The following is a 57,671-nucleotide window of genomic DNA, read 5'->3' as shown; positions in this document are numbered from 1 at the left end:
GACATTACACCACTTGTTATCAAAGTGTCTCCTGCTTTTAATCCAGCTAAAATTAAAATTGAAGAATCGGTTCTTGTTGTGGCATCGACCATTACTTCTTTTGCTTTTCCGTGATCGGCAATAAACACTTTTTTTCCATCCTGAATAGGAATGATAGCCTGAGAAGGTACAACTATGGCATCTTTAATAATGTTTAATGGCAATTTGATATCAGCAAAAGTTCCTGGAAAAAGTTTTCCGTCTGTATTGTCTGCAATTGCACGTATCTGTAATGTACGTGTTGCAACTGCAACTTCTGGTTCTATGGCATAAATTTTTGCAGAATATGTTTTATCTGAACCAGAAACGGTAAAATCTATTATAGAACCTGATTTAACTTGTGAAGCATATTTTTCAGGAATAGAAAATGTAATTTTTAGCTTTCCAGTATTAACCAATTTAGCTACTAAAACCGTTGGTGTAATGTAAGTTCCTGGGGAAATAGAACGTAAACCAATTTTTCCTGAGAAAGGAGCTCTAACGGATGTTTTAGAAATTTGAGCTCTAATTAACTGACTTTGCGCTTGAGCCGAAGCATGATCTGCTCTTGCAACGTCTGCTTCTTCCTGACTTATAGCTTCTTTTTGAAGCAACAATTTCGCTCTTCTTTCGTTTTCTGCAGCCAGACCTTCTTTTGTTACAGCCTGTCTTAATTGTGCTTTAAGTTCGATATCATTTACTTTAAAAAGAACCTGACCTTTGTTTACAAAAGTTCCTTCGTTAAAAAATATACCTTCTACAATTCCAGAAACCTCACTATGAATTTCTATTTGTTCGTTTGCTTCGATAGAACCTGTAAGTGATAAATTATTGTCAAAAGTGGCGGTTTTTATTACAGTTCCGTTAACAGTTGTTGGAGAATCTTTATCGTTAAACTTTTTAGAGTCGTCTTTTTTACTCTTGTTTGAGATAATTCTGTAACTGATAAAACCACCGATCGCAATAATTAAAAGGGTGTAAATGAGGTGTTTTAGTTTCATAAAATTGAGGTGAATATAGATTTTAGGTTTGTGTTTTTAGTAAGCTTACAAATTTAACTTTTTGTTGTGAAATCGAAAGCTGTTGGCTTTTATTTAACATTTGTATGTACAAGGGTTTGCATTTAGACTCCAAAGACAATAAAAGGTTTAATTAATGTTTAATTTTTTTTAAAGAAAAATAATTCGATTCAAGTTTACTTGTTTCTGTTTTTAATTAAAGTAACAAATCATTAAAGTCAGAGTTTTTCTAGGTTGAAATAAAATTTATGCATTTTGTCTGATTTTTTTTGCACTTTATCGATTTTATTTGTAACATTGGTGTATTAAACAAAATAATCGATTTAAACAGAAATAAAGGGGGCTTGATTCCTTTTTTATGTTAAATTGTAAGAATAGAAGTTGTTTTTTATGATTTTTAACTAATTCGACTGTTTGTTTTGTTAACAAATGTTTATTCTTTTTGAAAATGTTTTTAAATAATTTATGAAGAAAGCTTTACTTTTAAGTTTATGGTTTACATTGTTAATTCTTGCAATTGGTTATTTGTTTTGGCAGAACGAGTTTAAATATAGTCTTCCAACACCAGTTCCTAAAAATTATCATGCCGTCGCAATGGGCTCAAAAGTAGAGTTAGGAGCTTGTTGTGTATTTGACAATAAACCTGTTTTTATTCATTTCTTCAATCCGGACTGTCCTTGTTCCCGTTTCAATGTACCACATGTCAGCGATTTAATTAAGAAATACGGAAATCAGATCAATTTTAAGATCGTAGTCTTAAACAAGCAAAGGAATTTTACGATTGATGAGATTCAGGAGAAATTTAATGCTAAAATTCCAGTCTATTTTGATGAAGGAATTGCCAAAAAATGTGGTGTTTTCTCGACGCCTCAAGCGGTTTTGTTAGATCCTTACCACAATTTATACTACAGAGGCAACTACAATAAAACCAGATATTGTACAGATGCCAAAAGTAATTATGCTCAGATGGCAATCGATTCTTTGTTGAGTAAAAAATATAGCCCTTCTTTTAATGCTTTGGCTCTTAAGGCCTACGGATGTTCGTTACCAAAATGCACTAAATAAATCTATCCAAAACCCAAAAACTTAAATCTATGAAACCAAAAGCTAGTTTGAATGAACAGGATTATCTGCACAGTTTTATGTCGACAATGACACAAAAATCGGATACAATTATTAATTATGTTCTTGCCGTTTATTTTCTTCTCGGTATCGGATTATCCTTTAAATATGATACTTTCGAAATTGGAGTAGGAGTAGGAACGTTGAATCTTCTGGCTTATTATTCGGCCAAATTTTTCATGAAGAATTCTAAGTTTTATCAGTATGTCTTGTCTATTGTATTGGCTATTTTTATGGCACAGTATATTTACCAAATGCACGGAATGTTCGAAATGCACTTCACGGTATTTATTGCCAGCACGATATTAATTATTTATCAAAATTGGAGACTTCAAATTCCGCTAACTTTATTAGTAATTCTTCACCATGCCGGATTGGCTTACTTGCAAAATTTTATTTATAATGATGCAAATGGACTTCAGGTTTATTTTTCGCAAGTTAATTTTGATATGGAAACCCTTATACTGCATACTGTTCTGGCTGCAGTAGTATTTTTATTGAATGGTTATTGGGCATACTATTTTAAAGAACACAGTGAAAATCATATTTCTAAAATTTCAGATGAATATGAATTGGAAAATATGAAATTGGCCTCAGCAAAATACAGTTCAATGTCGGCTACAAAAGATTATAACGACTTTATTCACAGAACAACTCTAGATCTTAAACTTCCAGTTAATTCGGTTTTAAAATTAATCGATGTTTCTAAAGGGCATACAGACAATGATAAATTGTTGTCTTATCTTGAAATGATGAGAGAAAGTGCTAAAAAAATTGATGATTTGGTTAATGATATTCATGTAAAATCTACCAACAGCAGAAATTCGATTTAATAAAATAGAAGCCTACAAACTTATAAGATTGTATAGTAACTAAAATGCAAATTTATGGATATCAGAATAAATCGTCCAACGCCCTCTGATAGAGAAGTGGATTGGAATAAGAATAAAGTACTGCTAAGTAAAACTGACAAAAAAGGAACCATTTTATATGCCAATGAAGACTTTATAGATGTTTCTGGTTATGACGAATTTGAATTAATTGGTCAGCCACATAACATTATTCGACATCCTGATATGCCAAAAGTGATTTTCAAATTTTTATGGGATAGTATTAAATCGAGTGAAAATATTCATGTAATTATAAAAAATATGGCCAAAACGGGTCGTTATTACTGGGTTGTTACCGATTTTAAAATTATCGCAGATACAGATGGAGATATAGTAGGTTTTTTTGGAACTAGAAAATCAGTTCCAAATGAAATCATTGTCAAATTTATTGAACCATTATATAAAAAGCTTTTGCATATAGAAGAAACAACTGGTATACAGGCTTCTGAAGAGTATTTGGTTGGTTTTCTTGAAGAACGCAAGAAAACGTACATGGAATATATTGATCATTTAATCGCCACCGGAAAAGACGATAAAAACAAAATCAGTAAAGGCTTATTCAGCGGACTTTTCGAAAAGAAAAATGTTCCCAAAAAATAAATAAAATATACTTCATTGTGTCAGCTAAAAATATTCAATATTAAATTTGGCCCCCAACAAATCTAAATTACCTGAATAAAAAAACAAGGTTTTGGTCTGACGCAGTGAAGTTTTTTTTTTAAAGGTTCAAAGTTACAGAGGAACAAAGGGACAAAGATTTAGAGGGGAAACCTCTGAGCCTCTGAACCTTTGTCCCTTTGAACCTTAAGAAATATAATTCCAAATATTCTTTTTCTTGGTCAATTCTATAAAAATTGCCCTTAAAATGGCGTGTTCTGGTTTTTGAAGAGCAGAGTCTTCTTTTAGAATCTTCATAGCATAATTTCTAGCTAAAGAAAGGATATCTCGATCTCTAACAATATCTGCAATTTGAAGATTTAAAACACCACTTTGCTGTGTACCCATCAAATCTCCAGGACCACGTAGTTTTAGATCGACTTCTGCAATTTCGAAACCGTCATTGGTTTGTACCATGGTTTCCATTCTTGTTTTACTGTCAGAACTTAATTTATGTCCCGTCATTAAAATACAATAACTTTGTTCGGCACCACGCCCCACACGCCCTCGTAGTTGGTGCAATTGCGAAAGTCCAAATCTTTCAGCACTTTCAATAATCATTACACTGGCATTTGGCACATTTACTCCAACTTCTATTACAGTTGTTGCGACCATTATATTGGTTTTTCCTTCAGAGAAACGTTTCATTTCTTCGTCTTTATCTGCAGGTTTCATCTTTCCATGTAAAATGGAAATTGAATATTGTGGAAGCGGAAAATCTCGTGAAATACTTTCATAACCATCCATTAAATCTTTATAATCCATTTTCTCAGATTCCTGAATTAAAGGATAAACGATATAAATTTGTCGGCCTTTTGCAATTTCATCACGAAGAAATTTCCAGACTTTCAATCTATTCGTATCATAACGATGTACCGTTTGAATTGGTTTTCTTCCAGGCGGTAATTCATCAATTACAGAGATATCGAGATCACCATATAAACTCATTGCCAGTGTTCTCGGAATTGGAGTGGCAGTCATTACCAAAATATGTGGCGGAATATCATTTTTCTTCCACAATTTTGAACGCTGTTCGACACCAAAACGATGCTGCTCATCAATTACTGCCAAGCCTAGATTTTGAAATTTAACCTTATCTTCTAGTAAAGCATGAGTTCCAATGAGAATTTTGAGTTCTCCACTTTCTAATTCTTCATGAATAATTTTTCTTTCAGAAGTCTTGGTAGAACCTGTCAAGATTCGGATGTTGATGTTTAGTGTTTTAGCAAACTCAGACAAACCAAGAAAGTGCTGATTGGCCAAAATTTCGGTTGGAGCCATTAAGCATGCCTGAAAACCATTATCAATGGCTAAAAGCATGCTCATGAAAGCGACAATTGTTTTTCCTGAACCAACATCACCTTGCAAAAGACGATTCATTTGGGCGTTGCTTCCCATATCGGTTCTGATTTCTTTAATCACTCTTTTTTGAGCATTGGTTAAATCAAAAGGCAAATGATTTTGATAGAACTCATTAAAAAGTTCACCCACTTTTGTGAAGGGATGCCCTTTAATTTTATGTTTTCGGATAAGATTTTTGGTAATCAATTGAAGTTGAATAAAAAACAACTCCTCAAATTTTAGTCTAAATTGTGCTTTCGCTAAAATATCTGCACTTTTCGGAAAATGGATATTAAATAAAGCTGCTTTTTTCGGAATCAGTTTTAATTCTTCAATTAAAAAAGGTGGAAAAGTTTCAGTAAACAAAGCTTGTGTTTCCAAAAAAAGCTGTTCCATTATTTTGTTAATGGTTCGATTTGAAATTCCTTTGTTAGCTAAAGCTTCCGTAGAAGGATAGACGGGCTGCATTGCCGAACGAAGACTTCTTTCGTGCTCACTTAATAATTCAATTTCAGGATGCGCCATACTAAATTGGCTTCCGTAAAGAGTACATTTTCCAAAGATTACAATAGTTTCATTCAGTTTTAAACTTTCGCGAATCCATTTATGGCCTTGAAACCAATTTAAATCGATTTGTCCTGTATCATCAACAAAAGTAGCAACTAGTCGTTTTTTATTTTTAGCAAATTCGACAGTTTTAATATGAATTATTTTTCCAATAATTTGAACTTCAGAACCTGTATTCTGCAATTCATTAATCTTGTAATAACGTGTTCTGTCTATATATCGGTTTGGAAAAAAATTAACTAAATCTCCATACTTATGAATACCCAATTCCTTGCGAAGTAACTGGCCACGAGTGGGACCAACACCTTTTAAGTATTCAATTGGAGTTTCTAGAAGATTATTAGACATTAAATTATTTTAGATTTTAGATTGCTGATTTTAGATTTGGAAGAATTTGGAATTTATTTAATTGGAATTTATTAAAAAGCGAAGATAGATTTTAATTGGGAAATTTGAAAATGAATTATAGTTTTCAGGTATTTGAATGTTTTTTGAAGTTAAAATTTAAAGATTGACGCAACCATTCTAAAAAAGTTAAATCTTCGTATTAAATAGTCATCAAGTTTCGATCATCACTATATTTTATGGGGTTTTAAAAAGAAGATATTATTTTAAACAATGTTTACTAATTCAAATTGTTTAAGCTCCGTTGGATTTTCCAGCGGAGTTTTTTTTATGGCTAAATATTATCTTAATGTTAAGTCTTACAATCCATACGCAACTATTTTAAAGAAGTAAAATCTTAATAATAAATAGTAACCTTAAAACATAAACCAAATATGAAAAAAATTACATTTTTAGTATTGCTGCTTATCGCAACCGTATCTTGTTCTAACGATGATAATGATAATAATAAAGAAATTTATTTTGGCAAATGGACATTAACTTTTATGAGTAGAAATAATAGTCCTCTTGCAAATAGCATTCCTGTTATTGAGTGGCAAGAAACCTATAATTTTAGCTCTAAAGGAAAATTTGCCAAAACAAGAACAAAAGACGGTAAAACTAAAACTGTGGTCGGAACGTATTCAGTTAATAAAGTTGAAGACAGAATAGAACTAAAATTAAAGTATACCGCGCAAAATGATATAATCGGAACTTGTAGTTCTGATCTTACTGAAAATCTATTTATCCTAAACAATACTGGAACTTTATATAACGGATGGTCACTGTGTAAAGGACCGCAAATAGCGTATGAAAAAATCTAAGTAATAAAATTTGAAAAATAATAACCTTAAAAACTTTAAAAATGAAAAAAATTGGACTTTTAATTGTATTGATGATTTCTCTTGTTTCATGTTCTAACGATTCTGAAGATAGCCTGCAAACGGCAAACTCAGATTATTACGGTAAATGGGTAAATACTCATGAAGTTAAAGATGTAAATAGTGCGTTTTTATGGACAGAGAATTATGTCTTTAATAAAGATAACACATTTACAAAAACTCGTACAACCAAAGACGGGACTATTACTGCAAGCGGAACTTTTCAAGTTGTAATTCTGGACAATAATCCTAGTTTAGATTTAACTTACCGTAGTTCTACTAATTTAGTTTATAGCTGTTCTACTGGTGTTGGAGGTACCAAAGAGCTTTTGTATCTATTTGAAGGTAAATTAAGAAGCGGAGCATCTATGTGCGATGCTGGAGGTACCTACGAAAAAGCAAAATAAAAACCGTAAGTTTGTTACGATATACTAAAAGTATTCAATTTTAAAATTGGATACTTTTTGTTTTTTAAATCTCTTAAAATGAAAACACACTTAGCACTTTTACGCGGAATTAATGTTTCCGGACATAATATGATGAAAATGGAAGCTTTGAAAGCAATGTTGGAAAATCTTGGTTTTCAAAATGTACGTACTTATCTGCAATCTGGAAATGTTTTTGTAGACAGCGAAGAAGAAGCATCAAAAATTGGTTTTATGATTAAACAGGAAATTTTTAAAGTTTTTGGGCATGAAGTTCCAGTTGTCATGATTACTAAAGAAAATTTAGAAGCGTGTTTTACAAATAATCCTTTTTTGAAAGAGAAAGATATTGATAGCAAAAAGTTGTATGTGGCTTTTGTTTCTACGAATTTGAAAAAAGAAAATATAAACGATTTAAAAATCAGTCAGTTTAAACCAGATGAAGCCAGTATTGATGAAAACAGGATTTTTATTAAATACGCAGTTGGAGCTGGAAAAACCCGTTTTGATCAAAAGTATATTGAGAAAAAATTGAATGTAACAGCTACAATTCGAAACTGGAACACGGTTACGAATTTGCTTAAAATGTATGAAGAATAATGAAGAAAATAATTACTCTTTTAAGCCTTTTTCTTTTAATGAATTTCATTAATGCACAGACAAAACCTGTTGTTGCAGATGAAAATTTTACTACTTTTTTAAAGAAATTTAATTCGGATAAAAATTTTCATTTAAGTCGAATTAATTTTCCCATTACTGTCAAACTATTAAATGATGATTTTGAATTAGTAAATTACACCATTGCCAAAAGTGATTACAAACAGATTCAGTTAAACGACAAAGGAAGTACTTATCAATATAAAAATATACCGAAAAATAACACCTACATTATTAAAAGAAAAGGTATTGATAATGGTATTCTTGCAGAATATATTTTTGAGAAAAGAAAGAGGATTTGGTATTTAAAAACTTATATTGACGAATCGACCTAATTTATTTTGGTATTAAATCGCAATACCAAAATCCAAAATCAAAAGCAGTTTCGTCATTGGTATCACAAGCTGAATTGGATAAATCTGTTTTTGGTTTTTCATACTTGCGATATACAATTTCTCCAATTTCAAAATCAATAGGTTTTGAGAAAATTGGACCATCAAAAGCAAAGGTGTGAAACTCGCCGTTCTCGCCACAGACATCGACATTTTCAGGTAAATCATTTATAAAATCCTGATCAATAATTCTGCCTACAAAACTTTTGTCTAAAAATTTTTCATTTACACAAACCACAATGGTTTTAAATCCCATTGAAATAAATTCTTGAATTAAATCTTTTGTTGGAATTTTCCAGATTGGGAAAACACCTTTAAAGTCAATTTTTTCTAATTGTTTTTCACGATATTGACGTAAATCTTCCAGAAAAATATCACCAAAAATAGAATGTGTAATACCTTTATTTTTTATTTCTAGCAAAGTTTTGGTCATTACATTTTCATAAACTTCCATAGTTGGCATTTCAGGAATTTCCATAATTTTTAATGGAATTCCGATGCTTTCCGCTTGTGCCTTCAATAATTCAATACGAACACCATGCATAGAAATCCTTTGATATTGCTGATTGACACTTGTAAGCAAACATTCAATTTTAAAATCGGGATTTTGAAGAATTTTATATAGCGCAAGAGCAGAATCTTTTCCGCTGCTCCAATTAAATAAGGCTTTTTGAGGTACAGACACAATTTGGTATTTTAATACGGTAAACTTACAAATTTCATTCTGTTTGTTGATGAAAGGTTTGTAACTTTGGGATTTCGCCTTCAAATTCATTTCAATGAAATACATTTTTCTATTATTTACAGGTTTTTTATTCGCACAACAAACCCAAAACGTTGATTTCAAATCTGTTTCAGGCCGATTGACATTAAATTCAAAGGAAAAAACAATTGCCGGAGCAGTCGATTTTCAATTTGAAGTATTAAAAGATTGCGATACTATTTCGCTTGACGCAAAAAACATGGAATTTTCAAATGTTCAAGTCAATGAAAAAGAAATTATCTTTATCAATACCACCAAACAATTAAAATTGGTTTTTCCATTCAAAAAAGGACAAAATCATTTAACCTTTAATTACACTGCAAAACCAAAACAAGCTTTGTATTTTGTTGATATGGAGAATGATGAAGTACAAATTTGGACGCAAGGTCAGGGCAGATATACGAGTAATTGGTTTCCTAGTTTTGACGATGTAAATGAAAAACTGATTTTTAATCTCGGAATTTCTTATGATGCAGCATATCAGGTTGTATCAAATGGAATTTTAAAAGAAAAAACAGCAAATGGAAACGTAAACCATTGGCAATATCAAATGCAGAAACCAATGAGTTCTTATTTGTTGATGTTGGCAATCGGAAAATTTGATAAAAAAGAATTTAAATCGAAAAGTAAAATTCCGTTAGAATATTACTACGAACCTAAAGATGTAGATCGTTTTGAGTCGACATACCGCTATTCTAAACGAATTTTTGATTTTCTGGAAAGAGAAATTGGCGTAAAATATCCTTGGCAGATTAACAGACAGATTCCGGTTAGAGATTTTTTATATGCTGGAATGGAGAATACAACAGCAACTCTTTTTGCAACCCGTTATGTAGTAGATTCAATCGGATTTTGTGATAGAAATTACACTAATGTTGATGCACATGAACTGGCGCATCATTGGTTTGGAGATTTAATTACAGCCGAAAGTAGCACGCATCATTGGCTTCAGGAAGGTTTCGCTACTTATTTTGCTTTGCTTGCTGAAAGAGATATTTATGGTGATGATTATTTTTATACAAAATTGTACGATACGGCACAGCAGATCAAATTTGCTTCAAGAACAGATACAATTCCGGTTTTAAATGCAAAAGCAAGTTCATTGACTTTTTATGAAAAAGGAGCTTGGGCATTGTTTGTTCTTCATGAATCAATTGGAGATAAAGCATTTAAGAAAGCAATAAAAAGTTACTTGAATAAATACGCTTATCAAACTGTAAATACGCAGAATTTTTTTGATGAAATAAAAAAGGTATCCGATTTTGATTTGGATAAGTTCCAAAAAACCTGGTTAGAATCTACCGCTTTTGATACTCCAACTGCCAATGCCTTATTGAGCAAAAACAAAACAATTCAGAAAAGACTGGAAATTGATAAACTGAAAAAAACTCCTTTAGCAGAAAAATTCGAGGTTTTAAAAAGTACTTTAGAATCAGATTTCTATGAATCTGTAAAGCAATCTGTTGTAGATCAATTAGAAAATGAAAATTACGAAGCTAAGAAATCGCTTTTGCTTTTGGCACTGGAAACAAACAATGTAAAAGTTCGTCAAAATGTAGCGGAAACGATGACGAAAATTCCGGAAGATTTTAGATTAAATTATGAAACCTTGCTAAATGATAAGTCGTATCAGACTCAGGAAACTGCTTTGTATTGGTTATGGAGAAATTTTCCAAACCAAAGAGCAACATATTTAGATCAATCGAAAAACTGGATAGGTTTTAATGATTTTAATCTCAGAACTTTGTGGCTTTCTTTGGCTTTGTCTACTACAAATTATACTAATGACAATGAGAATTTAATAAACGAATTAATAGCATTTTCTTCGAGCAAATATGAAGCAACAACGAGACAAAATGCATTGGAAAAATTAATTGCATTTAAAATTATCAACGACCAAGTCTTGACTAATTTAGTTGGTGCTACAACGCATCATATGTGGCAGTTTTCAAAGTTTGGAAGAGATACGATTAGACTTCTTTTAAAAAATCCTGAAATGCGTGCTTCATTTAACAGAATTTTGCCTAATTTGACACCCGACGCACAGTTTCAATTGAATCGTTTGTTGAAAGAGTAGCTTGAGAGATTAGAAAGAAGAAAATAGAAAATAGAAGAAAGAGACAAGATCACAGTAACAAAGTTGAAAAAGTCTTTTCTCTTGCTTCTTTCCTCTACCAAGTCCAAAAAAAGTATCCCAAAAACAAAATCTACATACAATTTATGAGAGCATTGGTTATTTCCGGTGGTGGCAGTAAAGGCGCTTTTGCCGGCGGTGTTGCCCAGTATTTAATAGAAGAAAAAAGACACGAATACGACTTGTTTCTAGGAACTTCAACAGGAAGTTTATTGATTCCGCATTTGGCTCTCGGACATATTAAAAAAATTCATTCGGTTTATACCAATGTTACCATGTCAAGTATCTTTAATATTTGCCCGTTTGTGGTCAAGAATAAAGATGGAGTTGATATTGTTACAATTAATCACTTTAATGTAATTAGACAGTTTTTTAAAGGAAAACGAACTTTTGGTGAAAGTAAAGGTTTGAAGAAATACATTCAGAATAATTTCTCTCTTTCCGATTTTAATAAGCTTAAAAAATTAAAAACGGATGTAATTGTAACAGTTACCAATTTTACCACAAACGAATCGGAATATAAATCGGCTAAAGATTGTACTTACGAAGAATTTTGTGAGTGGTCTTGGATTTCAAGTAATTATGTTCCTTTTATGAGTTTGGTTGAAAAGAACAATTTCGAATACGGCGACGGAGGATTTTCAAGTTTAGTTCCGATTCGTGAAGCCATCAACCGTGGTGCGACAGAGATTGATGTGATTGTTTTGGAAACAGAAGTAAATACAACCAAGACTGTTATTGGTAAAAACCCGTTTTCATTAATGATTGATTTGTTCCGAATTGCTTTGGATCAGGTTGAAAAACATGATATTGCTATAGGAAAACTGATGGCAAATAGTAAAGATGTGAAACTTAACTTATATTACACGCCAATTAAATTGACAGATAATGCGCTAATTTTTAACAAAGATGTCATGAAAGATTGGTGGGAACAAGGTTACGAATATGCTCAGAATAAATCTGAGGTTATGAGTGATAATAGAAAGATGTAAAAATTAATTCGTCAAAAATGATAATTTCATTCGATCTTGATGATACATTGATTGCTAAGAATAAATTTGGCTTAGAAAAAAGAAATCTATTTCAAAAATTATTTGGATTGGAATGTGTACGTGAAGGAACGATTGATTTGTTTAAAGAATTAAGAGCACAAAAACATAAGATCTATATTTACACTACTTCTTACAGAACTACATTCAGAATATGGTTAATGTTTTATTCTTATGGTGTTTCTGTTAATTGTATTATAAACCAACAGAAACACTTAAAGAAAATAAAAAAGTTAGATTTTAATTGTTCTAAATTTCCTCCAATGTTTAAAATTGATATTCATATTGATGATTCGCAAGGGGTGAAAATGGAAGGCGAAAAATATGGATTTAAAACTATAATAATCTCTGAAACAGATAAAAATTGGACTCAGACAATTTTAAGATCTATATAAAACATTAGTACCAAAGATCTGCTACTTCATTTTTTATAAATCCTAAAGCGGCATTACTTGGAGATTGTTTCTCCAATAAATCATTTAAGATTACTTCACGCAGTTTGTCAGCATTATCCACTTTATCACTCATTGCAGCTTTACGAATCATTTGTATTGTTGCATTTTTTGCAGTTGTAATGATGGTCCAACATTCATCGGACATATAAATTTGTTGCGTCAAATTATGTTCAAATTCTTGCTCGATTTGATCGATCACAAAGTTCTCGTAATCGTGTTTGTTTTGTGAAATAGGGGAAATTCGAATTAATAATTTCGTCAAATTAATACGTTCCAAAAATAAAGTCATACGCTCGTACGCTTGTAAACGTATTGGAAGAGATTCTTTGTGAGCTTGTTTGTTCAATAAAAAAGCACGTTTTTTATCGTTGTTTTTAATATGCAATTCGAAAAAACGATACGCTACAACTCCTGTAACTAATGCTGGCAAAGTATAACTCGCAAGTTCTATAATTTTGTTGAAATCCATTTGAATAATTTTTAAGCAAAAATATACTTTTTGATGAGAAATCCACTTTAAATTTATGCTAATAAACAAAAAGGAAGCCGTACTTTTGCACCTTGTTTTTTACGCATTTGAAATATCTTTTTTTGATGGATTTATATATTATCGGTTTTCTGTGTTTAGCTGCTTTTGCAGCAGGATTTATTGACGCAATTGTTGGCGGTGGCGGATTAATACAAACACCAATGGGATTAATATTATTGCCCAATCTTCCAGTTTCGACTGTAGTTGGAACTTTAAAAATTCCGGCTTTCAGCGGAACTGCTTTTGCTGCTTTTCAGTATTTAAAAAAAGTGGTAATTCAATGGAAACTATTGATTATAATGATGTGTTTGGCGGTTCCATCTGCATTTTTAGGATCTACAATTTTAACAATGGTTAGCAATGATTTTATGAAACCGCTTCTATTAGTCGTTCTCTCATTATTGTTTATTTATACCTACGCTAAGAAAAACTTCGGACAACATGTTGCAAAAGATCATTCTGCAACCACACAAATACTTTATGCAGTTGTTATCAGTGTTATTATTGGTTTTTATGATGGCTTCATTGGTCCAGGAACGGGAAGTTTTTTCGTAGTGGCTTTTATTGCCCTTTTAGGTTTTGATTTTCTGCACGCTTCCGCGAATGCTAAAATGGTAAACCTAGCAACTAATTTTGGCTCGATTTGTTTGTTTATGATAAAAGGAAAAATCATCTGGGCAATCGCAATTCCGATGGCAATTAGCAATGGATTGGGAGGATGGCTTGGTGCGAAACTGGCAATTAATAAAGGAAATGGTTTTATTAGAATTTTCTTTTTAGTGGTTGTTGTGGGAACTTTGATTCGTTTTGCTTACGATGTTTTTTTTAAGTAAGATTCTAAGTTGCTAAGGTTCTAAGATACTAAGTTATTCTCTTATTGAAAAAATTAAAGTTTAGAAATCTTGGCTTCTCAATATCTTAGTATCTCAGTAACTTTAAAAAAGATTGTTTGAATCTAGCCCCGATAGAGGCGGTATCCTCCAAGCGTAGCGGAGAGATAAAGCCGAAAGCGGGAAACGATGCCTAAAGAAATGCCTTGTGTTTGGCTTCAAAAAAACTTAGCATCTTAGAACCGTAGCAACTTAGGAACTTTCTTTTTTAATTCTTATTTTTGCATAAAAGGAGAAAATTACATGCAGAAATATATTGACCAGCTCAACGAAGCGCAGAGAGCGCCTGTTCTAAAGAAAGACGGGCCAATGATTATTATTGCTGGTGCAGGTTCGGGAAAAACCCGTGTTTTGACAATTAGAATTGCTTATTTGATGCATCAGGGAATTGATGCGTTTAATATTTTGTCGCTGACTTTTACCAATAAAGCGGCAAGGGAAATGAAGCACAGAATTTCGGATATTGTAGGAGCGACCGAAGCCAAAAATCTTTGGATGGGAACTTTTCACTCTATTTTTGCTCGTATTCTTAGAGCAGAATCCGATCATTTAGGTTATCCTTCTAATTTTACTATTTATGATTCTCAAGACTCGGCTAGATTGATTTCTTCTATTATAAAAGAAATGCAGTTAGACCGAGATATCTACAAACCTAAACAAATTTTAGGTCGTATTTCTAGTTATAAAAACAGCTTAATTACGGTTAAAGCTTATTTTAATAATCCAGAATTGGTCGAAGCTGATGCTATGGCAAAGAGACCAAGATTGGGTGAAATTTATCAGCAGTATGTAGAACGCTGTTTTAAAGCGGGTGCGATGGATTTTGATGATTTGTTGTTGAAAACCAACGAATTGCTGACACGTTTTCCTGAAGTTTTGGCGAAATATCAAAATCGTTTCCGTTATATTTTGGTTGATGAGTATCAAGATACCAATCACTCTCAGTATTTGATTGTTAGGGCTTTATCTGATAAATTTCAGAATATTTGTGTGGTTGGAGATGATGCACAGAGTATTTATGCTTTCCGTGGAGCGAATATCAATAATATTTTGAACTTCCAGAAAGATTATGAAGGTGTAGTAATGTTTCGTTTGGAGCAAAATTATCGTTCTACCCGAAATATTGTGGAAGCGGCAAATACAGTGATGGAACATAATAAAACCAAACTAGATAAAGTGGTTTGGACGGCTAACGAATTTGGACCAAAAATTAAAGTCCACAGAAGTTTGACTGATGCCGAAGAAGGCCGTTTTGTTGCCAGTACGATTTTTGAACAAAAAATGCAGAACCAACTTCATAATGGATCTTTTGCTATTTTGTATCGTACCAATGCTCAGTCTCGTGCAATGGAGGATGCGCTAAGAAAACGTGATATTCCGTATAGAATTTATGGTGGTTTGTCTTTCTACCAACGTAAGGAAATTAAAGATGTTTTATGTTATTTGCGTTTGGTTCTAAATCCGAAAGATGAAGAAGCTTTGATTCGTGTGATCAATTACCCAGCACGTGGAATTGGTGATACTACGATTGAGAAATTGACTATTGCAGCCAATCATTACAAACGTTCGATTTGGGAAGTAATGGTTAATATTGACAAAATCGACCTAAAACTGAATGCCGGAACAAAAAACAAATTGAAGGATTTTGTTACCATGATTCAGAGTTTTCAAGTTATCGATCAGAATCAGGATGCTTTTTATATAACAGATCACGTTGCAAAGAAAACGGGTTTGGTTCAGGAATTAAAGAAAGATGCAACTCCAGAAGGAATGGCTAAAATTCAGAATATCGAAGAGCTTTTAAACGGTATTAAAGATTTTACAGAAGGACAAAGAGAAATTGATGGAGCAAGAGGTGCGCTTTCTGAATTTATGGAAGATGTCGCTTTAGCAACAGATTTGGATAAAGATACAAACGATGATGATCGTGTGGCGCTGATGACGATTCACTTGGCAAAAGGACTTGAATTTCCTCATGTTTTTGTGGTAGGTATGGAAGAAGATTTATTTCCGAGTGCCATGAGTATGAGTACAAGAAGTGAACTAGAAGAAGAACGTCGTTTGTTTTATGTGGCATTAACGCGTGCAGAGCATCAGGCCTATTTGACTTATGCACAGTCTCGCTACCGTTGGGGGAAATTGACGGATAGTGAGCCATCACGTTTTATCGAAGAAATTGAAGATCAATATTTAGAGTATTTAACTCCTGCAGAAACGAATTATCGTTATAAATCACCAATTGACGGTGATATTTTTGGAGATGTTGATAAATCAAAATTAAGATTATCAAAACCAGTAGGAGGAACGCCTCCAAAGCATATTACAGATAATAGTCCGAAACCTGACTTGAATATTAGAAAACTAAAACCAGTTGCAGGAACTAATCCTAATGCGGTAAGTGCGCCAAATCTATTTGATAGTAAACTTACTATTGGGAATATTGTGATGCACGAGCGTTTTGGAAAAGGAGAAGTGATCAACCTTGAAGGGGCTGGTCCTGATAAAAAAGCGGAAATTAAATTTGAAGTTGGTGGAATTAAAAAATTGCTTTTAAGATTTGCTAAACTTGATGTGGTTGGTTAAATAATTTTGGTTTTCATATTTAGGCAGTAAATATGAAAAATGAAAATTTAAAATTGTAATGATTTTAACCTGAGACTAACCTAACTTTAAATAAAAAAGAAAATGGCCGAATTCATAAAAATATACCCAGATAAACCTAGTGAAGCTGCAATTGCGAAAGTAGTTAAAGTGCTTCAAAATGGTGGTTTGGTAATTTATCCAACAGATACCGTTTATGGTTTAGGTTGTGATATTACCAATTCACGAGCTTTAGAAAAAATTGCAAAAATAAAAGGAGTCAAATTAGAAAAAGCTAATTTCTCGTTTATCTGTCATGATTTGAGTAATTTATCTGATTATGTGCGTCAAATTGATACATCGACATTTAAAATTTTGAAAAGAGCTTTACCAGGACCTTATACTTTTATTTTGCCTGGAAATAACAACTTACCAAAAGAGTTCAAGAAGAAAACTACTGTAGGTATTCGTGTTCCTGATAATAATATAATTCTAGAAATTGTTCGTCAACTTGGAAATCCGGTAGTTTCAACTTCTATTCGTGATGAAGATGATGTGATTGAATATACTACAGATCCAGAATTGATTTTTGAGAAATGGCAGAACCTTGTAGATTTGGTAATTGATGGTGGCTATGGAGATAATGTCGGCTCTACAATTATAGATTTATCTGAACATGAACCAATTATTGTAAGAGAAGGAAAAGGTGATGTTGATATTTTGTAAAAAAAAACTTTAATTGTATTACATCTTAAAAATTATAACTAACTTTATTATAGTTAAAATTTAGTTAGTTAACTTAAAATAATGCTGTTCTTGATTTATATTTAATTGGTTATTAAAAAATTAAGGATACAAAAAAGCAGGTCGATTGACCTGCTTTTCTGTTTTTATACAACAAGAAAGAATTATTTTGCTTGTTTTTTCATTTCTTTTTCGATCATATCATAAAATTGATCGATTTTTGGCATAACTACGATACGAGTTCTTCTGTTACGAGCTTTGTTTTCAGCAGAATCATTTGCAACTAATGGTACATAAGAACTTCTACCTGCAGCAATTAATTTAGCTGGGTTAACACCAAGATCGTTTGTTAATACACGAACGATAGAAGTAGAACGTTTAACACTTAAATCCCAGTTGTCTAAGATAATTCCGTTGCTTTTGTAAGGAACGTCATCTGTATGACCTTCTACCATGCACTCAAAATCAGGTTTGTCGTTTACAACTTTAGCAACTTTAGCCAAAACAGTTTTAGCTTTATCACTTACGTCATAGCTTCCGCTTTTGAATAATAATTTATCAGCGATAGAGATAAATACAACTCCTTTTTCAACATTGATTTCGATGTCTGGATCGTTGATTCCAACTGCTCCTTTTAAACTTGTAACTAATGCTAAAGTAACACTGTCTTTTTTAGTTAAAGCATCTTGAAGTCTAGAAATTTTTAAATCTTTTTCTTTTAAGCTTTCAAGAGATTTTTCAAGATTTTCAGCACCTTTAGTAGTTAAGATTGTTAAATCTTTAGAACTATTGATTAAGTCTTGATTATGTTGTTTGTAGCTTTCAGCAGTAGCAGCTAATCCAGCTTTTTCTTCTAAGCACGTATTTAATTTTACAGTACAAGAGTTTAATAAATCTTGGGTCTCTTTGTTTTTTGCTTCCAACTCCGCATATTTCTTTTTAGAAACACATGATGTTAGGGCCATTAATACTGATAGTGCGATAACTATTTTTCTCATAAATTTAATTTTAATTAGACTTGATTACAAATTTAGTTTTTAATATTTTGAATACTGTTAAAGATTTCTTTAAAAAAGGTCATTTTCCTTATATAGTAAAGAAAAACGATGCTTTTTACCAAATAGTATTGCTGTATTTGAAAATCTTTTCGTTTTTTAAGATATTTTAAAGATAAACAATAAAATGAAAAATGTGCCTTTAAAATGGCGAAAGTATGTCCGAATTTACCTTGTGTAAGAAAACGGATACCTGCAATTCCGTCTAAGACCATACGAAAGAAAATTACCCAAAACAATCCTCTTTTAGGTAGATTTTTAACAAGCATTAATAACGAATTTCTAAAATTCAGATACGTTTTTTTTGGATTTCCTTGTTGCAAAGTTGCTCCTCCAACGTGATATACAACTGATTGTGAATTGTACTTAATTATATGCCCTTCATTGGCAGCACGCCAGCATAAATCAATTTCTTCCTGATGGGCAAAAAAGCTTTCGTCAAACCCACCAAGTTCATGATACACTTTTTTTCTGATGAAAAAACACGCACCTGAAGCCCAGAACAATTCGCAATTATCATTGTATTGTCCATTGTCTTTTTCTAAAGTTTCAAATATTCTTCCTCTGCAAAATGGGAATCCATATTTGTCAATGAAACCACCAGCACCACCAGCATATTCGAAATATTCTTTATTTTTAAAATCAAGAATCTTTGGCTGAATTATGGCTGTTTGTTTATCATTATCGAAGGTTTCAAGAATTGGTTTTAGCCAGTTTTCAGTTACCTCGATATCTGAATTGACTAATGCGTAAATTTCTGCATCTATATGTTGTAAAGCATCATTATAACCTTTTGCGAAACCATGATTGCCAGTGTTTTTTACAATTTTTACGGTAGGGAAATTTTGGATAACAAAATCAACAGAATTATCTGTCGAATCATTATCTGCAACATAAATCGTTGCGCCTTCTGAAAACTGAATAACAGATGGTAAAAACTGCTCAAGCAATTTTACTCCGTTCCAATTTAAAATGACAACTGCTATTTTATCCAAAAGTACTTCGTTATTTATTCTTTGTTAATGGTTTTCTTTATAATCAGGCAGGTTTCTCAAAAACTCATATTTTTCGTTTTCGAAATCCATTTGACAATAAAAATGGTTTAGTCCGTTTGTCACATTCAAAAACCGTGCCTGCATTGTCATATTGTAACGTGCAATCTGATCAAAAGTTGCTTGAGAGATTTTAATTTCGGGTGCTTTGCATTCTACCAATATATGTATAGAACCATCAGAGTTAAAAACAACAATATCGTATCGTTTTCTTAACCCGTTGACTTTTAAAACTTTCTCTACGTTAATTAACGATTTGGGATATTTTTTTTCGTAAATTAAATAATGAACTACGTGCTGACGGACCCATTCTTCTGGAGTAAGAATTATAAATTTTTTTCTTATTTCATCAAAAATAGACACTTTATTTTCGCTATTTTTGAATCGAAAACTATAGATTGGAAAATTTAATCGCTGCATAAAGCAAAAATATAAAATAGTTTTTTGTTTCAAACTAACTTGAAACTTTAAACTTGAAACAAATTTTAAATGGACGAAGTTGTAAAAATCGTTAATGATATAAAAGCCGGAAATATTAAGCCAATTTATTTTTTAATGGGTGAAGAACCTTATTATATAGATAAGTTATCAGAATATATCGAGCAGAATGTTTTAGCTGAAGAAGAAAAAGGTTTTAATCAGACCGTTTTGTATGGAAGAGATGTTTCTGTGGATGAAATTGTTTCAACAGCTAAGCGTTATCCGATGATGGCTGATCGTCAGGTCGTTATTGTCAAAGAAGCACAGGATTTATCTAGGACAATTGATAAAATTGAATCGTATGTAAATAATCCGATGGAAACTACGGTACTTGTTTTTTGCTACAAATACAAAACTCTTGATAAGCGTAAAAAAGTAACGAAATTATTGGCTCAGAATGGAATTGTTTATGAGAGCAAAAAATTATATGAGAATCAGGTAGGTGACTGGATTAAACGTGTTTTAGCAGGAAAAAAATATACAATTGATCCAAAAGCAAATGCAATGTTGGTGGAGTTTTTGGGAACCGATTTAAGTAAAATTAATAATGAGTTAGAAAAACTTCAAATTATTTTGCCCCAGGGTACCATGATTACGGCAGAACATATTGAAGAGAATATCGGTTTCAGCAAAGATTATAATGTATTCGAACTTCGAAAAGCAATTGGAGAACGTAATCAGTTGAAGGCTTATAAAATAGCGGAGAATTTTGCTCATAATCCTAAAGAATATCCTTTAGTGATGACAACTGGTTTAGTATTCGGATTTTTTGTTCAGCTTTTAAAGTACCATGGTTTAAAAGATAAAAATCCAAAAAACGTCGCTTCGGCTCTGGGAGTGAATCCTTTTTTTTTAAAAGAATATGATTTGGCGGTAAAAAATTTCCCAATGCGAAAGGTAAGCCAGATTGTAGCTGCGTTAAGAGATATTGATGTTAAGAGTAAAGGTGTGGGAGCCAATGCATTGCCGCAATCTGATTTGCTTAAAGAAATGCTGTATAAAATATTTAATTAAGCCATTAAAATTCACGATATTTGCCTTTCTGAAAATTTTACTACTAAAAATAATTACACAATTATGGGAATGAATAAAAATACCATTTTAGGATGGGCTACTTTTATAATGGTACTTATGGGATTGTTGCTTATAGGTCTTGGAGCTTTTAGATACAGAGAAGTATCAGGCTGGGGATTTGCTGCGACCGGTGTAGGTTTCCTTGCTAATGCATGGGTTTTCAATGCTTTAAAAGGTAGAGTTTAATCTCAATAAATAATAAAATTCAATAGAAAAATAATTAATTTATATAAAGAACATAAAAAATGTCAGACGATAAGAAAGTAATTTTCTCAATGCAGAAATTGAGTAAAACCTATCAAGGAGCAGACAAACCGGTACTTAAGAATATTTATTTAAGTTTCTTTTATGGAGCTAAAATTGGTATTCTAGGTCTTAACGGTTCTGGTAAATCTTCTCTTTTAAAAATTATTGCGGGAGTTGATAAAAATTATCAAGGTGATGTAGTTTTTCAGCCAGGTTATACAGTAGGTTACTTAGAACAAGAACCAATCCTTGACGATTCTAAAACGGTTATCGAAGTAGTTCGTGAGGGAGCTGCTGAAACTATGGCAGTTTTAGAAGAGTACAATCAAATCAATGATTTGTTTGGTCTTGAAGAAAACTATTCAGATCCAGATAAAATGGATAAATTAATGGATCGTCAAGCAGCTTTACAAGATAAAATTGATGCGCTTGGTGCTTGGGAAATTGATACAAAATTAGAAATTGCAATGGATGCTTTACGTACTCCAGAAGGAGATACGCCAATCAAAAATCTTTCAGGAGGTGAGCGTCGTCGTGTAGCTTTATGTCGTTTGTTATTGCAACAACCAGATGTATTGCTTTTGGATGAGCCAACCAACCACCTTGATGCTGAGTCAGTTTTATGGTTAGAGCAACATTTGGCACAATATGCTGGTACTGTAATTGCTGTAACGCACGACCGTTATTTCTTGGACAATGTTGCAGGATGGATTTTGGAGTTGGATAGAGGAGAAGGTATTCCATGGAAAGGAAATTATTCTTCTTGGTTAGATCAAAAATCAAACCGTATGGCTCAAGAAGAAAAAGTGGCTTCTAAAAGAAGAAAAACTTTAGAACGTGAGTTGGAGTGGGTTCGTCAAGGTGCAAAAGGTCGTCAGACAAAACAAAAAGCGCGTTTACAGAATTACGACAAATTGTTAAATGAAGATCAAAAACAACTAGATGAAAATCTAGAGATCTATATCCCGAACGGTCCACGTTTAGGAACAAATGTTATTGAAGCTAAAAATGTAGCAAAAGCTTTTGGTGAAAAATTATTGTATGATAATTTGAACTTTACTTTGCCACAAGCTGGAATTGTTGGAATTATCGGACCAAACGGTGCTGGTAAATCAACTATTTTCAAAATGATTATGGGCGAACAAGCTACGGACAGTGGAGAATTTTCAGTTGGAGAAACTGTAAAAATTGCTTACGTAGATCAGTCGCACTCTAATATTGATCCGAATAAATCTATTTGGGAAAACTTCGCAGATGGTCAGGAATTGATTATGATGGGAGGGAAGCAAGTAAACTCAAGAGCTTATTTATCTCGTTTCAACTTTGGTGGTGGAGAGCAAAACAAAAAAGTTTCGATGCTTTCTGGTGGAGAACGTAACCGTTTGCACTTGGCAATGACTTTGAAAGAAGAAGGAAACGTACTTTTACTAGATGAGCCTACGAACGACCTTGACGTAAATACACTTCGTGCTCTTGAAGAAGGTTTGGAGAATTTTGCAGGTTGTGCTGTAATTATTTCTCACGACAGATGGTTCCTAGATAGAATTTGTACACACATCTTAGCTTTTGAAGGAGATTCTGAAGTTTATTTCTTCGAAGGAAGTTTCTCTGATTATGAAGAAAACAAGAAAAAACGTCTTGGTGGTGATTTAACTCCAAAACGTTTGAAATACAGAAAATTAATTAGATAATAAATCTGAAAATTTCAATATAAAAAATCCCAAATTCCAATCAATGTGAATTTGGGATTTTTTTATATTTTAAGTTTCTCGATCTAGTTTGAGAAAAATTGGAATTTTACAAAAACTTAGCTTTCAATTCAGGAGTCGGAATCATGCAGCTTTCTTTTTTGCCATACCAATTGTATCTGTTTTTTGCAACATAATCATAAATTCTGTCACTTATAAAAATGGGTACAATTCTAAAAATAGGTGTTAATTTCCAGATACCTCCAAAATTTTTAGCGATTTCGAGAATAGCAGAAGATTTGTAGAAATATGCTATTCCTGGATTGTACAAAATAATACTATCCATTTTAGAAAAACTTATTCCTAGATGTCTGCAAATTGAGATTCCTAAATCAGATTGCAATGCCACAAATCTAAAAATATCTTTTTTGTCATGTTTGATAATGAATTGTACAGCGGAACTACAGAGATTACAAACTCCGTCAAAAAGAATTATTTTTTTATTTTTTGGAAGATTATCCATTTTTTAATTTTAAAAGTAAAGCTTTGTCAAAGTTCTAAACTTTGACAAAGCTATAACGTATATAATTTTAAATTATTTTTATCTATTGTTTTTTGATTTGTGATAAAATTTATAAATCAAAAATAGCTTTCATAAATCTGTTTAAATCCAATTTTAAAAAACCGTAATGATATTTTGCTTTAAAAAAGAAAACGTCTTTTAAATCGCTTTATTTTAATTTTGCTCTTTTTTTAGTCAATTTCAAGACTGACTGTGACTGCGATTGAAAACTTATTTTTTAACCGCTTCAACCAATTCCAATTCATCTAAACTTACTTTCGAAGTAAAAATGCCATAATTTACAGTTGCTTTATTTTTTTCGATCAAATCAATACTACCGACTGATCTTCCGTCAAGCATTCTTACTCGGTCACCAACTTTTAAAATTGGCTTTGGTTTTTCTATAACGGGTTTAAGTTTTTTCTCTTTTTTCTCTTTTCGTATTTCTTCAACTTTTACAGAAACTTCGGCAATAATTTCTTTTTGTTTTTCAACTTTTGCTTTTACTTCTTTTGGAGTTGCTTTTTTACGTTTAGAATTTTCAATTTCAACAATTTTCAAGAATTCACCAATAAGTTCTTTTTTATTTTTGTTGTTGAAATATTTCTCGGCAATATCATCAATTTTTTGTCCGATATAAATAATCTTCTGGTTGCTGTCGTATAATTCCTGATAGCTTTCTAATTTCTGTTGAATTCTCGTATTGATGTTTTCCATCTTTTTACTTTCTTCACGTGCACGAGTTTCTTCTTCTTTTAAATTCAAAGAAGTTTTTTCCAATTTCGATCTCTCTTTTTGAAGCGTCGCAATAGTTTTATCAAAACGAACTTTTCCAACTTCGATTTTCTTTTTCGCACGGTTGATTAGTCCAAATGGAATTCCATTCTTTTGAGCAACTTCAAAAGTAAAAGAACTCCCGGCTTGACCCAAAGCTAATTTATACATTGGCTCCAATGACTTTTCGTCGAACATCATATTGGCATTTGTTGCGTACGGTAATTCGTTAGCCAGAATTTTTAAATTAGAATAATGAGTTGTGATAATTCCGAAAGCTTCTCGATGGTAAAATTCTTCTAAGAAAATTTCAGCCAAAGCTCCTCCCAATTCAGGATCAGAACCTGTACCAAATTCGTCAATTAAAAACATGGTTTTTCGATTACATTTCTTTAAAAAATAATTCATGTTTTTTAATCGATAACTATATGTACTTAAATGATTTTCAATGGATTGATTGTCTCCAATATCAGTCAGAATTCTATCAAATAAGAAAGTTTCACTTCTTTCATGAACTGGAATAAGAATTCCAGATTGCAGCATTAATTGTAATAAACCAACTGTTTTTAAGGAAATTGTTTTTCCACCTGCATTTGGACCGGAAATTACAATAATTCTATTTTCTTGTTTTAATTCAATAGTTTGCGGATGAGTGACTTCTTTTTTTTGTTTGTTATTCAAATACAAAATCGGATGATACGCTTCTCTAAAAAATAATCTTCTTTCTTCTGTAATTGCTGGTAAAATTCCGTTGATTCGATTTGCATATTTTGCTTTCCCAGCGACTACATCTACGTCGCTTAAAAAATCCTGATATTCAATTAGTAAAGGAAGATAAGGACGAATTACATTTGATAAGTTTTTTAAAATCCTCGTAATTTCTTCTTTTTCTTCGTATTCTAAATTGGCTAATTCGCGAGAATATTTTAAAGTAGCTTCAGGTTCGATATAGGCAATACTTCCGGTTTTGGAACTTCCTAAAATAGAGCCTTTTACCTTACGGCGATACATGGCTAAAACCGCTAGAACTCTACGATTTTGTACAAAACTTTCTTTAATATCATCCAAATAACCCAAACTATTATACTGAGTTAAAGCCGAACCAAAACTTTGATTTACTTTTCCGCGAACCAAATTCATATTCTGACGAATTCCAGAAAGAGCAGGAGAAGCATTGTCTTTAATTTCTCCGTATTTATCCACAATTGCATCAATTGCAGTGATAATGTCTTTTGTCAATTCTACTCTTGAAGCTCTTGCATTTAGATTCGGATAATAATCATCAAACTTTTTCAAGAAGTTCAATAATACATTTGTAGTTGCAGAAAGATTGGCAATTTTTCTGAAACTTCCTACTTCAAGAAAGCTGTCTTCAATTGCTAAGAATTTAATTTCGTGTGTGATAGCATCAAATCCGTGATTCGGAATGGCGTTATTATTTTGAAAAGAAGAAACATACTCTGATGTCTGCATCAGCGATTGCATTAATTCTTCTTTATCTCTAAATGGTTTTATTTGTAAAGCTTTTTCCTTTCCAATATCGGTGTTACAACCATCTGAAATGGTTTCGAGTACAGTTGGAAATTGTAAGTCTTGTAATGTTTTTTCTGTAATACTGATCATTTAATTTCTTTATGAAAGTAAAAGCAAAAGTACGAAAACAATAATGAATTGTGAATTCTTAGTTATTAATTATTAATGATGAGTTATGAGTTGGGAATTAGTAATTATGAGGTTTTTGTTTGGTTTTCATTTTTCTTAGATTTTCAACTTTCCACTTTCGACTTTTGACTTTCGACTTGAGTCTTTTTGATTTTAAGTAATTATTTCTGAAATTCGCATAAAAAAATTATGGACGTAAAAATGCATTCTTCTTGGAAACCAGTATTGAACGAAGAATTCGAAAAACCATATTTCAACACTTTAATTGATTTTGTAAAATCTGAATACGCGACAAAAGTTTGTTACCCTAAAGGAAATCAAATTTTTTCTGCTTTTGATCATTGTCATTTTGATCAAGTAAAAGTGGTAATTATTGGTCAAGATCCTTATCACGGGCCGAATCAAGCAAATGGTTTGTGTTTTTCTGTAAATGACGGTATTCCATTTCCGCCTTCTTTATATAATATTTTTAGAGAAATTGAAACTGATTTAGGAAAACCTCTTCCTAAAACTGGAAATTTGGAACGTTGGGCAGATCAGGGAGTCTTTCTTTTAAATGCAACTTTAACAGTTCGACAATCTGAAGCAGGAAGTCATCAGGGTAAAGGCTGGGAAAAATTTACAGATGCCGTTATTAAGAAAATTTCTGATGAAAAAGAAAATGTTGTTTTCTTGCTTTGGGGAGGCTTTGCTCAAAAGAAAGCGGCTTTGATCGATGCTTCGAAACATCATATTTTAAAATCGGGACATCCTTCGCCATTAAGTGCCAATCGTGGATTTTGGTTTGGGAATAAACATTTTACACAAACAAATGATTTTCTAAAATCTAAAGGATTGAAAGAAATTGAATGGTGATTTTTTAAGTGACAAAGTTTCAGAGTGACAAAGGGACAAAGGAAAAACTTTGTGTCTTTGTAACTTTTTGAGAAATACAATTAATAAAAAAAAATCTTTTGAATCTGAGAGAGACAAAAGATTTTTTGTTTTATTTTTTTATGATTTCTTCTAAAACAGCTTTATTTTCATAATTCACTACTTTTAGAATGATTTCTTGATTTTTTACTGTTTTCCCTTCAATAATATATAGTTTTCCACTTTTAACCGGAACATTGCTTTGGTCGAAATCGACATCCCCGTAAGTTAAAGTGTTTCTGATGTCAGCGGTATCAACCCATTTTTCATTTAAGGTTTGAATTGCTTTTGGAGAATATTGAAAAGGTTTTGTTCTCAGGTTGTTTAAGACTCTGGCATTTGGAAAATAATTACAACGAGTATCTTTTCCACTAAAGATGGCTGCTACAACAAAACATCCCATAACTAGGCCAATCAAATAATATGCAAAACGGTGTACGAACTTCATGAAATAAAATTTTTGCAAAGGTACATTAAAGTTCCCTTAAAATACAAGTAAATTAATATCGTTGTCAGGCAAATCGAACCAATCCCCAATTGCTTTATTGGTAAGGATTCCGTGATAAAGATAGATTCCGTTTTTAAGGCCTTTATTGCAGCGAATGGCACTTTCGATACCACCATCTTCGGCTATCTGATGTAGATAAGGTGTCAAGATGTTGCTTATTGATAATGAGGCTGTTTTAGAATAACGAGAAGGTATATTAGGTACACAATAGTGCAGAACATTGCTTTTTATGAATGTTGGTTTTTCATGGGTAGTTACTTCCGAAGTTTCGAAACAACCACCAGTATCGATGCTAACATCAACAATAACAGCACCTTTTTTCATATGCTCCACCATAGTTTCATTCACTACAATCGGACATCTTTCTTTTCCTCTCATTGCGCCAATGGCTACATCGCAACGTCTTAAAGCTTTTAATAAACCTTTTTGTTGTATAGTCGAAGTGAAAATTCTTTGATTTAAATTGTTTTGCAAACGACGTAGTTTCGTAATTGAATTATCAAAAACTTTTACGTTTGCGCCTAATCCGATTGCGGTTTTTGCAGCGAATTCACCAACTGTTCCTGCGCCGAGAATTACAACCTCAGTAGGAGGAACGCCTGTTATGTTTCCAAACAAAAGGCCTTTTCCAAATTCGTCCGTAATCATTAGTTCTGCTGCGATCAGTATTGAAGCAGTTCCCGCAATTTCGCTTAAGGATTTTACAGCAGGATAAGATCCGTCTTCATCTTTGATATATTCAAAGGCAAGTGCTGTAATTTTCTTTTGTGCTAAAGCTTCAAAGAATGCTTTCTTTTTGGTTTTTAACTGAATAGCTGAAATAATTACCGTTTCAGGATTAATCATTTCAATCTCAGCTAAAGTTGGCGGTTCTACTTTTAACAAAAACGGACAGCCAAAAACTCTTTTTGTATCTTTTGTTATTTCTGCACCAGCATCTGCATACTCTTTATCCGTATAGCTCGAACTTTCTCCGGCTCCAGATTCAATCATAACGCGATGTCCTGCATATGTAAGTGAGTTTACAGCATCGGGAGTTAGGCAAATACGACGTTCTTGGTAGCTTGTCTCTTTAGGAATTCCTATAAAAAGTTCTCTTTTAAAACGACCAACCTCAAGTTTTTCTTCTTGTGGGAGCAACTGTTGTTTTGTAAATGGAGTTAATGTGATTGACATGGGTGTGCAAAAAATTAAAGGTACAAATTACGTAAAAAGATTTAAAATTGGTGTAAAAATTCTGATAATACTGTACTTATAATGTTAAGATATTTTTTTCTCCATTTTGATATTAGCTCTGGCATAAATACCTGTTTCTAAAGGAATTTCGGTGAAACCAAATTTTCTATATAAATGAATAGCTGAAAGTAAAATGGTGTTGGAATATAAAAACAGCGTTTTGATATTGTTTTCTTTCGCAATAGTAAGACAATGTTCTAAAAGTTTATTGCCAATTCCGAGGCCTTGGGCATGATCTGAGACAGCCATTTTACTTAATTCGTATGTTGAATCATTAATTTTCATTAAAGAAGCAGTTCCAAGAATTTCGTCATTATATTTTGCATAGAAAATCATCCCGCCTTTATCAATGATTTCTTCCTGTGGATTTGAAAGCGTTAAGTGATCTTTGTCTTCTACTTTAAAATACTTTTCAAGCCAAGCAATATTCAAGGTTTTGATATGGCTTTTTAAATCTTGAGAAAAAGGGACTATTTGAACTTGTTTTGTGGTATTCATTTTATTGTTTTTCTTAGAGAATCTTTGTGGAAAATCTTTGTGAGTCTTTGTAAAAAAAAACGCAAAGATTCAAGAAGATTTATCAAAGTCTTGCAAAGTTTTATGCTAAATTCAATTCTCTTTTTCCATCCACCAACAATTCAATATTAATTGTAGAATGTTCCTCTGGAATTAAATTAGCAATTTTTTCAGACCATTCAATAAAACACCAATTTCCTGAATATAGATAGTCGTCAACACCCATATCAAGTGCTTCGGTTTCCTTATTTAATCTGTAAAAATCAAAATGGTAAACAGTTTGATTATTGGATGTATGGTATTCGTTAACTAAAGAAAAAGTTGGACTGCTTGTTGCGTCTTCAACTCCTAAAGTTTTGCATAATTGTTTGATCAAAGTTGTTTTTCCAACTCCCATCTCTCCATTAAAAAGAATGATTTTTTTAGGATTTGAAGCAATAATCTGCTCTGCAACTTCTTTGATTTGATCTAATGAAAAAATGATATTCATTGTAGTTTTATTTTTGCCACGAATTTCACGAATTTTCACGAATTAAAGTATACTTTTTTTGAGTTTAAAAAGAAATTAGTGAAAATTCGTGGCATTAGTGGCAAATTTTAATTATTTCGGATTGAAAACCAAGAACGGAATAATCATTTCTTCTAATGAAATTCCACCGTGCTGATACGTGTTTTTGTAATAACTTACATAATGATTGTAATTGTTTACATAAGCCAAAAAGAAATCATTTTTAGCAAAAATAAACGAACTACTCATGTTAATTGCCGGTAAACCAATCGTTTTTGGCTCTTTTACTACGTAAACATCTTTTTGCTCATATGTCAAACTACGACCGGTTTTGTATCGTAAATTCAGACTTGTATTTTTATCACCTACAACTTTCGATGGATTTTTTACATTAATTGTTCCGTGATCTGTTGTCAAGATTAATTTGAAACCTAAAATTTGGGCTTGTTGAATGATTTCTAATAAAGGTGAATTCTTAAACCAGCTTAAAGTTAAAGAACGATACGCTTTGTCATCTGAAGCTAATTCTTTTACAACCTCCATTTCTGTTTTAGCATGCGAAAGCATATCTACGAAATTGTAAACTACAGTAACTAAGTCGTTTCCTTTTAAAGCCTTGAAGTTTTCTGCCAGTTTTTTTCCGCCAGCATAATTGGTAATTTTGAAATAATCTTCTTTAATGTTTAATCCTAAACGTTTTAATTGAGCCGATAAAAATTCAGCTTCATAAAGGTTTTTTCCACCGTCTTCTACATCATTTTTCCAATATTGCGGAAATTGTTTCTCCATTTCTAATGGCATTAAACCTGAGAAAATAGAATTTCTCGCATATTGCGTAGCAGTTGGAAGAATAGAGTAGTAAGGAACTTCTTTTTCTAATTTGTAGTAATTTGAAATTACGCTTTCAAAAGATTTCCATTGATCGTAACGAAGGTTGTCAATTACCACAAAAAGGACAGGTTTGTCTTTCTTTTTAAGTTCAGGAACAACTAATTCCTTAAATAAGGTATTAGATTGGATTGGTTTATCTGCTTTAGGAGCAAACCAGTCTTCGTAATTTCTTTCGATGAATTTTCCAAATTGAGAATTGGCTTCCACCTTTTGAGATTCTAAAATCTCAATCATTGCTGTGTCGTTAATATCTTCCAGTTTTAATTCCCAGAAAAGTAATTTTTTATACAACTCAACCCAATCTTCATAAGAATTGACAATAGCCAATTCCATTGCTATTTTTCTAAATTCTTTTTGGTAATCTAAAGTGGTTTTTTCAGTAATTAATCTCGAATCATCCAAGTTTTTCTTCAAGCTCAATAGAATCTGATTCGGATTTACAGGTTTGATCAAGTAATCAGCGATTTTAGAACCAATGGCTTCTTCCATTATATATTCTTCCTCGCTTTTGGTAATCATAATCATCGGAATAGCTGATTTTTTTTCTTTCATTTCAGAAAGAGTTTCTAATCCGCTCATTCCAGGCATGTTTTCATCCAAAAAAACAATGTCAAAGTTATCTTCCTCAAATAATGCAATGGCATCAAGACCGTTATTACAGGTTGTAACTTCGTAATTCTTTTTTTCTAGAAATAATATGTGGGGCTTTAAAAGATCGATTTCGTCATCGACCCAAAGTATTTTTATCTTATCCATAAATCTGTTATAATTTTTACTGCAATTTAAAGTTATAGAACTTAAAAAGTATTAAAAATAGTATAAAATTACCAAAGTTAAACTATGATTTTAATTTGAATTTTAACATTTTTTGACCTATTTTATTGATAATCATCCTAAATTGAACTTTTATTTTTAAATAAAAAACACCAATGTCTTTATACTTATTTACTTATATTTGTTCACCTAAAAAATATCGCACTAGTGACTCAGATCAACAAACTAAAAATATTCAATGATCCCATTTATGGTTTTATAACGATTCCGAATGAGCTTGTTTACGATTTAATTCAGCATCCTTATTTTCAGCGTCTTCGTAGAATCTCGCAAATGGGATTGTCATATTTGGTGTATCCGGGAGCCAATCATACTCGTTTTCATCATGCTTTAGGATGCATGCATTTGATGAAAAAAGCAATTGATACGCTTCGTTTTAAAGATGTTGTAATTTCTGAAGAAGAAGAAAATGCGTTATTAATTGCTATTTTACTTCATGATATCGGGCATGGACCTTTTTCTCATGCAATGGAAAGAAGTATTGTGGAAGATGTTCATCATGAGGCTATTTCGTTATTATTTATGAATCAGCTGAATGAAGAATTTGATGGAAGATTAAGTTTAGCAATTCAAGTTTTTAAAGGAGAATATCATAGAAAATTCATGTTGCAATTGATATCAAGTCAGTTAGATATGGATCGAATGGACTACCTGAAACGAGATAGTTTTTATACTGGAGTTGCAGAAGGGAATGTAAATTCTGAACGATTGATTCAGATGATGAATGTTGAAAATGACGTTTTAGTTATTGAAGAAAAGGGAATTTATTCGGTAGAGAAATTTTTGCTTTCCAGAAGATTAATGTATTGGCAGGCTTATTTACACAAGACAAGTCTGGTTGCAGAATTAATTTTAATGAAAGTTTTGAAAAGAGCCAAAGAATTAATTTTAAAAGGAATTGATCTTCCATGCAGTGAACCACTTTCTTATTTCATGCACAATAAAATAACTCTCGAAGATTTTGATGCCGAAAAACTTGACTTGTTTTCACAATTAGATGATTTTGATATTATTAGTGCTCTAAAAGCTTGGCAGAGAAACGATGATTTTGTGTTAAGTACTTTAAGTAAGATGATTATAAACAGAGATTTACTTAAAATTAAAATGAGTGCCGAAAAAGTTTCCATGGAAGAATCTCAGTCTTTAAAAGAAAAGTTTGCCAGTCAGCATCATATCAGTCAATTAGAAGCGGGGTATTTTATTTTTAGAGGAAAAATTAAAAATCAGGCATATAGTAAGGAAGCTGAACCTATTCGAATTTTGAAAAAAGATAAAACAATTGAAGACGTTGTTGAAGCTTCTGACCAGCTGAATTTGAAATCGTTATCTAAATTGGTAACAAAATATTACATCTGTTTTCCAAAACAACTTATCTAAAATTAACATTTAAAACCTATTTTTTATATTTTTGTCGCGATGAAATTTACAGCAGAACAAATAGCAGGAATTTTAGAAGGAGAAGTTGTTGGGAATCCCAATGCAGAAGTTTCTAAGCTTTCTAAGATCGAAGAAGGTGAAAATGGATCGCTAACTTTTTTGGCTAATCCCAAGTATATCAATTATATATATAGTACAAAAGCGACAGTTACAATTGTTAACGACAGCTTTGTTCCAGAACAGGAAATTACCACTACACTTATAAAAGTAGAAGATGCATATGCAGCATTTTCTAAGCTTTTACATTTTTACAATCAAGTCAAATTAAACAAAACGGGTATCGAACCTCAGTCTTTTATGTCTGAAGGAACTAAACATGGAGAAAATCTTTATTTAGGAAGTTTTAGCTATATCGGCCAAAATGTTGTTTTAGGAGATAATGTGAAAATTTATCCAAACAGTTTTATTGGAGATAATGTTGTTATTGGAGATAATGTATTCATTTTTGCTGGAGCAAAAATTTATTCAGAATCTGTTATCGGAAACAATTGTACGATTCATTCCGGGGTAATTATTGGAGCTGACGGATTTGGTTTTGCACCAAATGAAAATGGAGAATATAGTAAAGTACCACAAATTGGTAATGTGATTATTGAAGATAATGTAGATGTAGGTGCTAATACAACAATTGATAGAGCAACTCTTGGTTCTACCATTATTAGAAAGGGAGTAAAATTAGACAATCAAATTATGATTGCTCATAATGTAGAGATTGGTAAAAATACCGTTATTGCTGCTCAAAGCGGAGTTGCTGGTTCTACTAAAATCGGTGAGAATTGTATGATTGGCGGGCAAGTAGGTATCGCAGGTCACTTAACAATAGGTAACAATGTTAGGCTTCAAGCACAGTCGGGTGTAGCCAGAAATATTAAAGATGATGAAGTTTTACAAGGAACGCCATCTCTTGGATATACAGATTTTAATAAGTCGTATGTTCATTTTAAGAATCTGCCTAAAATTGTGGCTGAAGTTGAAGAATTAAAAAAACAAATAATAAACCCAAAAAATGGAAATAATGGTTAAACAGAAGACCATCAAAAATGAAATTTCGCTAACAGGAGTTGGTTTGCACACTGGAAAAGAAGTTACAATGACTTTTAAACCTGCTCCCGTTAATAATGGTTTCACTTTTGTGAGAGTTGATTTGCAAGGTCAACCAGTTATTGAAGCTGATGCTAATTACGTAGTTAATACTCAAAGAGGTACAAATCTTGAGAAACTAGGAGTTAAAATTCAAACTCCTGAGCACGTTTTGGCAGCGGTAGTTGGTTGCGATCTGGATAATATTATTATTGAATTGAATGCCTCTGAACTACCTATCATGGATGGTTCATCAAAATATTTTGTAGAAGCAATTGAGAAAGCCGGAATAGAAGAACAAGAAGCTAGTCGTAATGTTTACGTGGTAAAAGAAGTAATTTCTTTTACAGACGAAGCAACAGGTAGTGAGATTCTAGTTATGCCAAGCGATGAGTATCAGGTAACTACAATGGTAGATTTTGGTACTAAAGTTTTAGGTACTCAAAATGCAACACTTAAAAGCCTTTCTGATTTTAAAACAGAAATTGCAAGTTCAAGAACTTTTAGTTTCCTGCATGAATTAGAATCATTATTAGAACACGGACTTATTAAAGGTGGTGATTTAAATAATGCAATTGTATATGTAGATAAAGAAATCTCTGAATCTACAATGGAGAATTTAAAGAAGGCATTTGGTAAAGATGAAATTTCTGTAAAACCAAATGGTGTTTTAGATAATCTTACATTACATTATCCAAACGAAGCCGCAAGACACAAATTACTTGATGTTATTGGAGATTTGTCTCTTATTGGAGTTCGTATTCAAGGAAAAATTATTGCAAACAAACCAGGTCACTTTGTAAATACTCAATTTGCAAAGAAATTGGCTAAAATTATCAAAATAGAACAGAGAAATCATGTTCCAACTTATGATTTGCATCAAGAACCTTTGATGGATATTCATAAAATTATGGCAATGCTTCCTCATAGACCACCTTTCTTGTTAATCGACAGAATTATTGAAATGTCTGATCGTCATGTGGTTGGTTTGAAAAATGTTACAATGAATGAAAATTTCTTTGTAGGACATTTTCCAGAAGCACCAGTTATGCCGGGAGTTCTAATCGTTGAAGCAATGGCACAGACAGGAGGAATCTTAGTTTTAAGCACTGTTCCAGATCCTGAAAATTACCTTACTTACTTTATGAAAATTGATAATGTAAAATTCAAACATAAAGTATTGCCTGGTGATACCTTAATTTTTAAGTGTGAATTGATTTCTCCTATCAGAAGAGGAATTTGTCATATGCAGGCAAACGCTTATGCAAATGGGAAATTAGTAACTGAAGCGGAATTAATGGCACAAATTGCAAGAAAACAATAATAAATTATCAAATTTATTGTTTAGGTTTGTTGCCTCAAATCAGAATATTTTAATTAAAAATATAAAACATAGATGAATCAACCATTAGCATATGTTCATCCAGGCGCGAAAATCGCTAAAAACGTTGTAATAGAGCCATTTACAACAATTCACAATAATGTTGTTATTGGTGATGGTACTTGGATTGGTTCAAACGTGACCATTATGGAAGGAGCTCGAATTGGTAAAAATTGTAATATTTTTCCAGGAGCTGTAATTTCTGCAGTGCCACAAGATTTAAAATTTGGAGGAGAAGATTCTCTTGCAATTATTGGTGATAATTGTACTATTAGAGAATGTGTAACTATAAATAGAGGTACAATTGCTTCTGGTCAAACCGTTATTGGAAATAATTGTTTAGTGATGGCTTATGCTCACATTGCACACGATTGTGAAATAGGGAATAATGCTATTATTGTAAACGGTGTTGCTCTTGCGGGTCACGTAGTTGTAGGGAATCATGCTGTAATTGGCGGTTTAGCAGCAATTCACCAATTTATTCATATTGGAGATCACGCTATGATTTCTGGGGGATCTTTGGTAAGAAAAGATGTTCCTCCTTTTACAAAAGCAGCAAAAGAGCCTTTGTCTTATGTTGGAATTAATTCAGTTGGGTTAAGAAGAAGAGGATTTAGTACTGAAAAAATTAGAGAGATTCAGGAAATCTACAGAATTTTATACCAAAAGAATTACAATACCACTCAAGCTTTAAGTATTATTGAAGCTGAAATGGAAGCAACTCCTGAAAGAGATGAAATTCTAGATTTTATTAGAAATTCTTCTCGAGGAATTATGAAAGGTTATTCAGGTAACTATTAAAATAAGTTTAATTGTTTATTTGTTTAATCGTTTAATCGGATAAACAGTTAAACGGTTAAACGATTAAACAAAAAAGTAATAAAATAAAAAAAAACAAATGGCATCTACATCAGATATTAGAAACGGATTGTGTATTAAATTTAATCACGATATCTATAAAATTATTGAATTTCTTCACGTAAAACCTGGAAAAGGTCCAGCTTTCGTAAGAACTAAATTGAAAAGTTTAACTTCAGGAAAAGTATTAGACAACACTTTTTCAGCAGGTCACAAAATTGATGTTATTCGTGTTGAAACACATACATTCCAGTTTTTATATCCAGAAGGTGACGAGTTTCACTTCATGAATGCTGAAACATTTGAGCAAATTTCTTTAAACAAAAACATCTTAGATGCTCCAGATTTGTTAAAAGAAGGAACAAACGTAATGGTTCAAATTAATACAGAAACAGATTTACCACTTTCAGTAGATATGCCTGCATCTGTAATTCTTGAAGTTACTTACGCAGAGCCAGGAGTAAAAGGAAATACAGCTACAAACGCAACAAAGAATGCTACAGTAGAAACAGGAGCAAATATTAACGTTCCGTTGTTCATCAACGAAGGCGATAAAATTAAGATCGATACAGCTTCAGGTTCATATATGGAGCGTGTAAAAGAATAAATTTTAATTAAGATAAATTTGACAATGAGTCAATTAGATAATTTGTGAATCGACAAAATTTTGTATATTCATATTCTAATTGACTCATTTCTAATTGAGATAATATGACGATGAGTCAAATAGATAATTTTTGGATCAACACAATTTTGTATATTAATTATCTAATTGACTCATTTTCTAATTTACAAGTTTTCTAATTATACTATATGAAATTTCCAAAGAGTCATTCTTTACAAGAAATTGCTAATTTGCTTAACTGCAAATTTATTGGTGACAAAGACTTTCAAGTTTTAGGCATGAACGAAATACATGTCGTTGAGCCTGGAGATATTGTTTTTGTTGACCATCCAAAATACTACGATAAAGCTTTGCAATCTGCTGCAACAATTGTTTTAATAAACAAAGAAGTTGAATGTCCAGATGGTAAAGCGCTTTTAATCTCTGATGACCCGTTTAGAGATTTTAATATTCTAATAAGACATTTTAAACCTTTTCAGTTTGCTAATGTTGCTATTGCACCAACAGCAGAAATAGGTGAGGGAACAATAATTCAGCCTAATAGTTTCGTGGGTAACCATGTTAAAATTGGGAAAAACTGTCTAATTCATTCTAATGTTTCTATTTACGATCATACCGTAATAGGTGATAATGTTATCATTCATGCTGGGACTATTTTAGGAGCAGATGCTTTTTATTATAAAAAACGACCAGAAGGTTTCGATCAGTTAGTTTCTGGAGGAAGAGTTGTTATTGAAGATAATGTCGGAATTGGTGCTTTGTGCACAATTGACAAAGGTGTTACTGGAGATACAACAATTGGAGCGGGAACAAAATTAGACAATCAAGTGCATGTCGGTCATGATACTGTTATTGGTAAAAAATGCTTAATTGCTTCACAAACAGGTATTGCTGGTTGTGTAATTATTGAAGATGAAGTTACAATGTGGGGGCAAGTAGGAACCACAAGTGGTATTACAATTGGTTCAAAGGCGGTTGTAATGGGACAAACAGGTGTAACTAAATCTGTTGAAGGAGGAAAATCGTACTTTGGGACTCCAATTGAAGAATCCAGAGAAAAATTGAAACAATTAGCTAATATTAAGAAGATTCCTGAAATTTTAAGTAAATTGAAGTAATATGTCTATAAAAGAGTTTGTTCAGAAATTTTATAAGTCAGATGCGTTAATTGATAGTGAAATTTTAAAAACATATCTGCATCCGGAAGTAATATTGGAATGGAACAGCAGTAAAGGTTTTATTCAGATGGATTATGATTCTATTCTTGAAATGGCAAATGATCTTAGTCGTGCTTACGTACGTTCAAAGGTCAGAATTAGTCATATTATTAGCGAAGATGATTTAGTATCAGTACGTTATTCTCATTTTGTAAAAACAATTGAGAACCCAAGAGAAGAGATGCTTTTGGCTCATTTTTCAACAATTTGGCAGATCAAAGACGACAAACTTTACAGAGGTTACCAAATGAGTCAATTTTCTTAATATTTTTTTGACAATAAAAGAGGCAAAATACATTACAAAACCTTATTTTTGCAACACAAATTTAAAAACTACATAAAATATATATCATGAGTGTTTTAGTTAATAAAGATTCCAAAATAATTGTTCAGGGATTTACAGGAAGCGAAGGAACTTTCCACGCTTCTCAAATGATTGAGTACGGTACTAATGTTGTTGGTGGTGTTACTCCAGGAAAAGGAGGGACTAGCCATTTAGATCGTCCGGTTTTTAACACAGTAAAAGATGCTGTTGATCAAGCTGGAGCTGATACTTCTATCATTTTCGTTCCGCCAGCTTTTGCTGCTGATGCAATTATGGAAGCTGCTGATGCTGGAATTAAAGTAATTATTGCTATTACAGAAGGAATTCCTGTAGCAGACATGATTAAAGCAAATAATTATGTTAAAGAAAGAAATTCAAGATTAATCGGTCCAAACTGTCCAGGTGTAATTACTCCAGGTGAAGCTAAAGTTGGTATTATGCCAGGTTTCGTTTTCAAAAAAGGAACAGTTGGTATCGTTTCTAAATCTGGAACGTTAACTTACGAAGCTGCTGACCAAGTTGTAAAACAAGGTTTAGGAATCACTACAGCTATCGGTATTGGTGGAGATCCAATTATTGGAACTACAACTAAAGAAGCTGTTGAATTATTAATGAACGATCCAGAAACTGAAGCAATCATTATGATTGGTGAAATCGGAGGTCAATTAGAAGCTGATGCTGCAAGATGGGTAAAAGCTGATGGTAACCGTAAGCCAGTTATTGGTTTTATCGCTGGAGAAACTGCTCCTGCTGGTAGAACAATGGGTCACGCAGGTGCTATTGTTGGTGGTTCTGATGATACTGCTGCTGCTAAAAAACAAATCATGAGAGACAACGGAATTCATGTTGTTGATTCACCAGCTGAAATTGGTAAAAAAGTAAAAGAAGTACTTGGATAATCTTCAAGTCTCGAAATAATAAATTCAAAAAAAGTCTCAATTATTAGTTGAGACTTTTTTACATTTTAAAAACTGAGGTATATATAGAAAAAAAACTTAGCATCTTAGAACCTCAGTATCTTAGAAGCTAGAAAAGAAAATATGAGTAAAGATTTAGAAAAATTTAAAGTAAGCAACAGTTTTACTTTTACAATTGAAGATAGTTTAGAACAAGTTTGTAACGCTCCAGAAGGAAGTGCAGGGATTTTTGTCGTGTATGCTGTTGAAGGTGAAGAAAAAGAATTAATTATGGTTGGTTCTACTGGTACTGTTCAAAATGATGGAACTTTAAAAAGCAAAAACGGTGGATTGTACGATAAAATTGTAAACGGACATCAATTTGCAAAAACAGGAAGAAAATATTCTTGGCCAGCACAAATGAAATTAGAGAATATTTCTGCTCTTGAAGTAGTTTGGTACGAAACTTTCAATGCAGATGTACAAGCAATTCCAACAGCTGTTGAAGGTCAGGTTTTGCAAAATTTCTTAGATGGTAGTGGAAAATTACCAAGATGGAATGTAGCTTTTTAATTTGCTGTAAGAAATTAAAATTGCAAGCCCTGCTGAAATTGAGCAGGGCTTTTTTGTTTTAATTATTTAGTTTATATAGAAAGATTTTTTTTAGTGTTTTACTTCGAAATAAACGCAAAAAATGTATGCCTTTTTTGATTCTCAAATTTTATTAAACGCCCAAATACCCTATATTTGTATTTCAAAAAATAAAAACGAATACCTTAATATGAAATTACTAGAAGGAAAAGTTGCAATTATTACTGGTGCAAGCCGTGGAATTGGAAAAGGAATTGCTGAAGTTTTTGCTAAACATGGAGCAAATGTTGCTTTTACATACAGCTCATCTGCAGCATCTGCAGAAGCTTTAGAAGCAGAATTGAATGCTTTAGGAGTAAAAGCGAAAGGATACCAATCTAACGCAGCAGATTTTAACGAAGCTCAGACTTTTGTTGATGCTGTTTTAGCAGATTTTGGAACTGTTGATATCTTGATCAATAATGCCGGAATCACAAAAGATAATTTGTTGATGCGTATGTCTGAAGCAGATTTTGACCAAGTAATTGATGTGAATTTGAAATCGGTTTTCAATATGACAAAAGCGATTCAGAAAACTTTCTTAAAACAAAGAGCAGGATCTATCATTAATATTAGTTCTGTTGTTGGAGTTTCAGGAAACGCAGGTCAAACTAATTATGCAGCTTCTAAAGCAGGTGCAATCGGATTTACTAAATCTGTAGCTCTTGAATTAGGATCTCGTAACATTCGTTGCAACGCAATCGCTCCAGGTTTTATCGAAACTGAAATGACTGCAAAATTAAGCGAAGATGTAGTAAAAGGATGGAGAGAAGGCATTCCGTTGAAAAGAGGAGGAACAACTGAAGATGTTGCAAACGCTTGTCTTTTCTTAGCTTCAGATATGAGTGCATACGTTACAGGTCAGGTTCTTAACGTTTGTGGAGGAATGCTAACCTAAGGTACTGAGGTTATAAGTTACAAGGGTTCAAAGGTTTTAGTATTCAGGCTATTCTGATTCTAGATAAAGCTGAACACTTTTTTAGTCAAATTATTATTTGACTTTTTAAATCTGACGACTGTAAACTGATACTGAATACTAATTAAATATGACTACAAACACGATTCTTTTATTATTGCTTTCTTTAGTAATTGCTGGTGGTTTGTCGTACTTTCAATATTTTTTTAAAGCCAAAAGTAAATCCAATGTGATGGTACTTTTGGCTTTTTTACGTTTTCTTGCCATTTTCGGATTATTGGTTTTATTGATAAATCCGATTATTTCTAAAAACTCGTTAGAAATAACAAAGACACCTTTGCCAATTGTTGTTGATAATTCAAGTTCAATAACGGCTTTGAAATCAGATAAAAAGACGGTCGAGTTATATCAAAAACTAGTTTCAAATCCCGCATTAAAAGAAAAATTTGATATTCAAACCTATCAGTTTGATAATGATTTTAAAACTTCAGACAAATTTGATTTCAAAGGAAATCAAACCAATTTAGATGAAGTAGCCAAAAATCTAAAAAGCATCAATAAAAATCTGACTTTTCCAACAGTTATTATTACTGATGGAAATCAAACTACAGGAAACGATTATGTATATCGCTTCGATCCTGTCAATAAAGTTTATCCTTTGGTTGTGGGAGATACAACCACTTTTCTTGATTTAAAAATCAATCAGTTAAACGTAAATAAATACGCTTTTCATAAAAATAAATTTCCAGTTGAAGTTTTTCTGCAATATGCGGGAGATAAAACAACAAATGCAGAATTTACCATTTCGCAAGGAAATGCCGTTGTAGCAAAAGAGAAAGTTTCATTTTCTCCTTCTAAGAAAACTGCTTCTCTAAATTTACTTCTTCCTGCAGATAAAGTAGGTTTGCAAATTTATAAAGCCAGTATTCAATCTTCTGCAAAAGAGAAGAACAGTTATAATAACATCAAAAATTTTGCAGTCGAAATTATCGATCAAAAATCGACTATTGCGATTGTTTCTACTATAAATCATCCAGATATTGCAGCCTTAAAACGTTCAATAGAAGTCAATGCACAACGTAAAGTAATATTAGTTAAACCTAATCAAATTAGTGATTTACAAGATGTTTCTGTTCTGGTTCTGTATCAGCCAACAACTGCTTTTAAAGCTGTTTTTGATAACAGTAAGCAAAAAGGAATAAATACCTTTATTATTACCGGAAACAATACCGATTTTAATTTTCTAAATCAACAGCAAAACAATTTGGTTTTTAAAATGAGTGCTCAACGCGAAGATTTCTTAAACGAATTTCATCCTGATTTCAATTTGTTTGCCATTGATAATATCGGATTTGAAAATTTCCCTCCGTTGCAGAATTTATTTGGAAACATTAGTAGTAATGGAAATGTATCTGTTTTACTTTCTTCAAAAATCAGAAATGTTTCGACGAATGCTCCATTATTAGCTTTCGCTGAAAATCAAGGAAAAAGAACGGCTTTTCTTTTAGGAGAAAATAGCTGGAAATGGCGTTTGCAAAGTCATATAGATAATCAGTCTTTTGAGAAGTATGATGTTTTCATTGATAAAATCATTCAATATCTAGCTTCAACAAATTCAAAAAAATCTTTGGTAGTAACACACGAAAGTTTTTATAATTCCGGAGAAGAAATCATTATCAATGCTCAATATTTTAATAAAAACTACGAGTTTGATGAAAAAGCCAGACTTACCATTACGGTTGTAAATGCTGCCACAAAGCAAACAAAGAATTATGATTTATTAAAAGGAAGTAATTCATTCTCTGCTAATTTAGAAGGACTTCCAGCTGGTAAATATAATTTTACAGTAAAAGAATTGAATTCTAATACTTCATATGCAAGTCATTTTGAGATTTTAGATTTTGATATCGAAAAACAATTTGTAAACCCAGATGTTCCGAAATTGAATCAATTAGCACAACAAACTGGTGGAAAAGCTTTCTTCGAAGATCAAGCAGATCAATTAATTAATACACTTTTAGAAAGCAAAGAATATAAATCTATTGAAAAAAATATTTCAAGCAAGACTCCAATTATTGATTGGGTTTGGTTGTTGATTTTGATTGCAGTTTTATTGACTACTGAATGGTTTGTTCGAAAATATAATGGATTGCTTTAAAAAAAAGAATAAAGTGACAAAGAGATAAGTTTTTTTATTTGGACTTGTAACAGAAAGATATAAATTGAAAATGAAGTTTTATATAACTTAAATATGAAACAGATGGAGGGAATACAGTTGTTTGAAGAGAAAAAAGTTAGAACCATTTGGGATCAAGAGGAGGAAAAATGGTATTTTTCAATAGTTGATATTATCAGTGTTTTAACTGAAAGTATTGATTCTTCGGCGTATTGGCGTAAATTAAAACAACGTTTAAAAGCAGAAGGAAATGAAACCGTGACGAATTGTCACGGTTTGAAAATGAAAGCAGCCGATGGAAAAATGCGAATGACTGATGTCGCAGATACAGAGCAGGTTTTTCGTTTAATTCAATCTATTCCTTCATCAAAAGCAGAACCTTTTAAATTATGGCTATCTCAGGTTGCATCTGAGCGATTAGATGAAATGCAAGATCCTGAACTTTCAATTGATAGAGCGCTAGAACAATATTTGAATTTAGGATATTCTGAAAGCTGGATTAATCAACGAATTAAAAGTATTGAGATTAGAAAAGAGCTGACTAATGAATGGAAGAATAGAGGATTAAAGGAGGGAGTTCAGTTTGCTACTTTAACAGATATTATTTCTAAAGCTTGGTCAGGAAAAACAACCAAAGAGTATAAAATACTTAAAGGACTTAAAAAGGAGAATCTTCGAGATAATATGACTAATACGGAGCTTATTCTAAATATGTTAGCAGAGGCCTCGACTACAGATATTTCTAAAGCAACAACTCCTGAAAGTTTTGAAGATAACATGATAGTGGCACAGCAAGGTGGAAATGTTGCAAAAGTAGCAATGAAAGAATTAGAATCTAAGACAGGAAAAAAAGTAATAACATCTTTAAATGCAAAAGATGTTTTACAACAAAAAAGTATCGACAAAAATCTAGATAATAAATAAAAATGGACTTCAGGCTAAAAGTATTTTATACCGTTGCGCTCCGCCTTAATTTTACTAAAGCGGCAACGGAATTATATATTACTCAGCCAGCAGTTTCTAAACACATTCAAGAATTAGAAGAAACTTACAAGACAAAACTTTTTGAACGAAATGGGTCTAAAATTGCTTTAACTCCAGCTGGTAAAATTCTTTTAAAATATACTAAGAGTATTTTCGATATCTATCGTGAAATAGATTTTGAAATAAGCTCTTTCAACAAAGATCGTCAAGGTTTACTTAGGTTAGGAGCAAGTACAACGATTTCTCAATATATTATTTCGCCAGTTTTGGCAAGTTTTCATCAAAAGCAAAAAGACATAAAAGTCAATTTGCTGAATGGAAATACAGAGCAAATCGAAAATGCTTTAATCAATAAAGAAATTGAAATCGGAATTGTTGAGGGACAATCTAAAAATCAATCTATAAAATACATTCCGTTTCTTAAAGATGAACTGGTTTTAGTTTGTAGTAATAAAAATCCTTTGGTAAAACAAAATGAAATTTCGGTAAACGATTTAAAATCAATGAAATTCATTACACGTGAACGTGGTTCAGGAACACTTGAGGTTATAGAATTTGCGTTGAAAAAAGCAGGATTAAAGTTTAATGATCTGCAAATTGAAATGCAATTAGGAAGTACAGAAAGTATAAAGTCTTATTTGCTGAATTCAGATTGTTTTGCTTTTATGTCCATTCATGCCGTAAGTAAGGAGTTGAAAAACAAAGAATTAATTGTTTTGGATGTAGAGAATTTGTCAATTGAGAGATATTTTTACATCATTACTTTACAAGGCAAATCTGATTCTTTGTCAGAATTATTCATTCAAAATTTAGCTTCTCATTATAACTTGAAGTTATAGTCGATTGTAATTTACGATTGGCGTTTTCAAAATAAACGATAGAACTTTGCAAAGTAATATCAATACCCATTATTTTGAAAACAAAACAAGAAACAACAGCCCATTTATTTGAAATTAATCATTCTTTACAACAAGCACTTTTTCTTGCCGTAATTATTTTATGCTTATTTTCAATCATTTCTCCACCGATAGCACTTTTGCTGGGCGTTCTAATTGTGAATATTTTCGGAAATCCATTTATCGAATTCAATCATAAAGCGATTACTTTTTTACTGCAATTTTCTGTTGTTGGTTTAGGATTTGGAATGAATGCAACAAGTGCCGTTTCTGCTGGAAAAGAAGGTTTTTTGTTGACCATCGTTTCCATTTTTGCTACTTTAATATTTGGTTTTCTATTAGGTAAATGGCTTAAAACAGAAAAGAAAACCTCTCATTTAATTTCTTGCGGAACCGCTATTTGTGGAGGAAGTGCTATTGCTGCGATTTCACCGGTAATCAAATCAAATGAAAATCAAACTTCTGTTGCTTTGGGCGTTATTTTTATATTGAATTCAATTGCTTTGTTTGCGTTTCCTTTTATTGGACATCAATTAGATTTATCTCAAAAAGATTTCGGTTTGTGGTGTGCTATCGCTATTCACGATACGAGTTCTGTAGTCGGTGCAGCTAATAAATACGGTGCAGAAGCTTTACAGGTGGCAACGACAGTAAAATTGGCAAGAGCATTATGGATTATTCCAATTTCTGTTTTAACGGCTTTTCTTTTTAAAAACAAGAATACAAAAATCAAAATTCCATATTTTATTGGATTGTTTATTTTGGCAATGCTTATCAATACGTATTTACCATCAACAGCTGTTTTCTCAGCTCATATTGTTGGTATCGCAAAGATTGGTTTGACCATTACTTTGTTTTTAATTGGAGCAACTTTAAACTTTTCTACTTTAAAAGCGGTAGGAGTAAAGCCATTACTTCAAGGTGTTTTTCTTTGGATTTTTATAGCTGTTCTCGCTTTGCTGTCAATTCTTTGTCTAAGTTAAAACTTATTTTATATTAGAAAATTTGACAATTGGTTTATCAATCATTTTGTAGAATTTTCCTTTGAATGAGAAGTGTCTTTCAATCTCAAAATTAAATGATTTTTTGGTTTTTGTCATCGTCGCTATTTCTTCAGGGAATTCTACATCAAAATCATCTTCTGCTCTTGCTTCTATATTGTAAGCTCCTTTTGTGGTAATAATAATATCCCTAAAATGTTTTTTAGAGTCATCTTTTACAATCTTATAAGATCCTGACCAAGAAATAAATGAAGAATTGGTTAGCTGGTAATTATTGACTTCCATAATTGGCTGATACTGACCTCCAAAACCGGCTACAAGATATAGATAACCTTCATAAGCACCTCCAGCTCCGCCATTTGCATGTATTAAAGTAAAAGCAAATTGATCTTCTCCAATTTCAACTAATTTAGGAGTCGGACATCGTGCAAAAGCTCCGAATGCAGCAATTGCAGGCTGAAAAGATCTCATTTCCCAGACATTATTATTCTTTGCGAATTTTGCGACACCTAACAATCCGCCAGAGAATCGACCTGTCTGAAGTCCGTCTTCATCATGAACGGAATGATTGAAAGCTAAAATTTTAAACTCATTTCCTTTTGAATCTTTATAATCAATATTGGCTATAAGTCTTGTGGCTACACCCTCTGCATAAGGAAACATTTGATCACCTTCTACGCCATTTACATCCAGGAAAGGCATTGGTTTACACGATTTACATTTCCAGCTTATAAAAGTGTTTTTGTCAGCCAGATGATACAAATTGCCAGGAAACAGCTTTTGCATCGTTTTCTCGCCGTTTAAAGGATCTGAAATTTTTACAATTCTCTTTGGATTTAATATAGTATCGCTGACGTTTTTAAGTTGTAAATCATTCTCTTGTGCAAAAGAAAGAGCGGAAATTAATAGAAATATGTTTAAGGTAATCTGGCGCATAAAGTTGTATTATTTATACAAACAAATGTATAAAGAAAATTATTGTTAATTTAAAATAATAGTATTTCCAAGAGCGAAAAACTCAAAATATTAAATTAGCCTAATCTTAATGATAGTATTTTTTGCGTATTCTTTAATTAAAACTAAATTTGCTCCCTCTAATAAAAAAACAAATGAAAAAAATCCAAATGAGACCAAAATTAATTGCTTTCGGTGCTTTAATTATTGGCTTTATTACTGTATCATGGGGAATTGTAGGCCATGAGCGTATTAACAAAGCTGCTGTAATGGCTTTACCAAAACAACTACAGATATTTTTTTACAATCACATTGATTTTATTACTCAAGAAGCTTCGGTACCAGATATCCGTAAGTATGCTTTAAATTATAAAGAAGAAGGTCCGAGACATTATTTTGACATGGAAAACTTTGGCCCTGCGGACACTTATCCTAAGACGTTGGAAGAGGCAAAGCAAAAATATGATGCTAAATTCTTAAGCGATAATGGTATTTTGCCTTGGTATATTGAAGACATGATGGCGAAGTTGACTAAAGCGTTTAAAGAAAAAAACAGAGCTGAAATCTTATTTCTTTCTGCAGATTTAGGACATTATATTGGTGATGCTCACATGCCTTTGCATACTTCAAAAAATCACGATGGACAATTGACTGACCAAAAAGGAATTCACTCTCTTTGGGAAAGTAGATTGCCTGAGTTGTTTGCTAAAAATTATAAATTTAATGTTCCTGAGGCTCAGTATTATTCAGATGTTCATAAAGCAATTTGGGACATGATTAATGATACTCACAGCTTTGCGCAGCCATTATTGGACATAGATAAAAAACTAAGAACTGCAACTCCTGAAAATAAAGTTTTTGAAGTTGATGCAGAAGGTAAAATTGTGAAAACGAAATACAATACTGCTAAATTTACTGATGAATATGCTGCAAAATTGCATGCTGAGTTGAACGGAATGGTTGAAAGTCAGATGAAGAAGGCAATTACTGCAACAGCGAGTTTCTGGTACACAGCATGGGTAAATGCAGGAAAACCAGATTTAAGCGATTTAGATGCGCCTGCAGTTACACAAAGAAACTTCCAATTTTTACAAGAAGATTTAAAAGCATACCAAAAAGGAAACTTATTCGGAATGAAAAATCAAAACGACTAAATATTAGTTTGTTTCAAGTTTTATGATTTCAAGTTCAAGTTGACTTGTTAACTAAAAAAGCCTCAAGTAAAAATTTGAGGCTTTTTTATTCTTTAGATTAGCGAAGTTTGGCGTATAACTTAACATGTTTGGCAGTTAAATCTAAATCTTTAAGCTGATATTCTTTTTCTTTTAAAACATAGGAAGCTGATTGATAATAAGAAATCGTTTCATTTACTAAATCTTTATTTTCTGTTTTCAGCGAAATTTCATCATAATGAATCTGATACTCAGGAGAAAGACCATTTTCTGGTTTTAATTTTAATTGAAATTGTTTGATTTGTTGCTTTGGAGAAAGAATCGTTAAAACGTTGTCTTTTATCAATCCTAAATCCTGATAAGTGGCAATAAAAGCTCTTGGTTTATAATCGGATTGAAAAACATCATGTCCGAAAAACTTACTTTGATAATCAAAATTTAACAACCCGAATAAAGTTGGCATAATATCAATTTGAGACATTAATGTATTACATTTTTGAGCTTTTCTACTTGGATCGTAAATTAAAGCCGGAATTCTATATTTATCTAATGGGAGTTCTGTTTTTCCAGCACTTGAGGCACAATGATCGGCTACAATTACAAATACAGTATTGTTGAACCAAGATTGTTTTTTGGCCTGATTAAAGAACTGACGTAATGCAAAGTCTGTATATTTTACACCACCATCACGAGACTTTATATCTCCAGGAATGTCAATTTTATTGTTTGGATAAGTAAAAGGTCTATGGTTGCTTACCGTCATGATATGATTAAAAAACGGTCTGTTTTGTTTTGCTTCAGTGTTCATGATTTTGATTGCCTTGTTGTACATATCTTCATCACAAACTCCCCAAACATTAGAAAAGGTAATTTCGTTTGGAGCAAAACTAGATTTATCAATAATCTGATAACCGTTTCCAGAATAAAAATCCTGCATATTATCAAAAAATGCATCTCCGCCATACATAAATTTCACGTTGTAACCTTTTTTAAGAAAGACAGATCCTGTAGAAAATTTGTTTTTATTGTCCTCTCTCTTAACTACGCTTTCGCCTGCCGTTGGTGGCAAGCATAAAGTAACAGCTTCAAGCCCTCGTACTGTACGATTTCCAGCTGCATAAACATTGGTAAACAATAAACTTTTTTGTGCCAGACTATCTAAAAACGGTGTAATATTTTGTTTGTTGCCGTACATTTTCATGAAATCTGCACTTAAACTTTCAACAGTGATCAGGACTACGTTTTTACGCTGTTCCAAAGAATCATTTTTTATTTCTCTTAAGGTGTTGTCTCCTGAAATTGTAGGCAATTGTTTCTTTAAAAGAGCGAATGCTTCTTGGTTTGAAATCGTTTTGTAAAATTTGAAATAATCCAGTTTATTATTCTGAAAAGCCAGATAGAACTTGTAAACGCCGTTTGCCTGTAGTTCATTCACAAAAATATTTTTAGAATTTTCTGTTTTTGCCAATCCAGGAACAGCCAATAAAGAAATAAAAAATAATGTTGCGTAAACAATGCTAATTTTTAGTTTTTCAGAAAACGTTGGAATCTCATCAATATAGTTTCTTGATTTTTTAATGATGTAGAAAGTAATGATTCCAGTTATGATAAACAATGCAGAAAAAATTGGAATTACAGGATAAGACTGCATAATGTTTCCAATTACTTCATTGGTGTAAATCAAGTAATTTACAGCTATGAAGTTATATTTTACGCCAAATTCATTCCAAAAGAAAAATTCACTTATTCCGTTTTGAAGAATTATCAAAACATACAAGAAGACCGCAAAAGCAAAAAGCCATAATCTTGCCTTGTTTCGAATTTTTGGAACGAAAAGAAAAAGTGAAAACAAGGCAGTTTTGATCGAAATGAAAATTAAAACTATTTTTGGTAAAGCACCACCATATTCATCAAAAATGCTTTTTCCGGACGCTACATAAAGTAATGCTAATAAAAAACCTCCAAGTATAAAATAACCATATGGTTTATTGTATTTTGAATTGGATATAAGAATAAGATAGAGCCAAAGAATAAATGAAGCTAGAACAAAAACAAAAAAGTCTGATAATAAGCCTAATGTGAAAATTTTAAAACTTTCAGCAATAGTAAAAGAGCTTTGTGTTATAGGATGGAAGAATAATACGATTCTAAGCGTAAAGGTTACAATAAAATACAGAATTGCAAGATTGTAAAAAGGCGAAAATTTTTTGTAAAAATTCATCTGATTTAATTTTTTACAAAATTATCTACGAATCATTAACGTCAGATTAAGTTAGACTTTTACCTTACTTAACGTTATCTTAAAGTTTGCTTAAGATACTGGTTTCCTTTATTTCATGAATTAAAACGTTAATTTTCAACTTCAAAATTCTCTATCTTTGAAGTGTAAAATGAAATCCTAATCTTAATTAATACGATTACATGCATATTTTAATAGTTGAAGACGAAGTAGGAATTGTCCAGTTTTTAAAGCAAGGTCTTCAAGAAGAAGGCTATCAGATAACTACAGCCAATGATGGTTCTAAGGGGTTTGAGCTTGTTCAGGATCAGAAGTTCGATTTGATTCTTCTAGATTGGATGCTCCCAAAAATAAACGGTTTGGATTTGTGCAAAGCCATTCGCATTAAAGACCAAACGACACCTATTATATTTTTAACTGCAAAAGATACTGTTCAGGAAACAATCGAGGGTTTAAAAGCTGGTGCAAACGATTATATTAAGAAACCATTTAGCTTTGAAGAACTTGTAGAACGCATTAAAGTTCATTTTAGAAACAAAATTAAAACAGAAGTTCTAACTCTTGGTAATATAACTATTGATTTGTCTAAACATATCGTTTTAAAAAACGATGAAGAAATTTCATTGACACAAAGAGAATTCGAATTATTGACTTATCTGATTGAAAATAAAGGTAAAGTTTGTACTAGAAATCAGATTTTGAGAGATGTTTGGGAAATCAATTTTGAATACGATACAGGTGTTATCGATGTTTTTATGAATGCTATTCGTAAAAAATTAAACCTTAAAATTGAAGAAGATTATATAAAAACTATTCGCGGAATTGGTTATATCGCCAATGATTAATACATGAAATCATTATCTTTTAAAAATCGAATTGCCTTAAATTATATTGTTGGAACTGGACTTTTGGTCTTGGTTGTTTTTTCAGCAATTTATTTCATTGTAAAATTAACGGTTTACAATCATATTGACGAAAATTTGAATATCGAAATTGCCGATCATTTAAAGGAACTTAAAATAGAAAACGGCAAAATTATCTATATGGATGCAGAAGAGTGGGAGGAAAGAGAACATAATTCTGTTGATGTAAATCCTGTTTTTGTCCAGTTTTTAGATTTGAATAAAAAAATCTTAGAAAAGTCTCCCAATTTAAAGAATGAGAAATTGGTTTTTCATGAAAGTAAAGAACATTTTCAGCTTTTTGATACCAAATTACTAGGAAATAAAATTCGCCAGATTCAGGTTCCTCTTCATATAAAATCGAAGAAAATTGGATATTTGATCATTGCCATGTCGCTTTCGGATTCTTCAAAAGTTTTGGATAATTTGATGGGTACATTATTGATTACTTTTCCAATTATTCTTTTAATATTGTTTTTCTTAGCCCGATTTTATGCAGGAAGAAGTATAAAGCCAATAAATGACATTATTAATACTTCAAAAATTATTACAAAAGACAATTTGAAATCGAGAATCCCGCTTCCAAAAACAAGGGATGAATTGTTTACGCTTTCAAAAACAATCAATAATTTGTTGAACAGAATTGAAGATGCAATTGAGCGCGAAAAACAGTTTACTTCTGATGCTTCTCACGAACTGAGAACACCTCTTACTGTAATTAAAGGAACACTTGAAGTTCTAATACGTAAACCTCGAGATAGCAAAGAGTATGAAGAGAAAATAAATTATTGTATTAATGAAGTTGACCATCTAAATTCTTTAGTAGATCAATTACTTTTGATGGCTCGTTTTGAAAATCAAAAGCAAAATATTGTTAAAGAAAATGTATTTTTAAATGCTTCGATTTTGGATGTTTTAACCTTGAATGCGGAAAAAATAAATGCTAAGAAACTCAATGTGTCGTTAGAAGCAAAAGAAGAGTTTAGTATTTATTCAGATCATTATCTAACGGTCACAATTTTGCGAAATATTATCTCAAATGCTGTTAAATATTCCAATAATGAAACAAAAATTACTATTTCTTTAGCAAGAGAAAAGGATAAAATAGTTTGCACTATACAGGATCAGGGAATCGGAATTGCAAGAAAAGATTTAGAGTCGATTATGAATCCGTTTTTTAGGTCTGATTCTTTAAATCATAGTGAAATAAAAGGAACAGGACTTGGTTTGTTTATTGTAAAAAGAATGACAGATTTGCTTCAGATTAAATTTAAAATCGAAAGTGAAATTGGAAAAGGAACGAAGGTTTTATTGGTTTTTAATGAATTTGATAATTCGTTAAATTAATTTCAAAATTATTATACCAAAAGGGCTTCCAGCTGTTTTTTAACAATAAACTATCGTTAAGTTAAAATAATAATTGCTTTTTAATTAATTTATCTATTATATTTGCAACCGAATCAAAGAAGTAAAAAACAAAACAAATCATGATTTCAATTCAATTACATCATCATCATGTACATTATTGCTCTCAAGCGATGTGTTAATGGTATGCGTGTAAATCATCATATTTTAAAACCCGTTTGAGTACATCAAACGGGTTTTTTAATTCTAACTCTCTTTGTACTCAAACTCTAAACCAACAAACAACTAAAAAAAATGAGTACTTTAAAAATTGCAATTCAAAAATCAGGGCGTTTAAATGAAGATAGCATTCAAATCTTAAAAGACTGCGGTATTTCAATCAACAACGGAATCGACCAATTAAAAGCAGAAGCTTCAAATTTTCCTCTTGAAGTTTTGTATTTAAGAAATTCAGATATTCCTCAATATCTAATTGATGGAGTAGTAGATTTAGCAATTGTAGGCGACAATCTTTTGGTAGAAAAAGGAAAAGGAATCGAAGTAGTTCAGAAATTAGGATTCTCAAAATGCAAAGTTTCTGTAGCTGTTCCAAAAACATTCGAATACAATTCGGTTCAGGATTTAGCAGGTTTACGTGTTGCAACCTCTTATCCAAACACGGTAAATGAATTTTTCGGTAAATTTGGTTTAACTGTAGATATTCACCAAATTTCAGGTTCTGTAGAAATTGCACCAAACATCGGATTGGCAGATGCGATTGTAGATATCGTTTCAAGTGGAAGTACTTTATTCAAAAACAACTTAAAAGAAGTTGAAGTGATCTTAAAAAGTGAAGCTGTTTTAGCGGTTTCTCCTAAAGTTTCGCCAGAAATCCAAAAACACATTGATACATTAAAATTTAGAATTCAGGCCGTTTTAAGAGCTAGAAATTCAAAATACATTTTAATGAACGTTCCAAATGATAAAATTGATGCAGTTGGAAAAATTCTTCCAGTCTTGAGAAGTTTAACAGTTCTTCCGCTAGCACAAGAAGGTTGGAGCAGTGTTCACTCCGTAATTGATAAAGATACTTTTTGGGATGTAATCGATCAATTAAAAGAAGTTGGAGCAGAAGGAATTCTAGTTTGCCCAATTGAGAAAATGGTATTGTAGGCTTTCGCCCGCTGTAGGCTTTAGGCAATAAGCTTTAAGCCAAATCACAAAGTAAAAAAGCTTAAAGCTTATTGCCTAAAGCTTAAAGCCTAAAAAAGACAAAGTAACAAAGCCTAAAGCTTATAGCCAAAAGCATTAAAAAAAATGAATAAAATAGACAACCCAAAACCAGAAAGCTGGTCAGAAATATTAAAAAGACCAACTCAGACTATTGATGATATTGAGGTTACGGTAAAAGAGATTTTTAGAGAAGTACAGAAAAAAGGAGATGAAGCGGTTGCAAAATACACTTCAATTTTTGATGGAATCTCACAAGATAATTATGAAGTTTCTTTAGAAGAGATAAATGAAGCGATTGAATTGATTCCGAACGAATTAAAAGAGGCAATTCAATTGGCTAAGAACAATATTTACAAATTTCACAAAGCTCAGAAAACAGAAAGAGTTTCACTTGAAACCATTGAAGGAGTAGATTGCTGGCAGGAAAAAAGACCAATTCAAAAAATTGGTTTATACATTCCAGGTGGAACTGCACCCTTGTTTTCAACTGTCTTAATGTTAGCAGTTCCTGCTGAAATCGCGGGCTGTAAAGAAATTGTTTTATGTTCTCCTCCTGATAAAAAAGGAAAAATAAATCCAGCAATTTTATATGCTGCAAATTTATGTGGAGTGACTAAAATTTTAAAAGTGGGTGGAATTCAAGCTATTGCAGGTATGACATTCGGAACACAATCAATCCCGAAAGTATATAAAATCTTCGGACCTGGAAATCAGTTTGTAACGGTTGCTAAGCAATTAGCTACTCAATTTGGGGTGGCAATCGATATGCCGGCAGGTCCTTCAGAACTATTAATTGTGGCCGATGATACTGCAGTTCCAGCTTTTGTAGCTTCTGATCTGCTTTCTCAGGCAGAACATGGAACAGATAGTCAGGTGATTTTAGTCTCAACTTCAAAAAAACTGATTGATGAAGTGGAGAAAGAAGTGCAATCTCAATTAGAAGTGCTTCCTAGAAAAGCAATTGCAGAAAAAGCCATCGAAAATTCCAAACTAATTTATGTAGAAAATGATCAAATAGCTTTGGATTTAATTAACGAATACGGCCCAGAACACTTTATAATCTGTTCAGAATATGATGATTTCTACTGCAATGGAATTGTAAATGCGGGTTCTGTTTTTATTGGAAATTACACACCAGAAAGCGCTGGAGATTATGCCTCTGGAACAAATCATACGTTACCAACAAATGGTTATGCTAAAAATTACAGCGGTGTAAATCTGGATAGTTTCATGAAATCAATGACTTTTCAAAAAATCACAAAAACTGGAATTTTAAACATAGGAAAAGCTATTGAAACTATGGCCGAAGCTGAAGGGTTGCAGGCGCATAAAAATGCAGTGACCTTGAGATTAAAGAGTTTAGAGTAAAAGAGCATAGAATAGAGAGTATAGAGAAAAGAATAAAGAAATGAGTAAGATATGAAGTCTATTCTCTTTGCTCTATTTTCTATATTCTAAAAAAGAAAAAAACAATGAGTACCTTCGATATAAATACAATAACACGTGAAAATGTAAAATCTTTAAAACCATATTCGTCTGCAAGAGATGAGTTTGAAGATTTTGATACTGCTGAAATGATTTTTTTGGACGCTAATGAGAATCCATATCAAAATGGTGTAAATCGTTACCCAGATCCACAGCAGAATTCGGTTAAGGCGATTCTGGCTAAAAACAATTTGACAAAGCAAAGTAAGATTTTATTAGGAAATGGAAGTGATGAAGTTTTAGATTTACTTTTCAGAGCTTTCTGTGAACCAAATAAAGATAATATTATTTCGCTGCCGCCAACATATGGAATGTATGGAGTTTTGGCAAACATTAATGCAGTTGAAAACAGAGAAGTTTTGTTGACAACAGATTTTCAACCACAAGTAGAAAAGATCTTGGAAGCGGTTGATGACAATACAAAAATCATCTTTTTATGTTCACCAAATAACCCAACCGGAAATTCTTTTTCAGACGAAAGTGTGGTGAAATTGCTTCAAAATTTTAAAGGTTTGGTTGTGATTGATGAAGCTTACATAGATTTTTCAGATAAAGAAAGTTGGTTGGCAGAAATTGATGCTTATCCTAATTTAGTGATTACTCAAACACTTTCTAAGGCCTATGGTTTAGCTGGAATCCGTTTAGGAATTTGCTACGCTTCTGAAGCTGTGATTTCAGTTTTAAACAAAATAAAACCGCCTTATAACGTAAACGAATTAACACAACAAAGAGCGAAAGAACGTTTAAAAAATTCAGAAAAGATAAAACAAGAAATAGCTTCTATTATAGAGCAAAGAGAAGAATTACTTAAAGTTTTGCTTGAAGTAAGTTTTGTTGAAAAAGTATATCCAACAGAAGCTAATTTTATTTTAGCAAAAGTGGATGATGCTAACAAAAGATACGATCAATTAATTGAAAAAGGAATTGTTATCAGAAATAGAACAACACAACCTTTATGCGAAAATTGCCTTCGTTTTACAATCGGGACAAAAGAAGAGAATGCGGTTGTAATTAGAGAATTAAAATCATTGAGTTAAAAAACATAAAGCCACGAATTACACAAATTTCACTAATTTAATTCGTGTAGATTCGTGAAATTCGTGGCAAAAGAAAAATCCATTAAATCTGTGAAATCTGTGGCAGAACAAAAAATATTATGAAAAAAGTACTTTTTATCGATCGTGACGGAACGATTGTTTTAGAACCTGAAAATTACCAATTAGACAGTTTGGATAAACTGGAATTTTATCCAAAAGCCTTTCAGTATCTGGCTAAAATCGCAGCCGAATTGGATTACGAATTAGCAATGGTAACCAATCAGGATGGTTTAGGAACGGATAGTTTTCCAGAAGATACATTTTGGCCAACGCAAAATTTCATTCTAAAGGCATTTGAAAATGAAGGTGTTGTTTTTGATGAAATCTTTGTAGACAGAAGTTTTCCTGAAGAAAATGCACCAACTCGTAAGCCTAGAACTGGAATGTTGACTAAATATTTAAACAATCCAGAATATGATTTAGAAAACTCTTTTGTTTTAGGAGATCGTTTAACGGATGTTGAATTGGCTAAAAACTTAGGAGCAAAAGCAATTTTCATGAACGATACAGATGGAGCAGGAAGTACTGAAATTTCATCTAAGCGTGAAGAATTAAATGATACGATTGTTTTGCAGTCAATGGATTGGAAGAAGATTTATGAGTTTTTAAAATTAGAAGCACGTTCTGCTTCGATTACTCGTAAAACAAACGAAACCGATATTTACATCAACTTAAATCTTGATGGAACAGGAAAAAGCAAGATCGACACCGGAATCGCATTTTTTGACCATATGTTGGATCAAATTTCACGTCACGGTCAAATGGATTTGGAAATTACGGTTAAAGGCGATTTAGAAGTTGATGAGCATCATACAATCGAAGATACGGCAATTGCGCTTGGAGAAGTTTTCGCAAAAGCATTAGGAAATAAACTAGGAATCGAGCGTTACGGATTTTGTCTTCCAATGGATGATTGTTTAGCGCAGGCTGCAATTGATTTCGGAGGAAGAAATTGGTTAATCTGGGAAACAGAATTCAAACGTGAAATGGTGGGCAAAATGCCAACAGAAATGTTCTATCATTTCTTTAAATCATTCACAGACGGAGCAAAAGCTAACTTAAATATCAAAGCAGAAGGAATCAACGAACATCACAAAATCGAAGCAATCTTTAAAGCTTTCGCGAAAGCGATAAAAGTAGCCGTAAAAAGAGATACCGAAAAAATGATTTTGCCTTCGACGAAAGGAATGCTTTAAAATTTGTTTCAAGTTTCAGGTTTAAAGTTGCATGTTGATCAACAGAACGTGAAACCTGAAACTTTAAACTTGAAACAAAACAAACAAAAAACAAAATGAAAATAGTAATTATAAATTACGGAGCAGGAAATA

55 protein-coding genes (2 of these 55 running past the window's edge) are annotated in these 57,671 nt (G+C 32.1%); 39 read left to right on the top strand and 16 right to left on the bottom strand.

All coding sequences use genetic code 11. From position 1 onward, the window contains the following. Window positions 1-1,019 carry the 5' portion of an efflux RND transporter periplasmic adaptor subunit gene (locus K6T82_RS10615; protein WP_223705908.1) on the bottom strand. 40 nt of this gene lie to the left of the window's left edge, so the window shows 1,019 of its 1,059 coding nt (coding positions 1-1,019); it begins with the start codon at window positions 1,017-1,019; the stop codon falls past the left edge of the window. A gap of 483 nt (window positions 1,020-1,502) precedes the next feature. Between K6T82_RS10615 and K6T82_RS10610 the strand changes: the two genes are divergently transcribed. Genes K6T82_RS10610 through K6T82_RS10600 form a run of 3 tightly spaced genes read left to right on the top strand, consistent with a single transcriptional unit; the run spans window position 1,503 to window position 3,649 of the window. Continuing rightward, on the top strand, window positions 1,503-2,102 hold the full coding sequence (locus K6T82_RS10610) for a peroxiredoxin family protein (protein WP_223705907.1): 600 nt from the start codon (window positions 1,503-1,505) through the stop codon (window positions 2,100-2,102). 29 nt (window positions 2,103-2,131) lie between these two features. Next, complete coding sequence (locus tag K6T82_RS10605; RefSeq protein ID WP_223705906.1) at window positions 2,132-2,992, top strand: hypothetical protein; 861 nt, start codon at window positions 2,132-2,134, stop codon at window positions 2,990-2,992. A gap of 54 nt (window positions 2,993-3,046) precedes the next feature. Continuing rightward, the gene (locus tag K6T82_RS10600; protein WP_223705905.1) at window positions 3,047-3,649 is read left to right on the top strand and encodes a PAS domain-containing protein; all 603 of its coding nucleotides are present in this window, start codon (window positions 3,047-3,049) and stop codon (window positions 3,647-3,649) included. A gap of 204 nt (window positions 3,650-3,853) precedes the next feature. Here K6T82_RS10600 and recG read toward each other — a convergent pair whose 3' ends face one another. Then, the gene (recG, locus tag K6T82_RS10595; protein WP_223705904.1) at window positions 3,854-5,962 is read right to left on the bottom strand and encodes an ATP-dependent DNA helicase RecG; all 2,109 of its coding nucleotides are present in this window, start codon (window positions 5,960-5,962) and stop codon (window positions 3,854-3,856) included. A 431-nt stretch (window positions 5,963-6,393) separates the two neighbouring features. On the opposite strand from recG, the gene K6T82_RS10590 reads away from it, so the two are divergent. The 4 genes from K6T82_RS10590 (at window position 6,394) to K6T82_RS10575 (ending at window position 8,296) form a co-directional block, all read left to right on the top strand. Then, complete coding sequence (locus tag K6T82_RS10590; RefSeq protein ID WP_223705903.1) at window positions 6,394-6,822, top strand: hypothetical protein; 429 nt, start codon at window positions 6,394-6,396, stop codon at window positions 6,820-6,822. A gap of 41 nt (window positions 6,823-6,863) precedes the next feature. Further along, window positions 6,864-7,286 (top strand): hypothetical protein, encoded by a 423-nt coding sequence (locus K6T82_RS10585; protein WP_223705902.1) that lies wholly within the window; start codon window positions 6,864-6,866, stop codon window positions 7,284-7,286. A 78-nt stretch (window positions 7,287-7,364) separates the two neighbouring features. Then, the gene (locus tag K6T82_RS10580; protein ID WP_223705901.1) at window positions 7,365-7,904 is read left to right on the top strand and encodes a DUF1697 domain-containing protein; all 540 of its coding nucleotides are present in this window, start codon (window positions 7,365-7,367) and stop codon (window positions 7,902-7,904) included. Continuing rightward, window positions 7,904-8,296, top strand: a complete 393-nt coding sequence (locus tag K6T82_RS10575; protein WP_223705900.1) for a DUF4348 domain-containing protein — start codon at window positions 7,904-7,906, stop codon at window positions 8,294-8,296. Before K6T82_RS10580 ends, K6T82_RS10575 begins: the two co-directional genes overlap by 1 nt. 1 nt (window position 8,297) lies before the next feature. On the opposite strand, the gene K6T82_RS10570 is transcribed toward K6T82_RS10575, so the two are convergent. After that, complete coding sequence (locus K6T82_RS10570; protein ID WP_223705899.1) at window positions 8,298-9,143, bottom strand: Dph6-related ATP pyrophosphatase; 846 nt, start codon at window positions 9,141-9,143, stop codon at window positions 8,298-8,300. On the opposite strand from K6T82_RS10570, the gene K6T82_RS10565 reads away from it, so the two are divergent. The 3 genes from K6T82_RS10565 (at window position 9,133) to K6T82_RS10555 (ending at window position 12,694) form a co-directional block, all read left to right on the top strand. Continuing rightward, complete coding sequence (locus tag K6T82_RS10565) at window positions 9,133-11,193, top strand: M1 family metallopeptidase (RefSeq protein ID WP_223705898.1); 2,061 nt, start codon at window positions 9,133-9,135, stop codon at window positions 11,191-11,193. The genes K6T82_RS10570 and K6T82_RS10565 overlap by 11 nt on opposite strands. A gap of 143 nt (window positions 11,194-11,336) precedes the next feature. Further along, on the top strand, window positions 11,337-12,242 hold the full coding sequence (locus K6T82_RS10560) for a patatin-like phospholipase family protein (protein WP_223705897.1): 906 nt from the start codon (window positions 11,337-11,339) through the stop codon (window positions 12,240-12,242). Window positions 12,243-12,259: 17 nt separating this feature from the next. Further along, entirely contained in the window at window positions 12,260-12,694 is a 435-nt protein-coding gene (locus K6T82_RS10555; protein WP_223705896.1) for a hypothetical protein, read from the top strand. 4 nt (window positions 12,695-12,698) lie between these two features. On the opposite strand, the gene K6T82_RS10550 is transcribed toward K6T82_RS10555, so the two are convergent. Further along, window positions 12,699-13,223: a DUF7935 family protein gene (locus tag K6T82_RS10550; protein ID WP_223705895.1), complete on the bottom strand. Its 525-nt coding sequence runs from the start codon at window positions 13,221-13,223 to the stop codon at window positions 12,699-12,701. 125 nt (window positions 13,224-13,348) lie between these two features. On the opposite strand from K6T82_RS10550, the gene K6T82_RS10545 reads away from it, so the two are divergent. The 3 genes from K6T82_RS10545 to K6T82_RS10535 all read left to right on the top strand — a co-directional run bounded on the left by K6T82_RS10545 (window position 13,349) and on the right by K6T82_RS10535 (window position 17,479). Further along, window positions 13,349-14,116: a sulfite exporter TauE/SafE family protein gene (locus K6T82_RS10545; RefSeq protein WP_223705894.1), complete on the top strand. Its 768-nt coding sequence runs from the start codon at window positions 13,349-13,351 to the stop codon at window positions 14,114-14,116. A 300-nt stretch (window positions 14,117-14,416) separates the two neighbouring features. Continuing rightward, entirely contained in the window at window positions 14,417-16,756 is a 2,340-nt protein-coding gene (locus K6T82_RS10540; protein ID WP_223705893.1) for an ATP-dependent helicase, read from the top strand. A 102-nt stretch (window positions 16,757-16,858) separates the two neighbouring features. Continuing rightward, window positions 16,859-17,479, top strand: a complete 621-nt coding sequence (locus K6T82_RS10535; RefSeq protein WP_223705892.1) for an L-threonylcarbamoyladenylate synthase — start codon at window positions 16,859-16,861, stop codon at window positions 17,477-17,479. A 182-nt stretch (window positions 17,480-17,661) separates the two neighbouring features. Here K6T82_RS10535 and K6T82_RS10530 read toward each other — a convergent pair whose 3' ends face one another. From K6T82_RS10530 to K6T82_RS10520, 3 genes are read right to left on the bottom strand one after another with little or no spacing between them, the layout of a single operon-like run. Then, window positions 17,662-18,495 carry an OmpA/MotB family protein gene (locus tag K6T82_RS10530; protein ID WP_109193363.1) on the bottom strand — a complete coding sequence of 278 codons (834 nt, stop codon included), beginning with the start codon at window positions 18,493-18,495 and terminating at the stop codon, window positions 17,662-17,664. 32 nt (window positions 18,496-18,527) lie between these two features. Further along, on the bottom strand, window positions 18,528-19,547 hold the full coding sequence (locus K6T82_RS10525) for a glycosyltransferase family 2 protein (protein ID WP_223705891.1): 1,020 nt from the start codon (window positions 19,545-19,547) through the stop codon (window positions 18,528-18,530). A gap of 24 nt (window positions 19,548-19,571) precedes the next feature. Next, on the bottom strand, window positions 19,572-20,024 hold the full coding sequence (locus tag K6T82_RS10520) for a type I restriction enzyme HsdR N-terminal domain-containing protein (protein WP_223705890.1): 453 nt from the start codon (window positions 20,022-20,024) through the stop codon (window positions 19,572-19,574). A 69-nt stretch (window positions 20,025-20,093) separates the two neighbouring features. On the opposite strand from K6T82_RS10520, the gene holA reads away from it, so the two are divergent. The 3 genes from holA (at window position 20,094) to ettA (ending at window position 23,095) form a co-directional block, all read left to right on the top strand. Then, window positions 20,094-21,098, top strand: coding sequence for a DNA polymerase III subunit delta (gene holA, locus K6T82_RS10515; protein ID WP_223705889.1), 1,005 nt, complete (start codon window positions 20,094-20,096; stop codon window positions 21,096-21,098). Between the two features lie 69 nt (window positions 21,099-21,167). Next, the gene (locus tag K6T82_RS10510) at window positions 21,168-21,344 is read left to right on the top strand and encodes a CAL67264 family membrane protein (RefSeq protein WP_223706182.1); all 177 of its coding nucleotides are present in this window, start codon (window positions 21,168-21,170) and stop codon (window positions 21,342-21,344) included. Window positions 21,345-21,403: 59 nt separating this feature from the next. Next, complete coding sequence (gene ettA / locus K6T82_RS10505; protein ID WP_223705888.1) at window positions 21,404-23,095, top strand: energy-dependent translational throttle protein EttA; 1,692 nt, start codon at window positions 21,404-21,406, stop codon at window positions 23,093-23,095. Between the two features lie 106 nt (window positions 23,096-23,201). Here the strand turns inward: ettA and K6T82_RS10500 are convergent, their stop codons facing one another. Then, the gene (locus K6T82_RS10500) at window positions 23,202-23,615 is read right to left on the bottom strand and encodes a thiol-disulfide oxidoreductase DCC family protein (RefSeq protein WP_223705887.1); all 414 of its coding nucleotides are present in this window, start codon (window positions 23,613-23,615) and stop codon (window positions 23,202-23,204) included. A gap of 270 nt (window positions 23,616-23,885) precedes the next feature. Then, entirely contained in the window at window positions 23,886-26,051 is a 2,166-nt protein-coding gene (locus tag K6T82_RS10495; RefSeq protein WP_223705886.1) for an endonuclease MutS2, read from the bottom strand. Window positions 26,052-26,279: 228 nt separating this feature from the next. Between K6T82_RS10495 and K6T82_RS10490 the strand changes: the two genes are divergently transcribed. After that, a complete protein-coding gene (locus tag K6T82_RS10490; RefSeq protein WP_223705885.1) occupies window positions 26,280-26,945 on the top strand; it encodes a uracil-DNA glycosylase in 666 nt (221 codons plus the stop codon). 130 nt (window positions 26,946-27,075) lie between these two features. Here the strand turns inward: K6T82_RS10490 and K6T82_RS10485 are convergent, their stop codons facing one another. The 5 genes from K6T82_RS10485 to porX all read right to left on the bottom strand — a co-directional run bounded on the left by K6T82_RS10485 (window position 27,076) and on the right by porX (window position 31,417). After that, complete coding sequence (locus K6T82_RS10485; RefSeq protein WP_223705884.1) at window positions 27,076-27,450, bottom strand: DUF4258 domain-containing protein; 375 nt, start codon at window positions 27,448-27,450, stop codon at window positions 27,076-27,078. Between the two features lie 36 nt (window positions 27,451-27,486). Continuing rightward, complete coding sequence (locus K6T82_RS10480; protein WP_223705883.1) at window positions 27,487-28,686, bottom strand: alanine dehydrogenase; 1,200 nt, start codon at window positions 28,684-28,686, stop codon at window positions 27,487-27,489. A gap of 84 nt (window positions 28,687-28,770) precedes the next feature. Next, window positions 28,771-29,244 carry a GNAT family N-acetyltransferase gene (locus tag K6T82_RS10475; RefSeq protein WP_223705882.1) on the bottom strand — a complete coding sequence of 158 codons (474 nt, stop codon included), beginning with the start codon at window positions 29,242-29,244 and terminating at the stop codon, window positions 28,771-28,773. A 100-nt stretch (window positions 29,245-29,344) separates the two neighbouring features. Next, window positions 29,345-29,752 carry a tRNA (adenosine(37)-N6)-threonylcarbamoyltransferase complex ATPase subunit type 1 TsaE gene (gene tsaE, locus K6T82_RS10470; RefSeq protein WP_223705881.1) on the bottom strand — a complete coding sequence of 136 codons (408 nt, stop codon included), beginning with the start codon at window positions 29,750-29,752 and terminating at the stop codon, window positions 29,345-29,347. A 111-nt stretch (window positions 29,753-29,863) separates the two neighbouring features. After that, the gene (gene porX, locus K6T82_RS10465) at window positions 29,864-31,417 is read right to left on the bottom strand and encodes a T9SS response regulator signal transducer PorX (protein ID WP_223705880.1); all 1,554 of its coding nucleotides are present in this window, start codon (window positions 31,415-31,417) and stop codon (window positions 29,864-29,866) included. Between the two features lie 225 nt (window positions 31,418-31,642). Here porX and K6T82_RS10460 point away from each other — a divergent pair, with 225 nt between their 5' ends. From K6T82_RS10460 to K6T82_RS10395, 14 genes are all read left to right on the top strand, one after another. After that, window positions 31,643-32,872: an HD domain-containing protein gene (locus tag K6T82_RS10460; protein WP_223705879.1), complete on the top strand. Its 1,230-nt coding sequence runs from the start codon at window positions 31,643-31,645 to the stop codon at window positions 32,870-32,872. Between the two features lie 39 nt (window positions 32,873-32,911). Then, on the top strand, window positions 32,912-33,955 hold the full coding sequence (gene lpxD, locus K6T82_RS10455; RefSeq protein ID WP_223705878.1) for a UDP-3-O-(3-hydroxymyristoyl)glucosamine N-acyltransferase: 1,044 nt from the start codon (window positions 32,912-32,914) through the stop codon (window positions 33,953-33,955). Continuing rightward, on the top strand, window positions 33,948-35,336 hold the full coding sequence (locus tag K6T82_RS10450) for a bifunctional UDP-3-O-[3-hydroxymyristoyl] N-acetylglucosamine deacetylase/3-hydroxyacyl-ACP dehydratase (RefSeq protein ID WP_223705877.1): 1,389 nt from the start codon (window positions 33,948-33,950) through the stop codon (window positions 35,334-35,336). The genes lpxD and K6T82_RS10450 overlap by 8 nt, the downstream gene beginning before the upstream one ends. 72 nt (window positions 35,337-35,408) lie before the next feature. After that, window positions 35,409-36,194 (top strand): acyl-ACP--UDP-N-acetylglucosamine O-acyltransferase, encoded by a 786-nt coding sequence (lpxA, locus tag K6T82_RS10445; protein ID WP_095951251.1) that lies wholly within the window; start codon window positions 35,409-35,411, stop codon window positions 36,192-36,194. Between the two features lie 97 nt (window positions 36,195-36,291). Then, a complete protein-coding gene (efp, locus tag K6T82_RS10440) occupies window positions 36,292-36,858 on the top strand; it encodes an elongation factor P (protein WP_223705876.1) in 567 nt (188 codons plus the stop codon). A 206-nt stretch (window positions 36,859-37,064) separates the two neighbouring features. Continuing rightward, on the top strand, window positions 37,065-37,994 hold the full coding sequence (locus K6T82_RS10435) for a UDP-3-O-(3-hydroxymyristoyl)glucosamine N-acyltransferase (protein WP_223705875.1): 930 nt from the start codon (window positions 37,065-37,067) through the stop codon (window positions 37,992-37,994). Between the two features lies 1 nt (window position 37,995). Further along, window positions 37,996-38,358 carry a nuclear transport factor 2 family protein gene (locus K6T82_RS10430; protein ID WP_223705874.1) on the top strand — a complete coding sequence of 121 codons (363 nt, stop codon included), beginning with the start codon at window positions 37,996-37,998 and terminating at the stop codon, window positions 38,356-38,358. 86 nt (window positions 38,359-38,444) lie between these two features. Beyond that, window positions 38,445-39,317: a succinate--CoA ligase subunit alpha gene (gene sucD / locus K6T82_RS10425; protein ID WP_057118027.1), complete on the top strand. Its 873-nt coding sequence runs from the start codon at window positions 38,445-38,447 to the stop codon at window positions 39,315-39,317. A gap of 141 nt (window positions 39,318-39,458) precedes the next feature. Further along, on the top strand, window positions 39,459-39,887 hold the full coding sequence (locus K6T82_RS10420) for a hypothetical protein (RefSeq protein WP_223705873.1): 429 nt from the start codon (window positions 39,459-39,461) through the stop codon (window positions 39,885-39,887). Window positions 39,888-40,095: 208 nt separating this feature from the next. After that, window positions 40,096-40,842 (top strand): 3-oxoacyl-[acyl-carrier-protein] reductase, encoded by a 747-nt coding sequence (gene fabG / locus K6T82_RS10415; RefSeq protein ID WP_089050753.1) that lies wholly within the window; start codon window positions 40,096-40,098, stop codon window positions 40,840-40,842. A 148-nt stretch (window positions 40,843-40,990) separates the two neighbouring features. After that, window positions 40,991-43,018, top strand: a complete 2,028-nt coding sequence (locus K6T82_RS10410) for a hypothetical protein (protein ID WP_223705872.1) — start codon at window positions 40,991-40,993, stop codon at window positions 43,016-43,018. A gap of 93 nt (window positions 43,019-43,111) precedes the next feature. Next, window positions 43,112-43,960, top strand: coding sequence for a BRO-N domain-containing protein (locus K6T82_RS10405; RefSeq protein WP_420828329.1), 849 nt, complete (start codon window positions 43,112-43,114; stop codon window positions 43,958-43,960). A gap of 2 nt (window positions 43,961-43,962) precedes the next feature. Beyond that, window positions 43,963-44,859 carry a LysR family transcriptional regulator gene (locus K6T82_RS10400; RefSeq protein WP_223705870.1) on the top strand — a complete coding sequence of 299 codons (897 nt, stop codon included), beginning with the start codon at window positions 43,963-43,965 and terminating at the stop codon, window positions 44,857-44,859. Between the two features lie 74 nt (window positions 44,860-44,933). Beyond that, window positions 44,934-45,899, top strand: a complete 966-nt coding sequence (locus tag K6T82_RS10395; protein ID WP_223705869.1) for a YeiH family protein — start codon at window positions 44,934-44,936, stop codon at window positions 45,897-45,899. Window positions 45,900-45,902: 3 nt separating this feature from the next. Here the strand turns inward: K6T82_RS10395 and K6T82_RS10390 are convergent, their stop codons facing one another. Then, the gene (locus tag K6T82_RS10390; protein ID WP_223705868.1) at window positions 45,903-46,853 is read right to left on the bottom strand and encodes a hypothetical protein; all 951 of its coding nucleotides are present in this window, start codon (window positions 46,851-46,853) and stop codon (window positions 45,903-45,905) included. 173 nt (window positions 46,854-47,026) lie between these two features. Here K6T82_RS10390 and K6T82_RS10385 point away from each other — a divergent pair, with 173 nt between their 5' ends. Next, on the top strand, window positions 47,027-48,025 hold the full coding sequence (locus K6T82_RS10385; protein WP_223705867.1) for a zinc dependent phospholipase C family protein: 999 nt from the start codon (window positions 47,027-47,029) through the stop codon (window positions 48,023-48,025). A 97-nt stretch (window positions 48,026-48,122) separates the two neighbouring features. Here the strand turns inward: K6T82_RS10385 and K6T82_RS10380 are convergent, their stop codons facing one another. Continuing rightward, complete coding sequence (locus K6T82_RS10380) at window positions 48,123-50,264, bottom strand: LTA synthase family protein (RefSeq protein WP_223705866.1); 2,142 nt, start codon at window positions 50,262-50,264, stop codon at window positions 48,123-48,125. A gap of 200 nt (window positions 50,265-50,464) precedes the next feature. Here K6T82_RS10380 and K6T82_RS10375 point away from each other — a divergent pair, with 200 nt between their 5' ends. The 7 genes from K6T82_RS10375 to hisH form a co-directional block, all read left to right on the top strand. Then, on the top strand, window positions 50,465-51,127 hold the full coding sequence (locus K6T82_RS10375) for a response regulator transcription factor (RefSeq protein WP_223705865.1): 663 nt from the start codon (window positions 50,465-50,467) through the stop codon (window positions 51,125-51,127). A 3-nt stretch (window positions 51,128-51,130) separates the two neighbouring features. After that, window positions 51,131-52,531 carry a sensor histidine kinase gene (locus tag K6T82_RS10370; protein ID WP_223705864.1) on the top strand — a complete coding sequence of 467 codons (1,401 nt, stop codon included), beginning with the start codon at window positions 51,131-51,133 and terminating at the stop codon, window positions 52,529-52,531. Between the two features lie 312 nt (window positions 52,532-52,843). After that, entirely contained in the window at window positions 52,844-53,701 is an 858-nt protein-coding gene (gene hisG / locus K6T82_RS10365; RefSeq protein ID WP_223705863.1) for an ATP phosphoribosyltransferase, read from the top strand. A gap of 144 nt (window positions 53,702-53,845) precedes the next feature. After that, window positions 53,846-55,129: a histidinol dehydrogenase gene (gene hisD / locus K6T82_RS10360; RefSeq protein WP_223705862.1), complete on the top strand. Its 1,284-nt coding sequence runs from the start codon at window positions 53,846-53,848 to the stop codon at window positions 55,127-55,129. Between the two features lie 104 nt (window positions 55,130-55,233). Beyond that, window positions 55,234-56,283 carry a histidinol-phosphate transaminase gene (hisC, locus tag K6T82_RS10355; RefSeq protein WP_223705861.1) on the top strand — a complete coding sequence of 350 codons (1,050 nt, stop codon included), beginning with the start codon at window positions 55,234-55,236 and terminating at the stop codon, window positions 56,281-56,283. 119 nt (window positions 56,284-56,402) lie between these two features. Then, on the top strand, window positions 56,403-57,539 hold the full coding sequence (gene hisB / locus K6T82_RS10350; protein WP_223705860.1) for a bifunctional histidinol-phosphatase/imidazoleglycerol-phosphate dehydratase HisB: 1,137 nt from the start codon (window positions 56,403-56,405) through the stop codon (window positions 57,537-57,539). Between the two features lie 95 nt (window positions 57,540-57,634). Then, window positions 57,635-57,671, top strand: partial view of an imidazole glycerol phosphate synthase subunit HisH gene (hisH, locus tag K6T82_RS10345; protein ID WP_223705859.1) — the 5' portion only. Its footprint extends 554 nt past the window's final position; 37 of the gene's 591 nt are visible here — the first part of the coding sequence; its start codon is at window positions 57,635-57,637; its stop codon lies beyond the right edge, outside the window.

The sequence above is a fragment of the Flavobacterium potami genome, from assembly GCF_020026915.1.
Taxonomy (GTDB): Bacteria; Bacteroidota; Bacteroidia; order Flavobacteriales; family Flavobacteriaceae; genus Flavobacterium; species Flavobacterium potami.
Note: the sequence above shows the minus strand (reverse complement) of the source record. Positions and strands in the feature narration are given on the sequence as shown.

Bases quoted from the DNA above. Each gene is read 5' to 3' on its own strand.
- hisC (WP_223705861.1), top strand. From the start codon at position 55,234: ATGAGTACCTTCGATATAAATACAATAACACGTGAAAATGTAAAATCT.
- K6T82_RS10605 (WP_223705906.1), top strand. From the start codon at position 2,132: ATGAAACCAAAAGCTAGTTTGAATGAACAGGATTATCTGCACAGTTTT.
- K6T82_RS10420 (WP_223705873.1), top strand. From the start codon at position 39,459: ATGAGTAAAGATTTAGAAAAATTTAAAGTAAGCAACAGTTTTACTTTT.
- K6T82_RS10410 (WP_223705872.1), top strand. From the start codon at position 40,991: ATGACTACAAACACGATTCTTTTATTATTGCTTTCTTTAGTAATTGCT.
- K6T82_RS10370 (WP_223705864.1), top strand. From the start codon at position 51,131: ATGAAATCATTATCTTTTAAAAATCGAATTGCCTTAAATTATATTGTT.
- K6T82_RS10535 (WP_223705892.1), top strand. From the start codon at position 16,859: ATGGCCGAATTCATAAAAATATACCCAGATAAACCTAGTGAAGCTGCA.
- K6T82_RS10430 (WP_223705874.1), top strand. From the start codon at position 37,996: ATGTCTATAAAAGAGTTTGTTCAGAAATTTTATAAGTCAGATGCGTTA.
- recG (WP_223705904.1), bottom strand. From the start codon at position 5,962: ATGTCTAATAATCTTCTAGAAACTCCAATTGAATACTTAAAAGGTGTT.
- K6T82_RS10600 (WP_223705905.1), top strand. From the start codon at position 3,047: ATGGATATCAGAATAAATCGTCCAACGCCCTCTGATAGAGAAGTGGAT.
- K6T82_RS10610 (WP_223705907.1), top strand. From the start codon at position 1,503: ATGAAGAAAGCTTTACTTTTAAGTTTATGGTTTACATTGTTAATTCTT.
- K6T82_RS10575 (WP_223705900.1), top strand. From the start codon at position 7,904: ATGAAGAAAATAATTACTCTTTTAAGCCTTTTTCTTTTAATGAATTTC.
- K6T82_RS10435 (WP_223705875.1), top strand. From the start codon at position 37,065: ATGAAATTTCCAAAGAGTCATTCTTTACAAGAAATTGCTAATTTGCTT.
- K6T82_RS10380 (WP_223705866.1), bottom strand. From the start codon at position 50,264: ATGAATTTTTACAAAAAATTTTCGCCTTTTTACAATCTTGCAATTCTG.
- K6T82_RS10585 (WP_223705902.1), top strand. From the start codon at position 6,864: ATGAAAAAAATTGGACTTTTAATTGTATTGATGATTTCTCTTGTTTCA.
- sucD (WP_057118027.1), top strand. From the start codon at position 38,445: ATGAGTGTTTTAGTTAATAAAGATTCCAAAATAATTGTTCAGGGATTT.
- K6T82_RS10565 (WP_223705898.1), top strand. From the start codon at position 9,133: ATGAAATACATTTTTCTATTATTTACAGGTTTTTTATTCGCACAACAA.
- K6T82_RS10580 (WP_223705901.1), top strand. From the start codon at position 7,365: ATGAAAACACACTTAGCACTTTTACGCGGAATTAATGTTTCCGGACAT.
- K6T82_RS10405 (WP_420828329.1), top strand. From the start codon at position 43,112: ATGAAACAGATGGAGGGAATACAGTTGTTTGAAGAGAAAAAAGTTAGA.
- fabG (WP_089050753.1), top strand. From the start codon at position 40,096: ATGAAATTACTAGAAGGAAAAGTTGCAATTATTACTGGTGCAAGCCGT.
- K6T82_RS10540 (WP_223705893.1), top strand. From the start codon at position 14,417: ATGCAGAAATATATTGACCAGCTCAACGAAGCGCAGAGAGCGCCTGTT.
- tsaE (WP_223705881.1), bottom strand. From the start codon at position 29,752: ATGAATATCATTTTTTCATTAGATCAAATCAAAGAAGTTGCAGAGCAG.
- hisB (WP_223705860.1), top strand. From the start codon at position 56,403: ATGAAAAAAGTACTTTTTATCGATCGTGACGGAACGATTGTTTTAGAA.
- K6T82_RS10530 (WP_109193363.1), bottom strand. From the start codon at position 18,495: ATGAGAAAAATAGTTATCGCACTATCAGTATTAATGGCCCTAACATCA.
- ettA (WP_223705888.1), top strand. From the start codon at position 21,404: ATGTCAGACGATAAGAAAGTAATTTTCTCAATGCAGAAATTGAGTAAA.
- K6T82_RS10390 (WP_223705868.1), bottom strand. From the start codon at position 46,853: ATGCGCCAGATTACCTTAAACATATTTCTATTAATTTCCGCTCTTTCT.
- K6T82_RS10485 (WP_223705884.1), bottom strand. From the start codon at position 27,450: ATGAAGTTCGTACACCGTTTTGCATATTATTTGATTGGCCTAGTTATG.
- holA (WP_223705889.1), top strand. From the start codon at position 20,094: ATGGACGAAGTTGTAAAAATCGTTAATGATATAAAAGCCGGAAATATT.
- porX (WP_223705880.1), bottom strand. From the start codon at position 31,417: ATGGATAAGATAAAAATACTTTGGGTCGATGACGAAATCGATCTTTTA.
- lpxD (WP_223705878.1), top strand. From the start codon at position 32,912: ATGAAATTTACAGCAGAACAAATAGCAGGAATTTTAGAAGGAGAAGTT.
- K6T82_RS10590 (WP_223705903.1), top strand. From the start codon at position 6,394: ATGAAAAAAATTACATTTTTAGTATTGCTGCTTATCGCAACCGTATCT.
- K6T82_RS10480 (WP_223705883.1), bottom strand. From the start codon at position 28,686: ATGTCAATCACATTAACTCCATTTACAAAACAACAGTTGCTCCCACAA.
- K6T82_RS10385 (WP_223705867.1), top strand. From the start codon at position 47,027: ATGAAAAAAATCCAAATGAGACCAAAATTAATTGCTTTCGGTGCTTTA.
- K6T82_RS10495 (WP_223705886.1), bottom strand. From the start codon at position 26,051: ATGATCAGTATTACAGAAAAAACATTACAAGACTTACAATTTCCAACT.
- K6T82_RS10560 (WP_223705897.1), top strand. From the start codon at position 11,337: ATGAGAGCATTGGTTATTTCCGGTGGTGGCAGTAAAGGCGCTTTTGCC.
- K6T82_RS10475 (WP_223705882.1), bottom strand. From the start codon at position 29,244: ATGAATACCACAAAACAAGTTCAAATAGTCCCTTTTTCTCAAGATTTA.
- K6T82_RS10450 (WP_223705877.1), top strand. From the start codon at position 33,948: ATGGTTAAACAGAAGACCATCAAAAATGAAATTTCGCTAACAGGAGTT.
- efp (WP_223705876.1), top strand. From the start codon at position 36,292: ATGGCATCTACATCAGATATTAGAAACGGATTGTGTATTAAATTTAAT.
- K6T82_RS10400 (WP_223705870.1), top strand. From the start codon at position 43,963: ATGGACTTCAGGCTAAAAGTATTTTATACCGTTGCGCTCCGCCTTAAT.
- K6T82_RS10510 (WP_223706182.1), top strand. From the start codon at position 21,168: ATGAATAAAAATACCATTTTAGGATGGGCTACTTTTATAATGGTACTT.
- lpxA (WP_095951251.1), top strand. From the start codon at position 35,409: ATGAATCAACCATTAGCATATGTTCATCCAGGCGCGAAAATCGCTAAA.
- hisD (WP_223705862.1), top strand. From the start codon at position 53,846: ATGAATAAAATAGACAACCCAAAACCAGAAAGCTGGTCAGAAATATTA.
- K6T82_RS10550 (WP_223705895.1), bottom strand. From the start codon at position 13,223: ATGGATTTCAACAAAATTATAGAACTTGCGAGTTATACTTTGCCAGCA.
- K6T82_RS10545 (WP_223705894.1), top strand. From the start codon at position 13,349: ATGGATTTATATATTATCGGTTTTCTGTGTTTAGCTGCTTTTGCAGCA.
- K6T82_RS10555 (WP_223705896.1), top strand. From the start codon at position 12,260: ATGATAATTTCATTCGATCTTGATGATACATTGATTGCTAAGAATAAA.
- K6T82_RS10500 (WP_223705887.1), bottom strand. From the start codon at position 23,615: ATGGATAATCTTCCAAAAAATAAAAAAATAATTCTTTTTGACGGAGTT.
- K6T82_RS10490 (WP_223705885.1), top strand. From the start codon at position 26,280: ATGGACGTAAAAATGCATTCTTCTTGGAAACCAGTATTGAACGAAGAA.
- K6T82_RS10570 (WP_223705899.1), bottom strand. From the start codon at position 9,143: ATGTATTTCATTGAAATGAATTTGAAGGCGAAATCCCAAAGTTACAAA.
- hisG (WP_223705863.1), top strand. From the start codon at position 52,844: ATGAGTACTTTAAAAATTGCAATTCAAAAATCAGGGCGTTTAAATGAA.
- K6T82_RS10375 (WP_223705865.1), top strand. From the start codon at position 50,465: ATGCATATTTTAATAGTTGAAGACGAAGTAGGAATTGTCCAGTTTTTA.
- K6T82_RS10520 (WP_223705890.1), bottom strand. From the start codon at position 20,024: ATGCAGCGATTAAATTTTCCAATCTATAGTTTTCGATTCAAAAATAGC.